General features: G+C 58.3%; 51 protein-coding genes and 1 pseudogene (2 of these 52 cut by a window edge). 27 read left to right on the top strand and 25 right to left on the bottom strand.

Features of this window, described 5'->3' with window-relative positions:
• The 5 genes from hutH to ACUTJJ_RS02435 form a co-directional block, all read left to right on the top strand.
• A protein-coding gene (gene hutH / locus ACUTJJ_RS02455) for a histidine ammonia-lyase (RefSeq protein ID WP_445541177.1) crosses the window boundary here: on the top strand, positions 1-1,277 show its 3' portion. It extends 268 nt beyond the left edge of the window; 1,277 of the gene's 1,545 nt are visible here — the last part of the coding sequence; its start codon lies beyond the left edge, outside the window; it ends in the stop codon at positions 1,275-1,277.
• Position 1,278: 1 nt separating this feature from the next.
• Positions 1,279-2,079, top strand: coding sequence for an N-formylglutamate deformylase (hutG, locus tag ACUTJJ_RS02450; protein WP_445541176.1), 801 nt, complete (start codon positions 1,279-1,281; stop codon positions 2,077-2,079).
• Between the two features lie 11 nt (positions 2,080-2,090).
• Positions 2,091-3,764 (top strand): urocanate hydratase, encoded by a 1,674-nt coding sequence (gene hutU, locus ACUTJJ_RS02445; protein WP_209090820.1) that lies wholly within the window; start codon positions 2,091-2,093, stop codon positions 3,762-3,764.
• A 185-nt stretch (positions 3,765-3,949) separates the two neighbouring features.
• Positions 3,950-4,960 (top strand): alpha/beta fold hydrolase, encoded by a 1,011-nt coding sequence (locus ACUTJJ_RS02440; protein WP_445541175.1) that lies wholly within the window; start codon positions 3,950-3,952, stop codon positions 4,958-4,960.
• 38 nt (positions 4,961-4,998) lie between these two features.
• On the top strand, positions 4,999-5,571 hold the full coding sequence (locus tag ACUTJJ_RS02435; RefSeq protein ID WP_445541174.1) for a HutD/Ves family protein: 573 nt from the start codon (positions 4,999-5,001) through the stop codon (positions 5,569-5,571).
• A gap of 28 nt (positions 5,572-5,599) precedes the next feature.
• On the opposite strand, the gene ACUTJJ_RS02430 is transcribed toward ACUTJJ_RS02435, so the two are convergent.
• The 4 genes from ACUTJJ_RS02430 to ACUTJJ_RS02415 all read right to left on the bottom strand — a co-directional run bounded on the left by ACUTJJ_RS02430 (position 5,600) and on the right by ACUTJJ_RS02415 (position 10,362).
• Positions 5,600-7,078: a M81 family metallopeptidase gene (locus ACUTJJ_RS02430; RefSeq protein WP_445541173.1), complete on the bottom strand. Its 1,479-nt coding sequence runs from the start codon at positions 7,076-7,078 to the stop codon at positions 5,600-5,602.
• A 71-nt stretch (positions 7,079-7,149) separates the two neighbouring features.
• A complete protein-coding gene (locus tag ACUTJJ_RS02425) occupies positions 7,150-8,235 on the bottom strand; it encodes a D-TA family PLP-dependent enzyme (RefSeq protein ID WP_445541185.1) in 1,086 nt (361 codons plus the stop codon).
• A 31-nt stretch (positions 8,236-8,266) separates the two neighbouring features.
• A complete protein-coding gene (locus tag ACUTJJ_RS02420; RefSeq protein WP_445541172.1) occupies positions 8,267-8,656 on the bottom strand; it encodes a RidA family protein in 390 nt (129 codons plus the stop codon).
• Positions 8,657-8,976: 320 nt separating this feature from the next.
• The gene (locus ACUTJJ_RS02415) at positions 8,977-10,362 is read right to left on the bottom strand and encodes an FAD/NAD(P)-binding protein (protein ID WP_445541171.1); all 1,386 of its coding nucleotides are present in this window, start codon (positions 10,360-10,362) and stop codon (positions 8,977-8,979) included.
• Positions 10,363-10,790: 428 nt separating this feature from the next.
• On the opposite strand from ACUTJJ_RS02415, the gene repA reads away from it, so the two are divergent.
• The 5 genes from repA to ACUTJJ_RS02390 all read left to right on the top strand — a co-directional run bounded on the left by repA (position 10,791) and on the right by ACUTJJ_RS02390 (position 16,722).
• Positions 10,791-12,005: a plasmid partitioning protein RepA gene (gene repA / locus ACUTJJ_RS02410; RefSeq protein ID WP_077224618.1), complete on the top strand. Its 1,215-nt coding sequence runs from the start codon at positions 10,791-10,793 to the stop codon at positions 12,003-12,005.
• On the top strand, positions 12,002-13,015 hold the full coding sequence (gene repB / locus ACUTJJ_RS02405; RefSeq protein ID WP_445541170.1) for a plasmid partitioning protein RepB: 1,014 nt from the start codon (positions 12,002-12,004) through the stop codon (positions 13,013-13,015). Before repA ends, repB begins: the two co-directional genes overlap by 4 nt.
• 185 nt (positions 13,016-13,200) lie before the next feature.
• A complete protein-coding gene (gene repC / locus ACUTJJ_RS02400) occupies positions 13,201-14,478 on the top strand; it encodes a plasmid replication protein RepC (protein ID WP_445541184.1) in 1,278 nt (425 codons plus the stop codon).
• Positions 14,479-14,905: 427 nt separating this feature from the next.
• Entirely contained in the window at positions 14,906-15,118 is a 213-nt protein-coding gene (locus ACUTJJ_RS02395) for a hypothetical protein (protein ID WP_063947668.1), read from the top strand.
• Between the two features lie 401 nt (positions 15,119-15,519).
• Positions 15,520-16,722 carry a low temperature requirement protein A gene (locus ACUTJJ_RS02390; protein WP_445541169.1) on the top strand — a complete coding sequence of 401 codons (1,203 nt, stop codon included), beginning with the start codon at positions 15,520-15,522 and terminating at the stop codon, positions 16,720-16,722.
• Positions 16,723-16,775: 53 nt separating this feature from the next.
• Here the strand turns inward: ACUTJJ_RS02390 and ACUTJJ_RS02385 are convergent.
• Both ACUTJJ_RS02385 and ACUTJJ_RS02380 read right to left on the bottom strand, forming a co-directional pair.
• Positions 16,776-17,165, bottom strand: a pseudogene (locus ACUTJJ_RS02385) (ABC transporter permease); the annotation flags it as partial.
• A gap of 1 nt (position 17,166) precedes the next feature.
• On the bottom strand, positions 17,167-20,316 hold the full coding sequence (locus ACUTJJ_RS02380) for a response regulator (protein ID WP_445541183.1): 3,150 nt from the start codon (positions 20,314-20,316) through the stop codon (positions 17,167-17,169).
• Positions 20,317-20,472: 156 nt separating this feature from the next.
• Here ACUTJJ_RS02380 and ACUTJJ_RS02375 point away from each other — a divergent pair, with 156 nt between their 5' ends.
• Together ACUTJJ_RS02375 and ACUTJJ_RS02370 are read left to right on the top strand one after the other, a co-directional pair.
• Entirely contained in the window at positions 20,473-21,480 is a 1,008-nt protein-coding gene (locus tag ACUTJJ_RS02375) for a sensor histidine kinase (RefSeq protein WP_445541168.1), read from the top strand.
• A 173-nt stretch (positions 21,481-21,653) separates the two neighbouring features.
• Positions 21,654-22,007, top strand: coding sequence for a cupin domain-containing protein (locus tag ACUTJJ_RS02370; protein WP_445541167.1), 354 nt, complete (start codon positions 21,654-21,656; stop codon positions 22,005-22,007).
• 328 nt (positions 22,008-22,335) lie between these two features.
• Here the strand turns inward: ACUTJJ_RS02370 and ACUTJJ_RS02365 are convergent, their stop codons facing one another.
• Complete coding sequence (locus ACUTJJ_RS02365; protein WP_445541166.1) at positions 22,336-23,589, bottom strand: arsenic transporter; 1,254 nt, start codon at positions 23,587-23,589, stop codon at positions 22,336-22,338.
• A gap of 419 nt (positions 23,590-24,008) precedes the next feature.
• Positions 24,009-24,905, bottom strand: coding sequence for a LysR family transcriptional regulator (locus ACUTJJ_RS02360; RefSeq protein WP_063947634.1), 897 nt, complete (start codon positions 24,903-24,905; stop codon positions 24,009-24,011).
• A 130-nt stretch (positions 24,906-25,035) separates the two neighbouring features.
• Here ACUTJJ_RS02360 and ACUTJJ_RS02355 point away from each other — a divergent pair, with 130 nt between their 5' ends.
• Together ACUTJJ_RS02355 and ACUTJJ_RS02350 are read left to right on the top strand one after the other, a co-directional pair.
• Positions 25,036-25,365 carry a nuclear transport factor 2 family protein gene (locus tag ACUTJJ_RS02355; RefSeq protein WP_445541165.1) on the top strand — a complete coding sequence of 110 codons (330 nt, stop codon included), beginning with the start codon at positions 25,036-25,038 and terminating at the stop codon, positions 25,363-25,365.
• A complete protein-coding gene (locus tag ACUTJJ_RS02350; RefSeq protein ID WP_063947632.1) occupies positions 25,362-26,141 on the top strand; it encodes an SDR family oxidoreductase in 780 nt (259 codons plus the stop codon). The genes ACUTJJ_RS02355 and ACUTJJ_RS02350 overlap by 4 nt, the downstream gene beginning before the upstream one ends.
• Before the next feature lie 20 nt (positions 26,142-26,161).
• On the opposite strand, the gene ACUTJJ_RS02345 is transcribed toward ACUTJJ_RS02350, so the two are convergent.
• Positions 26,162-26,629: a MarR family winged helix-turn-helix transcriptional regulator gene (locus ACUTJJ_RS02345; RefSeq protein ID WP_445541164.1), complete on the bottom strand. Its 468-nt coding sequence runs from the start codon at positions 26,627-26,629 to the stop codon at positions 26,162-26,164.
• A gap of 142 nt (positions 26,630-26,771) precedes the next feature.
• Between ACUTJJ_RS02345 and ACUTJJ_RS02340 the strand changes: the two genes are divergently transcribed.
• Positions 26,772-27,566 (top strand): alpha/beta fold hydrolase, encoded by a 795-nt coding sequence (locus ACUTJJ_RS02340; protein ID WP_445541163.1) that lies wholly within the window; start codon positions 26,772-26,774, stop codon positions 27,564-27,566.
• Positions 27,567-27,701: 135 nt separating this feature from the next.
• Here ACUTJJ_RS02340 and ACUTJJ_RS02335 read toward each other — a convergent pair whose 3' ends face one another.
• From ACUTJJ_RS02335 to ACUTJJ_RS02325, 3 genes are all read right to left on the bottom strand, one after another.
• Positions 27,702-28,457 carry an amino acid ABC transporter ATP-binding protein gene (locus tag ACUTJJ_RS02335; protein ID WP_445541162.1) on the bottom strand — a complete coding sequence of 252 codons (756 nt, stop codon included), beginning with the start codon at positions 28,455-28,457 and terminating at the stop codon, positions 27,702-27,704.
• Positions 28,454-29,134, bottom strand: coding sequence for an amino acid ABC transporter permease (locus tag ACUTJJ_RS02330; RefSeq protein ID WP_209090798.1), 681 nt, complete (start codon positions 29,132-29,134; stop codon positions 28,454-28,456). The genes ACUTJJ_RS02335 and ACUTJJ_RS02330 overlap by 4 nt, the downstream gene beginning before the upstream one ends.
• 87 nt (positions 29,135-29,221) lie before the next feature.
• Complete coding sequence (locus ACUTJJ_RS02325) at positions 29,222-29,995, bottom strand: amino acid ABC transporter substrate-binding protein (protein WP_445541161.1); 774 nt, start codon at positions 29,993-29,995, stop codon at positions 29,222-29,224.
• Positions 29,996-30,213: 218 nt separating this feature from the next.
• Here ACUTJJ_RS02325 and ACUTJJ_RS02320 point away from each other — a divergent pair, with 218 nt between their 5' ends.
• On the top strand, positions 30,214-32,055 hold the full coding sequence (locus ACUTJJ_RS02320; protein WP_445541160.1) for a PAS domain S-box protein: 1,842 nt from the start codon (positions 30,214-30,216) through the stop codon (positions 32,053-32,055).
• A gap of 111 nt (positions 32,056-32,166) precedes the next feature.
• On the opposite strand, the gene ACUTJJ_RS02315 is transcribed toward ACUTJJ_RS02320, so the two are convergent.
• From ACUTJJ_RS02315 to ACUTJJ_RS02295, 5 genes are all read right to left on the bottom strand, one after another.
• Entirely contained in the window at positions 32,167-32,952 is a 786-nt protein-coding gene (locus tag ACUTJJ_RS02315) for an SDR family oxidoreductase (RefSeq protein ID WP_445541159.1), read from the bottom strand.
• Positions 32,953-32,976: 24 nt separating this feature from the next.
• Positions 32,977-33,936, bottom strand: coding sequence for a sugar-binding transcriptional regulator (locus ACUTJJ_RS02310; RefSeq protein ID WP_063947625.1), 960 nt, complete (start codon positions 33,934-33,936; stop codon positions 32,977-32,979).
• Between the two features lie 20 nt (positions 33,937-33,956).
• Complete coding sequence (locus ACUTJJ_RS02305) at positions 33,957-35,426, bottom strand: FGGY family carbohydrate kinase (protein WP_445541158.1); 1,470 nt, start codon at positions 35,424-35,426, stop codon at positions 33,957-33,959.
• Positions 35,427-35,547: 121 nt separating this feature from the next.
• Entirely contained in the window at positions 35,548-36,504 is a 957-nt protein-coding gene (locus ACUTJJ_RS02300) for a transketolase family protein (RefSeq protein ID WP_445541157.1), read from the bottom strand.
• Complete coding sequence (locus ACUTJJ_RS02295; RefSeq protein ID WP_144578994.1) at positions 36,504-37,313, bottom strand: transketolase; 810 nt, start codon at positions 37,311-37,313, stop codon at positions 36,504-36,506. Before ACUTJJ_RS02295 ends, ACUTJJ_RS02300 begins: the two co-directional genes overlap by 1 nt.
• 439 nt (positions 37,314-37,752) lie before the next feature.
• On the opposite strand from ACUTJJ_RS02295, the gene ACUTJJ_RS02290 reads away from it, so the two are divergent.
• From ACUTJJ_RS02290 to ACUTJJ_RS02275, 4 genes are all read left to right on the top strand, one after another.
• Entirely contained in the window at positions 37,753-38,733 is a 981-nt protein-coding gene (locus tag ACUTJJ_RS02290; RefSeq protein ID WP_445541156.1) for an ABC transporter permease, read from the top strand.
• Positions 38,734-38,865: 132 nt separating this feature from the next.
• The gene (locus ACUTJJ_RS02285) at positions 38,866-39,795 is read left to right on the top strand and encodes a sugar ABC transporter substrate-binding protein (protein WP_063947620.1); all 930 of its coding nucleotides are present in this window, start codon (positions 38,866-38,868) and stop codon (positions 39,793-39,795) included.
• Positions 39,796-39,913: 118 nt separating this feature from the next.
• Entirely contained in the window at positions 39,914-41,392 is a 1,479-nt protein-coding gene (locus ACUTJJ_RS02280; protein WP_209090789.1) for a sugar ABC transporter ATP-binding protein, read from the top strand.
• A 14-nt stretch (positions 41,393-41,406) separates the two neighbouring features.
• The gene (locus ACUTJJ_RS02275) at positions 41,407-42,195 is read left to right on the top strand and encodes an SDR family oxidoreductase (RefSeq protein WP_445541155.1); all 789 of its coding nucleotides are present in this window, start codon (positions 41,407-41,409) and stop codon (positions 42,193-42,195) included.
• Between the two features lie 238 nt (positions 42,196-42,433).
• Here the strand turns inward: ACUTJJ_RS02275 and ACUTJJ_RS02270 are convergent, their stop codons facing one another.
• Positions 42,434-42,691 carry a hypothetical protein gene (locus ACUTJJ_RS02270; RefSeq protein ID WP_063947617.1) on the bottom strand — a complete coding sequence of 86 codons (258 nt, stop codon included), beginning with the start codon at positions 42,689-42,691 and terminating at the stop codon, positions 42,434-42,436.
• Between the two features lie 167 nt (positions 42,692-42,858).
• On the opposite strand from ACUTJJ_RS02270, the gene ACUTJJ_RS02265 reads away from it, so the two are divergent.
• Positions 42,859-43,608 (top strand): cytochrome c oxidase assembly protein, encoded by a 750-nt coding sequence (locus ACUTJJ_RS02265; RefSeq protein ID WP_445541154.1) that lies wholly within the window; start codon positions 42,859-42,861, stop codon positions 43,606-43,608.
• The gene (locus ACUTJJ_RS02260; protein WP_445541153.1) at positions 43,605-44,105 is read left to right on the top strand and encodes a CopD family protein; all 501 of its coding nucleotides are present in this window, start codon (positions 43,605-43,607) and stop codon (positions 44,103-44,105) included. Before ACUTJJ_RS02265 ends, ACUTJJ_RS02260 begins: the two co-directional genes overlap by 4 nt.
• On the opposite strand, the gene ACUTJJ_RS02255 is transcribed toward ACUTJJ_RS02260, so the two are convergent.
• Positions 44,083-44,580, bottom strand: a complete 498-nt coding sequence (locus ACUTJJ_RS02255; RefSeq protein ID WP_063947614.1) for a DUF2231 domain-containing protein — start codon at positions 44,578-44,580, stop codon at positions 44,083-44,085. The two genes, ACUTJJ_RS02260 and ACUTJJ_RS02255, sit on opposite strands and share 23 nt — an antisense overlap.
• Here ACUTJJ_RS02255 and coxB point away from each other — a divergent pair.
• From coxB to ACUTJJ_RS02240, 3 genes are all read left to right on the top strand, one after another.
• Positions 44,488-45,303, top strand: a complete 816-nt coding sequence (coxB, locus tag ACUTJJ_RS02250; protein ID WP_445541152.1) for a cytochrome c oxidase subunit II — start codon at positions 44,488-44,490, stop codon at positions 45,301-45,303. The genes ACUTJJ_RS02255 and coxB overlap by 93 nt on opposite strands.
• Positions 45,300-47,798 (top strand): cytochrome c oxidase subunit I, encoded by a 2,499-nt coding sequence (gene ctaD / locus ACUTJJ_RS02245; protein ID WP_445541151.1) that lies wholly within the window; start codon positions 45,300-45,302, stop codon positions 47,796-47,798. Before coxB ends, ctaD begins: the two co-directional genes overlap by 4 nt.
• 109 nt (positions 47,799-47,907) lie before the next feature.
• Positions 47,908-48,123, top strand: coding sequence for a hypothetical protein (locus tag ACUTJJ_RS02240; RefSeq protein ID WP_445541150.1), 216 nt, complete (start codon positions 47,908-47,910; stop codon positions 48,121-48,123).
• Positions 48,124-48,307: 184 nt separating this feature from the next.
• On the opposite strand, the gene ACUTJJ_RS02235 is transcribed toward ACUTJJ_RS02240, so the two are convergent.
• A complete protein-coding gene (locus ACUTJJ_RS02235; protein WP_445541149.1) occupies positions 48,308-49,225 on the bottom strand; it encodes a GNAT family N-acetyltransferase in 918 nt (305 codons plus the stop codon).
• A 442-nt stretch (positions 49,226-49,667) separates the two neighbouring features.
• Here ACUTJJ_RS02235 and ACUTJJ_RS02230 point away from each other — a divergent pair, with 442 nt between their 5' ends.
• A complete protein-coding gene (locus ACUTJJ_RS02230; protein ID WP_063947609.1) occupies positions 49,668-50,330 on the top strand; it encodes a nucleotidyltransferase family protein in 663 nt (220 codons plus the stop codon).
• Positions 50,331-50,590: 260 nt separating this feature from the next.
• Here the strand turns inward: ACUTJJ_RS02230 and ACUTJJ_RS02225 are convergent, their stop codons facing one another.
• The 4 genes from ACUTJJ_RS02225 to ACUTJJ_RS02210 all read right to left on the bottom strand — a co-directional run bounded on the left by ACUTJJ_RS02225 (position 50,591) and on the right by ACUTJJ_RS02210 (position 55,513).
• A complete protein-coding gene (locus ACUTJJ_RS02225; RefSeq protein ID WP_445541148.1) occupies positions 50,591-52,894 on the bottom strand; it encodes a xanthine dehydrogenase family protein molybdopterin-binding subunit in 2,304 nt (767 codons plus the stop codon).
• Positions 52,891-53,880 (bottom strand): FAD binding domain-containing protein, encoded by a 990-nt coding sequence (locus ACUTJJ_RS02220; protein WP_445541147.1) that lies wholly within the window; start codon positions 53,878-53,880, stop codon positions 52,891-52,893. The genes ACUTJJ_RS02225 and ACUTJJ_RS02220 overlap by 4 nt, the downstream gene beginning before the upstream one ends.
• Positions 53,877-54,410, bottom strand: coding sequence for a 2Fe-2S iron-sulfur cluster-binding protein (locus ACUTJJ_RS02215; RefSeq protein ID WP_063947606.1), 534 nt, complete (start codon positions 54,408-54,410; stop codon positions 53,877-53,879). The genes ACUTJJ_RS02220 and ACUTJJ_RS02215 overlap by 4 nt, the downstream gene beginning before the upstream one ends.
• Before the next feature lie 113 nt (positions 54,411-54,523).
• A complete protein-coding gene (locus ACUTJJ_RS02210; RefSeq protein WP_445541146.1) occupies positions 54,524-55,513 on the bottom strand; it encodes an XdhC family protein in 990 nt (329 codons plus the stop codon).
• Positions 55,514-55,723: 210 nt separating this feature from the next.
• Between ACUTJJ_RS02210 and ACUTJJ_RS02205 the strand changes: the two genes are divergently transcribed.
• Positions 55,724-56,320, top strand: a complete 597-nt coding sequence (locus ACUTJJ_RS02205) for a TetR/AcrR family transcriptional regulator (protein ID WP_445541145.1) — start codon at positions 55,724-55,726, stop codon at positions 56,318-56,320.
• 101 nt (positions 56,321-56,421) lie between these two features.
• Here the strand turns inward: ACUTJJ_RS02205 and ACUTJJ_RS02200 are convergent, their stop codons facing one another.
• Positions 56,422-56,466, bottom strand: partial view of an NAD/NADP octopine/nopaline dehydrogenase family protein gene (locus ACUTJJ_RS02200; RefSeq protein ID WP_445541144.1) — the final stretch only. Its footprint extends 1,038 nt past the window's final position; the window shows 45 of its 1,083 coding nt (coding positions 1,039-1,083); its start codon lies beyond the right edge, outside the window — the gene reads right to left on this strand; it ends in the stop codon at positions 56,422-56,424.

Raw genomic sequence — 56,466 nt, 5'->3', positions numbered from 1 at the left:
TTGGCGCGCCGCTGCCTGAAAATGTCGTGCGGCTGATCATGGCGCTAAAGCTCGTTTCGCTCGGCCGCGGCGCGTCCGGCGTGCGGCTGGAACTGGTACGGCTGATCGAAGGCATGCTGGAAAAGGGCGTCATCCCGGTCATTCCCGAGAAGGGATCGGTCGGCGCTTCCGGCGATCTCGCACCGCTCGCCCACATGGCTGCAGTCATGATGGGCGAAGGCGAGGCTTTTTTTGAAGGCTCGCTTCTGCCCGCTGGTGAAGCGCTGGCCAGAGCCGGGTTGACCCCCGTCGTGCTTGCAGCCAAGGAAGGTCTCGCCCTCATCAACGGTACACAGACCTCGACAGCGCTCGCGCTGGCCGGCCTTTTTCGCGCCCATCGCGCCGCGCAAGCCGCGCTGATTACCGGTGCGCTTTCCACCGACGCCGCCATGGGTTCGTCTGCTCCTTTCCATCCGGATATTCACACGCTGCGGGGCCATAAGGGTCAGATCGATGCGGGAGCGGCACTTCGCAACCTGCTGGAGGGTTCGGAAATCCGCGTCAGCCATATCGAGGGCGACGAGCGCGTCCAGGATCCCTATTGCATCCGCTGCCAGCCGCAGGTGGACGGCGCCTGCCTCGATCTTCTACGCCAAGTTGCCCGCACGCTGGAAATCGAAGCGAATGCGGTGACCGACAATCCGCTGGTGCTGTCAGACAATTCCGTTGTGTCGGGCGGTAACTTCCACGCCGAACCGGTGGCGTTTGCCGCCGACCAGACGGCGCTTGCCATTTGCGAGATCGGCGCGATCGCCCAGCGCCGCGTGGCGCTGCTGGTCGATCCAGCGCTTTCTTATGGCCTGCCGGCGTTTCTTTCCAAAAAGCCAGGCCTGAATTCGGGGCTGATGATCGCCGAAGTCACCTCCGCCGCGTTGATGAGCGAGAACAAGCAGATGGCGCATCCCGCCTCGGTCGATTCCACGCCGACCTCGGCCAACCAGGAAGACCATGTGTCGATGGCGTGCCACGGCGCGCGGCGCCTGCTGCAGATGACCGACAATCTCTTCGCCATCCTCGGCATAGAAGCCTTGTCCGCCGTCCAGGGTGTCGAACTGCGCGGACCACTGAAGACCAGCCCGGAGTTGCAGAAGGCGATTGCCGTTCTGCGCGGGGCTATACCTTCCCTGGAAGAGGATCGCTACATGGCACCTGACCTGAAGAAGGCGTCGGAACTGATTGCTTCGGGCGCGCTGGTCTCGGCAATTTCGAACGGCATTCTGCCGCAGCTGGAGGTTTGAGATGCGCGCCTTCGAGGTCAGACAAGGCTCTTCGCCCATTATTCTCGGCCTGCCGCACACCGGCACCGATGTGCCGGCGGAAATTTGGGACCGCCTGAACGACACTGGCAAAATCCTCGCCGATACGGATTGGCATATCAATGAGCTTTATGCCGGGCTTCTCGAAAACGCGACAACCGTGCGGGCAACGTTCCACCGCTACGTGATCGATGCAAACCGCGATCCCTCCGGCACCAGCCTTTATCCCGGCCAGAATACGACCGGCCTTATCCCGGAAACGGACTTCGATGGAAATGCCATCTGGAAAACGGGAGCGGAGCCCACAGAATCCGACATCGCCTACCGCCTTGAAAACTTTCACGCGCCCTATCACGCAGCCCTTGCGGCGGAAATCGAACGGGTGAAATCGATCCATGGTATCGCCATTCTCTACGATTGCCATTCGATCCGGTCGCACATCCCGTTCCTGTTCGAGGGCAAGCTGCCGGACTTCAACATCGGCACGGACATGGGCAAGACCTGCGATCCGTCAATCGAGAAAATCGCCGTCGAAGTAACCGCTTCCGCTGAAGGTTATGACAGCATCCTGAACGGCCGTTTCAAAGGCGGCTGGACGACTCGCCATTACGGCAAGCCGCAAACCGGCGTACACGCCATTCAGATGGAGCTGGCGCAGTCCACCCATCTTCAAAGCGAGACGCCGCCTTTTGCCTACGATGCTGCCAAAGCTGAACAACTTCGCACCCATCTCAAAACCATTCTTACGCGCATGGAAAGATTTGCGCTCGCCACGAAACGATAAGGGGAAAGCACATGAACAACCCACGTCACAATGTTCGCGACGTCCGTGCACCGCAGGGCACTGAACTCAATGCCAAAAGCTGGATGACGGAAGCGCCGCTGCGCATGCTGATGAACAATCTGGATCCTGACGTCGCCGAGCGCCCGCATGAGCTTGTCGTTTATGGCGGCATAGGCCGCGCCGCCCGCACCTGGGACGATTTCGACCGCATCGTCGCGACGCTGAAGGATCTGAACGAGGACGAAACCCTCATCGTGCAATCCGGCAAGCCGGTCGGCGTGTTCCGCACCCATAAGGACGCGCCGCGCGTGCTGATCGCCAATTCCAACCTCGTGCCGCACTGGGCGAACTGGGATCATTTCAACGAGCTGGATAAGAAGGGCCTTGCCATGTACGGCCAGATGACGGCCGGTTCGTGGATCTATATCGGTACGCAGGGCATCGTGCAGGGCACTTATGAAACCTTCGTCGAGGCTGGCCGTCAGCATTACGGCGGCAACCTGAAGGGCAAATGGATCCTGACCGGTGGTCTCGGCGGCATGGGAGGTGCGCAGCCGCTGGCCGCTGTCATGGCTGGAGCTTGCTGCCTTGCGGTCGAATGCGACGAGACCCGCGTCGATTTCCGCTTGCGCACCCGTTACGTCGACGCAAAGGCGCACACGCTCGACGAGGCGCTGGCGCTGATCGACCAATGGACCAAGGCAGGTGAGGCGAAATCCGTTGGCCTCATCGGCAATGCGGCGGAAATCTTTCCAGAGCTTTTCCGTCGCGGCGTCCGCCCCGATATCGTCACCGATCAGACCTCGGCGCATGACCCGGTCCACGGTTATCTTCCAGCCGGATGGACCGTTGCCGAATGGCGTGCAAAGCAGGAAAGCGATCCGAAGGCCGTTGCCGCTGCGGCGCGTGCGTCCATGAAGGTGCATGTGCAGGCCATGGTCGATTTCTGGAATGCTGGCGTTCCGACGCTCGACTATGGCAACAATATCCGCCAAGTCGCCAAGGACGAGGGGCTGGAAAACGCCTTCGCCTTCCCGGGCTTCGTGCCGGCCTATATCCGCCCGCTGTTTTGCCGCGGCATTGGTCCGTTCCGCTGGGCTGCCCTTTCGGGCGATCCGGAAGACATTTACAAGACCGACGCCAAGGTGAAGGAACTACTGCCTGACAACAAGCACCTGCACAACTGGCTGGACATGGCGCGCGAGCGCATCGCGTTCCAGGGCCTGCCGGCGCGCATCTGCTGGGTCGGCCTTGGCGATCGCCATCGCCTCGGGCTTGCCTTCAACGAAATGGTCAGGAACGGGGAACTCAAGGCACCAGTTGTGATCGGCCGTGACCATCTGGACAGCGGCTCCGTCGCCTCGCCCAACCGCGAGACGGAAGCCATGAAGGACGGATCGGACGCCGTGTCCGACTGGCCGCTCCTCAACGCCCTGCTCAACACCGCATCCGGTGCCACCTGGGTATCGCTGCATCATGGCGGCGGCGTCGGCATGGGTTTCTCCCAGCATTCCGGTATGGTCATCTGCGCCGATGGTACGGATGATGCCGCACGCCGGCTGGAGCGTGTTCTCTGGAACGACCCGGCGACCGGCGTCATGCGCCATGCCGACGCGGGCTATGAGATCGCCGTTGAATGCGCCAGGGAACAGGGCCTGCGTTTGCCCGGCATCCTCGGCAACTGATGGTGTCGCCGCGCGGCCCATCGCCGCGCGGCCCTTGCCTTTCAAGGACGGAGATGGACATCATCGTTCAGCCCGTTCCCTCGTCTGAAACTTTCGAATCGATTTCTTCGTTACTTGCTTCTGCTCAGGTGTGATGTCTCGCCTCGGCGATAAACCGATGACTTTGATGGAGCGCGGACGACAGCATGGCACCACGACATATCTCCCTTGCGCTTGGTCTTCTGATCGGTACAGTTTTTCCCCTGTTGTCATCGAGCGTCGCCACCGCCTCCGAAAGCCGCGGGGCCGTTCCGGTGAGAATCGATGTGGGCGGATACAAGCTCAACAGCCTGTTGATCGAGCCTCAAAAACAGGCGGACCTGCCGCCGATCGTCTTTCTTCATGGCGCAAGCGCAAGCCTCTACGATCCGCTGTTTTCCTTTGCCGACAGGCTCAACGGCCGCGCGAAGCTATTATTTATCGACAGACCTGGCCACGGGGCCTCCGATATTGGTGGCAGTGACAATATCCTGCCGGACGGGCAGGCCGATGCGATTGCCGAACTGATGAAAAAGCGCGGAATCCGCAAGGCTATCATCGTCGGACACTCATTCGGTGGCGCGATCACAGCGGCCTTTGCTTTGCGTCATCCGGAGATGGTGACGGGTCTCGTGTTCCTTTCGCCGGCGGTCTATCCCTGGCCGGGCGGTATCGCATGGTATTATACGGCAGCGAGCGCTCCAGTGATGGGACCGCTCTTTTCCACTTTTATCGCGCCTCCGGTAGGCTTCTTCGCGCTCGATCAGGCAACGCGCGGGGTTTTTGCTCCCAATAGTCGTCCCGCGGGCTACATCGAGGCCACGCGCGCATGGGCCGCGTTAAGGCCGAAGGCGTTTCGCCATAACGCGCAGGAGGTCGCAGCGCTGAACGCCTGGGCCCGGAATACTGCGCCAAATTATGCAAAAATAAGAGCGCCGACGGTCATCATCACCGGTGACACTGACAATGTCGTTTCGCCGGAAATCCATTCTCGCCAGCTTGCGCGCACGATAACAGGATCGACACTCGTCGTTGTCAGAAATCTCGGACATAAATCCGATTACGTCGCGCGGGATCTCGTTGTGACGGCAATCGAAAAACTCGCCGGTAAAAAAGCCAACCTTTATGCGGCGCAGAAGATGCTTGAAAGGCGTATTGCCAGCGACGGCGGTATGTAGAAACACGACGTCCAGGAGCATATCGGGAAATGCAGACGATGAGACATCTGAAAAGCAACGCTTACACGTCGATGCCCTGGAAAAATGGCGGCGGTGTCACGACTGAGATCATCGTTCATCCGGCCGGCGCCACCATGACCGACTTCGATTGGCGGATCAGCATGGCCGATGTGGCACAGGACGGGCCGTTTTCGATATTTCCCGAAATTGACCGGACACTTAGCATTCTGGAAGGCAATGGTATGAGCCTCAGCATCGACGGAAAAGACCCCGTGGCGCTGACGGTTGAAAGCGCTCCCCTGCCCTTTGCCGCCGATGTTCCGGTTGACGCCACGTTGAACGACGGTCCGATTGTCGATCTGAATGTCATGTCCCGTCGCGGACACTTTCGGCATCGTGTCGAAAAACATCGCGGGGAACTGCGCCTTCAGCCAGCGTTTTCGACGACCACCTTCATCTTCGCCGTTGATCAGGCCGCTGTTTCATCCGGCAGCGAGACAATCGATCTGGAGCGACGTGATGGTCTCCTGATCGAGCCCGGTGCCGCGATTGCAGTTCGCAGTGCAGACCAGAGCGGCCAGTTCTTTATCGTGACCTTCGATCGGGGTTAAAACACTCCAGACACGGCGATCCGACGCCTCAATCGAGGCCAAGCGGATCGGCGACCCTTGGCCACAGCCCCAGACTGGCCTTGCGGTACGGCGTTTTTGCCGGATCGGTGGGATATGAGGTCGGGGCTGCAATATAAACGATGTCAGATGCTATCGGCGCAAACCCGGCGTGAAAGTGGTTTGTCGACTTGACGAGCAGCAGATCCTTGCTGGCGAAATCGATACCCAGATTGGAGAAGATATCCGGCTCATAAGTTTGCGTCCGGCTTGTGATGAGAATAATGTCGATCTCGGTACCCAGCGGGCGAACAACGGCGGCACGGCCGAGCGTGACGCGGCTGTTGCGGAAGCTTTGCCATCCAGCCTCCGCCGTCCGCATCACCTTGATGCGGAAATCGAGCGGCTCGCCGCCTTGCGGGCTGGATTTGCCGCCAATGCGTAGATCGAGCTCGGCCCCCTCACCCGCCGCATGACAGAAGGACACCGCTATCGGGTCCCAGATCGTCGCGACAGCGAAATTATCGATGCCTCGCTCGACCATGCGCCGTAGAATATGTGTCGCATCACCCGCGACGCCGCCGCCCGGATTATCCCAGATATCAGAGACGACCACCGGTTTCCCCGGATTGTTCGTGCGGATGGAAAGCGCCAGATCGAGGCCCGATTCTGTATCCAGCATCGGCATCGCGGTAAGCTTGCGCATGGCGTAGAGCTCGTGGCCGAGCTTTTCCGCCAGCGCATCGCCCTTCGACATATCGTTATCGGTGACCACGACAATGCGCGTTCCCATATCCGGTACGTCGCCCGCCATGAAACCGTGAATGACGGAAGCGGACAGAATGCCGTCCTTGCCTTCCATGGCCTTTAACCGATCGACATAAGATCGCATCGGCTCGCGGCTGGTGGGGTAAATCGTAATCATCCGGCAGTCGAATGTCGAGATGACGGGCTTGATCTCGCCTCGAAGGGTACGAAGCGCCAGTTCCACCACGTGCTCGCCACGTTCTTCGAAGTCCGTGTGCGGAAACTCCAGGAAAGTCGCCATGATGTCGAGGTTTTTGACCCGCAAGGCGGTAAGATGGCTGTGTGGATCGAATTCTGCGGCAATCAATACGTCCGGCCCGACCATGTCGCGTATCCGTGAGAGGAAATCACCTTCCGGATCGTCATAACCCTGCGCCGCCATCGCCCCATGGAGACCAAGGACAACAGCATCGACAGGCATGGCGGCGGCGAGTTCCCCGAGGATCGTGTCCCGCAGTGTCTCATAGGTCTCACGCTGGATAAGTCCGGCGGGTTCCGCCCAACAGGAGGTCCCCTCGATGACTGTGAAGCCCTCTGCCTTGCCGCGGCGTCGCAGGATGGGCACCGGCGACGAGCACAATGTTGGCGTTTCCGGATGCTCGCCGGGGCCGGCGTAAAATGCCGCACGGAAGGCGTCCATATCCGTTGGCACGGGCGAAAATGTGTTGGTTTCAGTGGCAAGCGATGCCGTGAAAATGCGCATATTTCCGAGTCTCGTTATCAGCGTCTGCATTCGCGCAGCTTCACAAATTGACTTTACTTAGCCGGATAATCTTACCACACGGTGCCGCGCGCCGCGATCTTCTCGACACGCGTTACAATGCCGTTGCGATGGAAGACCATTCTGTCGAAGAGATTGCTCACGACGCATGTGTGGTTCGGCACCACCTTGACGACGTCGCCAATCTCGAGCCGCGAGGAGCAGCCGGACAGATCGACGACCGCATGCTCTTCCGAAAGCGACACGATTTTTGCGCCCTCATAACCTTCTATGAGACCATAATCGCTGAAACCCAACAGGTCTGACGTCAGCGCCTTTGAGCCACTGTCCAGCACCGCCCGATCAGCGGTTGGCTTGGAGACCACGGTTGCGAGAACGTGCATCGCCAGGTCATCGATATTGCAATGGCCCGCGCGCACCATTGAGCGGTCGTTATAGACATAGGTGCCAGCCCGATGCTCGGTGGCCGAGGGAACAAGGTGCGCGGCGTAAAAATCAGGGGAACCGCCACTGGAACGGATCGGGCAGCCAATACCCTTCCCGGCAAGCAGTTCCATTGTCTCGGATAGAAATTTCTCCACCGTCGCCGCCCCCGCAGGCGCGGGATAGGTCAACATACCCTTGAAGACCAGCCCTGGGGCCGCGGCAATTTTATCCGCAAGGGCTAGAGCCGTTTCCGGGCTTTGCACCCCACAGCGCTTGCCACCGGTATCGCATTCGACCAAAACCGCCAGCGGCCTGCTCACATCGAATGTAGCGGCAAGACCGGCAATTGTCGTCTCACTGTCTGCGACGACGCTGAGCCGAGCAACACGCTCGTTCAATGCCTTCAGCCTGGCAAGTTTCGCCGCACCGAGAATATTGTAGGTAATGAGAATATCGTCGAAGCCAGCATCGGCGAAAACTTCCGCTTCGCTGACTTTCTGGCAGTTGATACCGATTGCACCGGCCTCAAGCTGCTGTCTTGCGACAGCCGGTATCTTGTGGGTTTTGATGTGTGGGCGGAAGGCTTTACCATGGTCGTCCAGATAAGACTGCGCTCTCATGATATTGGCGCTGAGACGGTCCTCGTCAATGACGGGCATGGGCGTCGAAATTGCATCAATGGGTGTACCCACGTCAGGCCACGGATAGGTCATCATCTACTCTCAACAACAGGCAAATCGGGCTTCAGGCCAGCGGCTTGTAGGCGATAACGTCCATTTCGACCTTTGCATCGACCATTAGTGGTGATTGCACGGTCGAGCGCGCGGGCGGATGATCAATGAAATATTTCTGGAATACAGCGTTGAAGCTCGAAAAATCACGCGCATCATCCAGCCAGACATTCACCTTGACGACATCAGCCAGCGTGCAGTCGGCCAGCGCCAGGACGTCCTTGATGTTGGCGATCACCTGCTCAGTCTGCGCCACGATACCGCCGACGACGACCTCACCGTCGACGGTTGGCACTTGACCGGAAACATAGACGAAATCTCCCGCCCTCACAGCTTTCGCAAAGGGGCGACGCTGTCCGCCTGCCTGATTGTCAGCAGCTTCGTATCTTACCAATTTTCCCATGGGTCCCCGCAAATTATTTTCATAAAGTCGCTCATTTTCGAGATCATTAGCCCTTTTTGACAGGAATTTCTACACGTCATGTAAATTATTTAGGAATTTGTCTTTCTTGGACATCTGTCATAATGATCTTACGCGGCGTGCCATTACTCGGAACGCTTCGTTTCCCCACCGTATCAGACAGTCAAATAGTCAAAAACGGCAGGTTCCAGCCCCCGTTACACAGAGTGATTCCAGACAAGTTATTGAGCCAAGTGTTCGGAGTTAGCCGCGGCTAACACAGCCCGACGGTGTCGGCGGATAACGGCACGGCCATCATGTCCTCAGCGCTGGATGGCTGGCATTCCGCTGCCGACAACTCGTTTCGTGATAGCATCCGCGATCTTTTGCGCCTGCACGCGAATATCGGGAACCGCAGTGATCTCCCAGAACCTGCCAGCGGTTAGCGCACCCGCCGCAAAGAGCCCAGGCCAACTCTCGCCATTCCCCTGCAAAAGCCGCGACCCTTCATCAACTTCAACACCGAGCCCTAAAGGATCCAGCAAAACAACGCCGTCGTCACGCATGGACTCGAGCAGCCGAGAATGGCCGATCCCTGCCCTTTCCATGCCCGTACAATTAATCACCCAATCAACCTGCAGGGACTGAACGACCTGAGAATGTCGGCGCCGATAATTGAGGGCAATGCCTTCCACTGCCGGTTCAATAGACCGAAGAAATCCAGCGTGGATCTCCACCAGCCCTTCAACCATCAGCTTCTCAAAAGCGGCGTAAACTTCAGGTGCAATCCGGTGCCGATGGATGTTCCACCAAGGCAAGCTATGGCGAAGAAACCGGCTACGTTGCGCCACCGTCAGGATCTGCCAAAGGGCCTGGGTTTTCGGGCGCAAGCCATCCATCACGCTGCGCCACGACACACCATCGCGGACCTGTTTGCGCAGGGACCTTAGCAAATGGCTTATTTCTGTTGAGCCAATGCCGAGATCAGGTTCGACTGGCGGCAATGGCGGGGTAACATGCGCATGCGGAACGAGACCGCGACGAGACAGAACATGGATCGGGCCGCGATGGCCTTTTCCCCGCAGCGTCATGACTTGGTCAATCATCGTCAGGCCCGAACCAAGAATACAGATGCGGTCGCCTGATTTCACTTTGGAAAGCCAACCCGGCTGCCAGCAGTGACCAATAATATGCTGCGATCCATGCCCCGCATTGTCGACCGCTTGCACCGGCAAACTCGCGGCTCCGACCCCAAGACACAAAACGACATTGCGCGCGTGCAATTCGTCGCCCCGCTCGAGAGTGAAAGAAAATCCGCCCGCGCCATCGTCCCGGCAAGCGGAAGCCTTGGCCCGAATAAAATCGACCCTCGCACGCTGCTCCCGGCTCCGAAGCAAGGACGCTAGTCTATCGCGGAGATAAAGACCGTAGTCTCCGCGCGATGCAAATGATAGCGGATTGTCATCGAGTCCGTTCTGCCCTAACCACTCGACAAAATCGTTGGGGCGATCGGGAAAGGCGCTCATTCGACCGGCCGGCACGTTCAGGCGGTGATAGGGAAGCTCCGTTCGATAGGCGGTACCGCGCCCAAAATCGGAGTCATCGCCGACGATCGCAATTGACGCTTCCTGCGGCAGGTTCGTCAAAAGATGGCCAGCGGTGCAAATCGCCGAGAAACCGGATCCAACGAGTGCGACATCATAAGTCATTCAATCCTCCAATCTGCGTGCGCGAGAACGGCAAGGCGACGGTGTCGCCGTCGTTACTCTAGTAAATGAGTAGAGATTAAAGCCACCCAGATGTCTACCCCGCAATTCTGGTTCCACTCGGTGGAAGAGGCGATGAAGTCAGGACTATAAGTTAGCCGCGGCTAACCAGGGGCGCCCAAGGTCCATCGACAAAAAAACTCGAAGCGAACACACTCCATGACCGCATTCGCCGAGAAGTTTGCCGCGGCTAACCGAAAAACCGACGCGGCGTACAAATGTGATTCTTCCACAATGCTTTAGCGCCGCTTTCGTATCTCGTAAAAAAGCCTATTGCGCCCAAAAGAGAATCGGCGCTTATATCTCAGTTGCGGAAAAAACCGCCTTTTTCGAAAAAAACCGCTACTGCAATTTCGAGCGAAAGAAGACCGATGACACAGAGTGCCGATTTAAGACGTGCCGCAGGAGCACCTGACCTGACAAGTCTTATACAACAGCATTCGGCTGCGTTGTCAGCCCAATTGCAGGCTCATAATGCAAATACATTTTCACCGCACACCGAAAAGAGCATGCGTCATTTCTCCCCGGCGGAAACCGCAAGGTTGATCGGAATTGGCGAAGCCTATCTTCGCCAGATCGCCGCCGAGCGGCCGGAACTCGACGCCGCGCAGGCGACCGGTCGTCGTTCCTACTCGGTGGAAGATATGGACGAGATCAGAAAGTTTCTCGATCAAGGTGCCCGTGGCACCCGCCGGTACCTGCCGCACCGCCGCGAAGGCGAAGAATTACAGGTTATCGCCGTCATGAACTTCAAGGGCGGTTCCGGCAAAACCACGACATCAGCGCACCTCGCTCAATATCTGGCGCTGCGCGGCTATCGTGTGCTTGCCATTGACCTTGACCCGCAGGCCAGTCTTTCGGCGCTCTTCGGACATCAGCCGGAAATCGACGTCGGTCCGAATGAGACGCTGTACGGCGCTATCCGCTATGACGACGAACGTCGTCCGATCGCTGAAATCGTGCGCGGTACCTACATTCCCAATCTTCATATCGTTCCGGGCAATCTTGAACTGATGGAGTTTGAACATGATACACCGCGCGCCTTGATGCGCCGCGCGCCAGGCGACACGCTATTCTTCGCACGCATCGGCCAGGCGATTGCCCAGGCTCAGAATTTCTACGATGTCGTTGTCATCGACTGCCCGCCGCAGCTCGGTTATCTGACGCTCTCTGCGCTGACTGCCGCAACATCCGTTCTCGTCACCGTTCACCCGCAGATGCTCGACGTCATGTCCATGAACCAGTTTCTTGCAATGACCGGCGATCTTCTTGCTGAGATCGGCAGGGCAGGTGCCCGTTCCGACTACAATTGGATGCGGTATCTGATCACCCGCTTTGAACCGAGCGACGGGCCGCAGAACCAGATGGTCGCCTTCCTGCGCTCGATTTTTGGTGAAAACGTTCTCATCCACCCGATGCTGAAAAGTACGGCGGTTTCCGATGCGGGTTTGACCAATCAGACACTTTTCGAAGTCGAAAGAACCCAGTTTACCCGGTCTACCTATGACCGAGCGCTGGAAGCCATGAACAATGTGAACGCTGAGATCGAAGGACTGATTAAGAAAGCGTGGGGTAGGGCAGCATGAGCAGAAAACAGATATTCGCCAATCTCGGCACGCCAGCCGCTGACAGCAATGAAACCGCATCCGAGCGCTCGCGTCCGCGCATCAGGCCCATTCTCGGTTCGCCTGAACTGGTCACGGATGTGCTGAATTCCCCTGTCGGCATGATCGGTCAGTCCCTAAACGAGGTTTCCGAGCGCGCGAAACGGGCGGAAGAGATCGAAAAGCAGCTTGCGGAAGGTCTAACGATCGTTTCGCTCAATCCTGCCGATATCGATCCTTCCTTCATCCCGGACCGCATGCCCGCATCGGAAGAAGCCGATGCCGGTCTCATCGAAGCCATTCGTGAACAGGGCCAGCAGGTTCCGATCCTGGTGCGCCCCCATCCTGATTTCCCCGGGCGTTATCAGGTCGCTTTCGGTCATCGTCGCCTGCGCGCGGTTACCAGCCTTGGTATTCCGGTCAAAGCTGTCGTTCGTGATCTGAGTGATGAGCAGCTCGTCGTTGCCCAGGGGCAGGAAAACAATGAGCGCCGCGACCTCACCTACATCGAAAAGGCGCGCTTCGCTCAAAAACTGCAGATGCGGTTTCCCCGTGACACCATCATGGCCGCCATGTCGCTTCACAAAGGTGACCTGTCCAACATGCTGTCGGTTGTCGGCCGCATTCCAGAGGATCTCGTTGACCTCATTGGTCCGGCTCCGACCGTTGGGCGGCGCAACTGGATGGACCTCGCCGACCAGCTGTCGTCGTCGCAGGTCAAGGAGGCGGCACGCGCCTATGTGAAGGATCCATCCATCGCAGCCCTGCCGTCCGAAGAACGGTTCAAATCGCTCCTGGAGTTTTTGAAACCCAAGGCGCAGCCCAAAAAGACCGGCGTGTGGTCGTCCCAGACCGGTGGCAGATTGGCAAAGGTCGTCGAAAGCGATCGCAAGCTGGATATCTCTATAGACAAGAACGAAGCACCGGAATTTGCCGAGTTCGTTCTCGAACACCTTCAGACGCTGTTTGCCGAATATCGGTCCAAGCAGTGAGTTTTTACTCTAACGACTAACAGGAGACGCATCACAAAAGAAAAAAGCCCCCGAACGTTGCCGCGCGGAAGCCTTTCTTTGATTTAAGCACCCGAAGAATCTCATTTCCGCGAATCATAGTCAAGAGTCTTGGCATCGAATTTTTCGGTGAGCGATTTTCTTTTGCCTTGTGAAAGGTGAAAGACATGGACAACACATGTGTAACGACGCCCTTTGGGCGGCGAGCGATGTCGTTTGGCGTTCTCGCAACCCAGTTTGCCGCGCAAAAGAACAGGAAAATCGAAGCGGTCGATAAGTGGAAACTCTATCGATCCGTCTGCGAGGCCAGGCCTTTGCTCGGCGTTACGGACCGCTCGCTCGCCGTTTTGAACGCGCTTTTGAGCTTTTATCCAAAAAACGAGCTTTCCAATGAAGCGAGCTTGGTCGTGTTCCCATCCAACACGCAATTGTCGCTCAGAGCCCATGGAATGGCTGAGCAGACATTGCGCCGCCATCTCTCCGCACTCGTCGAGGCCGGCCTCATCATTCGTAAGGATAGTCCGAACGGAAAACGATATGCGCGCAAGCATCGCGGAGGAGAGATCAGCGAAGCCTATGGTTTTTCACTGGCACCGCTTCTTGCCCGCAAAGCCGAAATCGAAGAGTTGGCCGAACGTATCATCAGCGAACGGCTCGATCTTCAGCGTCTCCGTGAGACCATCAGCCTTTGCCGGCGTGATATTCAGAAGCTCTGCGAGATGATCGCGGCGAGCGGTAAAACCGATATCGTCGAGGGGTTCCAGGCACGCTATACAGCCATTGCTGTCTCGCTCGGTCGTAACTCCAAATCCGCAGAACTTAAAGAAATCGCCAATTTTCTGGCTTCTCTGCGTGCCGAAGTCACCAACTATCTGGAAAATATCGAAAAATCCGAAAAAATGGGCGGCAATGACTGCCAAAATGAGCGGCTCAAAAAGAATTCAGAATCCGAATCCATATCTAAACGGCAAAACTCGGAGAAGCCGGCTGTCGCTGTACCAGCCGGTCAAATTAGAACGCCACAGGCCAGTGTGGCACCCGTTAGCGAAACACCACGCCCCTCATCGGCAAAGCCTGTTTCTCAAAAGCAGTTTTTTGTTCCTGATATTGTTTTGGTTTTGAAGGCCTGCCCTGACATTTGCCACTATGCTCCTGGTGGTGCTGTGACCAACTGGCGCGATTTGGAAGTCGCAACAGCCGTCATCAAGACCATGTTCAACATCAGTCACTCGGCTTACCAGGAAGCACTGCTCACATTTGGTCGCCAGGGAACGGCAGCCATTCTCGCTTGCCTTCTGCAAAAGGCCGACCAGATCAGTTCCGTTGGCGGATATCTTCGTAACCTGACCCGTAAGGCGGGGGAAGGGGGCTTTGAGCTACAAACAATGCTCCTCGCACAGTTGCGCTGCCGTAAGGAAAACAGCGAGGCCACCATGCCCAGTTAAGCACCGCGAGGCAAAGCTGCTCGTCTTGCGGAAAAGTCGTAGCAACGCTACATTGGCACCGGCTCAGCACAAAAGATTCGTTCGATGATTTAGCACCGACAAGTGCTGGAAAAAGCAAGCCGATGGTTAATCCGAGGTAGCGAAAGCTAAGTACATTTTAGCTTTCGTTTTAGAATTTCCATTTTTGGTTTCAATCGCTTGAGTCAACGCAAATTTCGGAAGCCTTTCGCCATTTTTCCCGGCGTCCTGGCATATCGTGACGTATATCCCCGACACGTTAGGAGTTGAAACAACCGTTTCGGTTCTCGCGAACAGCTAGAGGCGGGCACCATGTCACATCTTCCACAAGGCAGCGAAAGGGACATCCGGCTGAACCTTCTGCGCCGTGCCGCGTTGTCCAGCTATCACTTACTGGATGGCTATGATCATGATGTTTCCAGATGACATTGAATTGGCTGTTGCCGTCTATATGGCCGACCACGCGCTGCCACAGGACAGGGCGATCGAGATACTTCTGCGAGCCGAATTACAACGCAGTGGCCATCTGCCCGGTGGGGCGGGCCGCCCGCGCGAAATCGTTGATGGGCAACCGAGTGCCGATTACGTTCAGTATAGTTCATACCTTGAGGAAGACAGCTGAAGACCTACGGAACAAAAGCGATCTGAGGCTGTTTACGGCGCAAACAATATTGCCAGGATACGCCCGATGCCCCAAAGAATAGTTCTCGTTACAGCCGCCTTTTCCACAATGATGAGCCTGCCAGCGCTGGCGCAATCCTTTGATGTGAGCGCTCTTGAAGTTCGAAAGCCCGAGCGCCCGCTATCGGCACCACAGATCACATCCCCGAACTACATTACCGACGTCACGGGAAAGAAAGTTAGACTTGTCGGCCCACGATTTTACCCAGATAACGCTCGCGCCCTCGACTTTCCCGGTCGGAAGGCGGACCCTGTTGTAGCCAGCGGTGAAGGCGTATTATCGCAGCGTTAAACCATCGCAAGAACGAAGGCTATTTGTTCAACGTCTGAGGCGGGAACGGAATGAAGGGCAGGGGCGGCGATAATCGCGTGCGCAAAGCGCATCCAGAAAGCTGGGTCAGACAGGAAGGACAGGATGCGGAAAAGGCCAGTTTTCCCGAACTGTTCTTTGATCTCGTTTTCGTGTTTGCGCTGATCCAGCTTTCTCACGCGCTCGCAGAGGATTTCGGACCAACGGCAGCACTTGAAGCTGTCATCCTGATATTGTCCCTATGGTGGCTTTGGATCCATACAACGTGGATCACGAACCTTCTGAACACAGAAAAGGAGCCTGTCAGGCTGCTGCTGTTCTTCCTGATGTTCGGCGGCGTGCTGCTTGCCATTGCGCTGCCAGAGGCCTTTGCCGAACAGGGGCTCATATTCGCGCTCATTTACAGCGTGATGCAGGTCGGGAGAAGCCTTTTTACGCTTTTCGCTTTCAAGGCTGAGGATCGGCAGTCCTTTCTGATATTCGTGCGGGTCACGATCTGGCTCGTCATATCCAGCCTGTTCTGGCTTGCTGGCGGTTTGGTCGATCTTACCGATCGTATCCTCTTGTGGAGCATCGCGCTCGCGATCGAATATGCGGGGCCCGCCTGCCGTTACGTCGTGCCAGGCATGGCGAAGAGTGATGAAGACAGGCTGCACCTTTCAGGCGAACATCTAGCCGAGCGATGCGCACTCTTTGTCATCATATGCCTTGGCGAAACGATCCTCACCACTGGGCGCACAGCGACGGAATACATGAATTCCGGCCTGACGTTCCTGGTTTTTTGCTCGGCCTTCGTCAGCACCGTGGCCATGTGGTGGATATATTTCCATCACGGGCAGGAGGAGGCTTCCAAGAAGGCCGAAAGTGCCGACGAAAAGGCAAAGATCGCCCATAACCTCTTCAATTATGGGCACCTGCCTATCGTTGCCGGCATCATCCTGACGGCAGTGGGAGAGGATTTCAGCCTCTCGCATGCCCATGACGGCGCGACGTTTCGTGAAGCGATTGCCATTCTCGGCGGGCCTATCCTTTTTCTGGCCGGCAACATCGGCGTCAAGACCGCCGCTGCCTATCAAAGGCCGGTTTCGCATTTTGTCGGGGTTGCGGCGCTGTGTCTCTTATTGCCGGTGCCGGGCATCCCTCTCTTTGCGCTTCAGGTCGCAAGCACGGCAATTCTACTGCTTGTGGCGCTTTGGGAATATCTTGCGTTGCAACGGGCAGTCACCAATGCCTGATGGCGGGAGAGGCATGGCCAGCTTGCGCCCCGGTTTGCGCAATCATCGTGTCGAGATGTGGCCCCAAGAAACCGCGGAAGATCGCCGAAGCGTGCCACCAGTCCGAAGACGATTGCGGCGGTTGCAACGAAGAGCACCGTTACGGACGCCATAGTCGGCCTATATCCGTGGCGCGAGGCGTTGCATATCTTGATTGGCAGCATTTCCATCGCAAGGCCGACGGTCATGGAAGCGCCGATATTTTCGTTGAGCGACAGCACGAAGGCAAAGGCGTATCCGGAGATGATGTCGGGCGTGATGAACGGCACGACGTTGGTGCGAAAAACCATCCGGTTATCCGCATCCATCGTGGCGGCTGCCTCCGTCAACGCGCGACCGCTGGAGGAAAAGCCGAGCGAAAGTGTCACGAGCGCCGGCGTGACAAAGATGATCGCATGGCTAACATTACATCGTCGCGTCGCTCTCACCCAGCACCTTACGCAGTCCTTCAATGGTGAAGGGCTTGGATAACTGATGTGCATCTGCAATGCCCGACGCTGTCTTGGCGCTGTCGTCGCCGCTTGCAAACACGATCCGCACGTCTGGCCAGCGGTCCCGCACCTGTTTTGCGAGTTCTATTCCAGACATGCCGGGCAGGCCGACATCTGTCAGCAACGTGTCGATCCTGTTTGTCTCGAGCACGCCAAGGGCATGTTCCGCCGAGTTTGCCTCATGCACCGTGTGGCCCAGTTCCTCTACCATGTCGACCGTCGACATCAGGATGAGCGGCTCATCCTCCACGATAAGAACATGCGACACCGTTGGGCGGCTTTCAAGCTGTTTCCTTTGCTGTTCCTGATCCGCCCCCGGCTCGGATGCAGTCGCCAGCTCCTGCCGCTCCATCCGTTGCAGGGCAATCCTTTGTTGCTGCGCGTTGTTTAAAACGTGGCGGACTTTACGGGCCAGTGCCTCTCGGGTGTAGGGTTTGGACAGCAAATCAACACCAGCGTCGAGGCGACCGCCATGAACGATCGAGTTTTCAGTGTAACCGGAGGTAAACAACACAGCGATCCCGGGAAACTGAGCCTTGGCCTTCCTCGCAAGCTCTGTGCTGCGCATCGGGCCCGGCATGACGACGTCGGTAAACAGCAGGTCGATCTGGACACCACTGCTGACGATGGCGAACGCGGACTGTGCATCGTGCGCCTTGAGGACGCGGTAACCGAGGTCAGTCAGCAGTGCGACCGATGTTTCCCTCACGCCGTCATCGTCCTCGACCACAAGAACAGTTTCCGTGCCCCCCGTCACGGGAATGGCCTTCTGATCGCTTAGGCTGTCTTCGGCCTGCATCGTGCGCGGCATGTAAAGCTTCATGGTGGTCCCATGCCCCACCTCGCTGTAAATTTTGAGGTGGCCTCCGGACTGCTTGAGGAAACCGTAAACCATCGACAGACCGAGGCCGCTTCCCTTGCCATCCGTTTTGGTGCTGAAGAACGGTTCAAGGACATGCTCGATGATATCGGGCGATATTCCTGAGCCCGTGTCGGTCACCGCGACGAGCACATATTGCCCTGGGCGAACATCATCGTGGGAAAGGGCGTAATCGTCGTCGAGGACCGCATTTCCGGTCTCGATGGTCAAGCGCCCGCGACCTTCCATCGCGTCCCTCGAATTGATTGCGAGGTTCAGGATGGCGTTTTCCAACTGACTTGGATCGATCAGCGTATTCCAAAGGCCGCCGGAAACAACGGTTTCGAGTTCGACCTCTTCGCCCAGCGCCCGGCGCAGCATGTCGTCCATATTCTGGATGAGCTTCCGGACATTGACGACTTTCGGCTCGAGCGGCTGACGTCGGCCGAAGGCCAGAAGCTGCGATGCCAGCTTTGCGCCGCGGGCGACACCGGCGAGCGCGTTTTGAAGGCGTTGTTCTGCCCGACTGTTGCCGTCGATGTCCTTGGCGAGAAGCTGCAGGTTGCCGCTCACAACCTGAAGAAGATTGTTGAAGTCGTGAGCCACGCCGCCAGTCAGGTTGCCCAGCGCTTCCATTTTTTGCGCCTGCCTCAAAGCGATCTGTGCGGTTTCGCGCTCGATCGTTTCTTTCTCAAGCTCCAGAAGTGCGGTTCTCAGCTCGAGAGTGCGCTGCTCGACTTTTTCTTCAAGGGTGTGGTTGAGGCTCTGAAGCTGATCCTCAGCCCGCTTCTGGTCCGTGACATCAAAACCATCCACGAAAATCCCGGTCACCGATCCGTTGAGGTCAAAGATTGGCTGGTAGATCAGATGCACGAAGCGCTGGTCGGGTTGCTTTTTGCCATTCCGCTCCAGAAACACCGGTACATGACGGCCTATATATGGCTTGCCCGATTGGAAAACGCCGTCTAGCAATTCGAAGAAACCCTGTCCGGCGATCTCGGGAAGGGCTTCTCTGACGCTGAGGCCGACGAGCTTGCGGTGACCGACAAGTTGCATGTAGGCATCGTTGACCAGCTCGAAAGTGTGTTCAGGCCCGCTGAGGATGCACATGAAACTTGGTGCCTGCTGGAACAGGGCCCGCATCCGGTCCCGCTCGGCGGTCCGAAGTTCCACTTCTGATGAGAGTTGACGGTTGAGATGCTCTAGCGCGAGCGCTGCTTTTTCCCGGATTGCGGCAGCCTCTGCCAGTGCCGCTGCCCGTCGACGCTCTGTTTCGAACGCTTCCGCGCTCGCCAAGCGCGACGTGATCTGGCCGGCAATCAATTTGAGGAAATCGAGGTAATCGTCGCTGACGGCCCGATGGGCATTCAGCCCGCTGATCAAAACGCCCTTGGGTTGGTCGCTTGCTTGCCCGACCAGAGGAATGACCGCAGCCTGAGACGGGGCTTTCGGCCAGGGGCCTGAGGGCACGACGTCAGAAGCGGCCAAACTTACCAGTTCCACATCCTGCTTTTGCCAGGCGCGATCAAGGTTCCAGATACCCGCGCCGCGGATTATAGTTACTGGCAACAAGACGTCGTCTTCGGCTGCACCACACACCCACCGGCGCTCCGCATTGCCTTTGTCGTCAAAAACGTAAAGTGCGCAGAAGGGAAGATCCTGGGGGTTTTCTTTAAGTGCTTCACGTGACGCGTTGAAGACGTCGACCTCGGTGTCTGCCACGGCAAGGCCAGACGCCAGAGTGCGCATGGTTGCCAGTCGGCGCTCGCTGATGACCCGCTCGGTTTCTTCCGTGACCGCGCAGAAAACGCCCTCGACCTTGCCGCTATCTCCGATCAGCGGACTGTACGAGAAGGTGTGATACGTCTCCTCCGGGTACCCGTCGCGTTCGAGCAACAGGAGTAACGCCCGGTCCCATGTTGCCTCTCCGCTTGAGTAAACGGTTTCCAGGCGCCCTTTGATATCACTCCAGATTTCAGACCATAATACCTTCGTCGGCACAGCAAGCGCGTTGGGATGCTTGTTGCCCAGTGTCGGACGATAGGCGTCGTTATAAAAAAATGCGATGTCTGGGCCCCAGCCGAGCCACATTTCGAATTTCGAGGTGAGCAGCAGCCGGATCGCGACCTTCAGCGCTTGCGGCCATTCGTCCGGGCAACCGAGCGAACTATTCGTCCAATCATGGCGCCGCATCATCTGCGCCATTTCCCCTTCACCAACAAATATGTCCCGATATCGGTCCGAAACCAACGCCATTCCACTTCCATCCCAATAAAGCAGATCCTACCTAGATCATTGATAACGCTTCGCTGGCCAGCTAGTTCTAGATCGACGGCAGTTTTTGTATAGGGTGGGAGACATTTGAAATTGAGCAAACGAACGTCGCAACCCGAATGGAGTACAGAGGAACTCAGGCGCGCCATTCGGTCGGCCGGGGTGGCACTCTGGACCTGGATCGTCGATGACGACACGTTTGTAATGGATGCCAAGGCTTACGAACTCTGGGACATTCCCGGCGAGACGAACCTCACCTTCGAGCATCTTTCCGCAAAAGTCCATCCAGCCGACCGGGACCGCGTCAGAGCGGCGTTCGTCGCAACCCGCGCGATTGATGGACCGTTTGAAATCGATTTCCGTATTTTGACGAACGCTTCCGACGTTCGTTGGATTTCTGCCCGAGGTCAGGGCAACGAGGGAGACGCCGCCACCGAAAAAATGACAGGCATCTTCCTCGACGTCACGGGCCGCAAGCAGGCGGAGGAAGGCCATGAGCTCCTTGCAGGCGAGATGAGCCATCGCGTCAAAAATATTCTGGCTCTGGCGTCCGGATTGACAAACATCACCTCGCGGACCACCGAGACGAAAGAGGAAATGGCGAAGCAGTTGACCGAGCGGCTCACGGCCCTTGGCCGTGCACACGAGCTGGTCCGCCCGCTGCCGGATGGTCAAGGGAGGGCGGCGCTGCTCGGAGACCTCTTTGCGGTGCTCCTCGCCCCTTACGACGATGTCGGCGCTTTTGCCGGTCGCATCCGTGTCGCTGTTCCGCGCATGGGTCTGGGAGAGAAGGCCGCAACCAGTCTGGCCCTCGTGATCCACGAACTGGCGACGAATTCGCTGAAATACGGTGCCTTGTCCAATGATGCGGGGCTGCTCGATATCTCCGGCTCCATCATTGGAGACGAGGTTGAAATTGTCTGGAGCGAAAACGGAGGCGAGGCCGCCCCGTCGCCGAGATCGGCAGACGGCTACGGGAGCAAGTTGTTGCACCGGACAATCTCCGGACAACTCGGTGGCTCCATCGACTATAACTGGGTCGAAGGCGGCGTCGTCGTGACACTGAGGATGAAAGAAAGCCATCTTTCCGGCTAAAGAGCGAGCTTACAGATTGCTACAGCGACAAGGCGGGGGCGGCCGGATCGATCCTGATCGGATCCCAGGCTGTGCGTCGCTCAGAACGCCCTCAAAACCGGTCGTCTTCCTTCAGGCTGTTTGAAAACAGGGACCTCCGCCCTATATCCCTCTCTTCAGACAGGAGGTCATCGATGAAGGTACAAAAGTTCAGTGTTTCGGATGCCAAGCTGGCCAAGTCACCCGGGCAGGATGCCGAAATTTACGTCGGAAACCTCGTGGATGAAAATCATGGCGGCCCGGTCACCATAGGCTACGGTCGATACGCGCCCGGCCAGTCTCTGACCGAGACGATGGCAGTGGACGACACGATGATCGTTCTTGAGGGAAGTCTTTCCGTGTCAACGAGCGATGGCACGGTGACCGCGGGACCTGGAGACATCGTGTACATGCCGAAGGGCCAGTCCGTCACGATCGCCACACAGGGCGAGGGCGCTCTCACAGCCTATGTCACCTATCCGCATTGGGCGCAATTCCACAAGGGCTGAACGGGAGCCAGACGCCCTGTCGCCGGGCACGGCCGTTCCACCCGTCTCTGGAGCAGTCGGAAACGAAACTCGAAACGTGTTTCGTCATTCGACAAACGTGCCGCTTATTCAAAAACGACAAACACACTCGAGCGCCCGCACGTTCACAAATGGCGGTGCGCTCGGGCACTCGCGGTGGGGGCAAAAACAGTTGGCCGTCTTGTCTACGCCTTGCGGAGAATAGAGAGATCGTTTTCGGAGTTGCCTGCCGGTGAAAATGCGGCAGCCCCCGGCAGCCCAGGACGATTCGAAGTCACCCATCGCGGGCATGTATACACGGAAACGACGATCACAAGCACAATGCCAGCAGCGAGGCGATCAAGGCCGGTGTCATGACGACGACGCCGATCTTTAAGAAGTCGAGCGCGCTGACGTAAATCCCTTCTCGTCTGAGTGCTGTCAGCCACAAGATCGTTGCAAGCGACCCGGTGACCGATAGGTTTGGGCCGAGATCCACCCCGATCAGAACGGCTGCCGTGACGCGGTCGGACACCTGTGCGGCCTGGACCGCGCTTGCGGCGAAAAGACCAGCAGGCAGGTTGTTGACCAGGTTGGAAAATAGGGCGACGGAGATTCCGCCGATGCCGATAGCCTGGGTTTCTGAGTGCTCGCTGATTGCCTTGAGATGCTCGGCGATGAGGCTGGTCACACCTGTGTGATTGACGGCTTCGACGATGACGAACAGGCCAGCCACGAGCGGCAGAACCGCCCAGCTGACATCCTTGATGATCTCGATCGGGCTCTGTCGCATGATTGCCAGGACCGCGATGCTGGTCAGGGCGCCGGCGAGGAAGGTCGGCAGGCCAAGGTCAATGTGCATTGCCGAGGCGGAGATGAGAACGGCAGCCGTTGCCAGCAGGCCAACGCCGGCGAGTTTGGCCGGTAAGCTCAGCACGGGACGTTCGACCTTATCAGCGACAGTATCGCTGGCCAGCACGCGCCGCTGGCTCCAATACAGGGCGATGAACGTGACGACGATTGCGGCGATCGATGGGCCAAGAAAAGTGCCCAGCCATCTCGAAAGAGGCGGCATCTCGCCTCCGGCGAAGATAACGAGGTTGGCAGGATTGGAGATCGGCAGCACGAAACTCGCGGCATTGGCGATGAAGGCGCAGATGTAGAGATAGGGAAGCGGGTCCTTCACTTTCGCGGCGCGGCAGCCGGCGTAAACGGCGGGGGTCAGGACGACCGCGGTGGCATCATTCGACAGAAGGGCGGTCACAACCACGCCGACGAGATAGATCATGACGAACAGACGTCGTGGCGATCCTTTTGCGTAGGAGACGGCGATAGCCGCGACCCAATCGAACAGGCCTTCGCGACGGGCGAGTTCGGAAAGCAACATCATGCCGATGAGGAACAGATAGACATCAAAACCCTTGGCAATACCGGACCAGACCTCTGCCGGCGTCAGGATGCCGAGCGCAAGGATCAGCACCGCGCCGGCGACCGCCCAAATGGCCTCTGGCCAACGGAAGGGCCGGAGAACGACGCCTGCCGCGGTCGCTATCGCAATCGCAGACGTGTAATATACTGGATTCATGGCTGACCTTGTTGTCGGTTGAAAGGTTAAGCAGGCGTCAGGCTTGGCTCTATTTGGTTCGTGGCCCTTAAGACTGCGCAACCTGTCGAAAAGCAGATAGGTTACTGGAACCCTATAATAGGTCAGCGGTTGACTGACCAGTAGTCTGCCGACGATTGTGTCGGCAGGCGGTCAAAGCGACCAGATGTCCGAGCCGCGACCGGTCGTGCCTTCGGCGCACAAGCGGAAATAGGGCGGCCTACAGTGCTTGATCCCGAACAGCATGACCGCTTCGCGTCGCCCAATCGCCTCCCGTTTCGCGGTGCAAGACCAGAGGATCGCCCTTTCAAAAACCTGAGCGCAGTCAGGATTTTTCTCGCCTGGATCGGGTGGCGGCGTCTTCAGCATCTAGGGCAGAAACAAGATTGCTGATCCAGCCGCTAGCCGTTGGAAAAATTGCGGGCCGCCTTGATGAACGCCGTGAAGGCCGCGGGGGGATTCTTCCTGCCGGGATAATACAAGGCCAGCGGAGCCAAAGGGGGCGTCCAGTCCTCAAGAACGCGCACCAGCCTGCCGGCTGCAATGTCATCACGAACATCCGGCTCCATCACATAGCCGATACCGACACCGTTCTGCGCGGCTATTCTGACCAAGCTCGGTTCATCGAGCGTTATCGAACCCTTCACATCGATCTGGACCTGGTTTCCATCTTTCTCAAACTTCCACCGAAACAGGGCCTGGTTTGGGAGCCGGGCGCGGATGCACCTGAAGCGATAAAGGTCGTTCGGCACCGTCGGTCGGCCATGCGTGCTTAGAAATGCCGGTGAAGCCACCACGGCATTGCTGCGCTTGAGGCCAAGCGGGATGGCGATCATGTCGCTCGGAACCAAATCCGCCGGCCTTAGACCGAGATCGAAGCCGCCCGCTACGATGTCGACCAGCCGGCCTTCTGTTACCAGATCGATATGCACCTGGGGATAACGCTGCAAAAACGAGATGATGAGCGGGGCCATGACCTCCCGTGCTGCCGAGGCGAATGCGTTGATCCGCAACGTGCCCGTCGGGATTTCCTGAAGCGATTGAGCCGCAGTCATCGCATCGTGAATATCGATCATGGCCGGACCAACACGCTCGACAAAAGCTCGCCCTGCATCGGTGAGGGATACGCTTCGCGTCGTACGGTTGAAAAGGCGAATGCCAAGCCGTTGCTCCAGCTTTGCAATGGCATTGCTGAGCGCTGTCGTCGACATTCCGAGCTCCAGCGCTGCGCCCCGAAACGAACCAAGGCGCGCTATGGCAAGCACGGCATCGATGTCCACGAGAACGGACCGGGTCATTATCCCTCTTTTCGCAACGCCTCATCCTAATTAGTCCCGCTTATCGCGTCAATTGTCCTGATCTACCTTTGGGACATGCGACGGTTACGGTCGCTTCACGCCACAGCGGCTGAAACAAGATGAGGATAAAATGACGGTCAAATTACCAAAGGGTATCGAAGCCTATTTCGAAGCGGACCGAACTGGCAGTGCGGAAGCCATCGCAGCCACTTTCACAGAAGACGGTGTGGTGAAGGATAAGGGCAAGACCCACAAGGGAAGGAAGGCAATCCACGACTGGATGGCTGATGAGGCCCAGCAGTATAGCTACACGGTTGAGCCGTTTTTGATCACCACTGAAAACGGCAAAACCCAGGTAACGGCGCACACGGCCGGCGACTTTCCCGGCAGTCCCATCGACCTGCGTTTCATCTTCGTGCTCTCTGGCGACAAGGTTGCTGAACTGGAGATCACCATATGACCAGCTTTCTTACTCTTGAGGGTCGTCGTGCTCTCATCACCGGTGGTACTTCGGGTGCCGGTGCGGCAACGGTCTCGTTGTTCAAGGCGCTCGGCGCCCGGGTGCTCACCACCGCGCGCAAGAAGCCGTTGAACTTCTCCGGCGCGGCGTTCGTTGAAGCAGACCTCACCACCGTGGATGGCGTCCGGACAGTGGTAAACGCTGTCCATGAGGAGCTTGGCGGGCTGGATATCCTTGTAAACGTGCTGGGTGGGTCTTCTGCCCCTTCTGGCGGCTTTGCCACGCTGACCGACGAAGAGTGGGAAAAGGAGTTCAACCTCAATTTCTTTCCGGCTGTTCGGCTTGATCGCGCTCTCCTTCCCGGCATGATCGCGCAGGGAAGCGGGGTCGTCATTCACGTGACGTCGATCCAGCGGATCCTCCCGCTGCACCAGGCGACAACGGGCTACGCCTCGGCGAAGGGTGCTCTCAATACATACAGCAAGAGCCTCTCCAAGGAGGTCTCTCCCAAGGGAGTGCGGGTCGTGCGGGTTTCTCCCGGCTGGATCGCCGATCCGGGCACCAACGGTCTTGCCCTCCGTATAGCCGAGGAGGCCGGCATCAGTTACGACGAAGCGGTGCAGGCTATCATGGAGTCACTGGGCGGCATACCGCTGGGCCGGCCAGCCAAGCCGGAAGAAGTTGCCGACCTGATCGCCTTCCTTGCGTCAGACCGAGCGTCGTCGATTACCGGGACGGAGCACGTCATCGACGGCGGCACCGTTCCGACCGCCTGATGGGTTAGATCCGTTGCAGATCAGGCGGGTGGCGCCCATCCGCCGATCTGTGAATAAATCGCATCCCGCAGATGTCGCACGTCCTTGTTCAGGGCCGCGAGTTCGGGAGGCGTTTGGGTTGACGCTGCAAGCAGAGCGTCGCTGAGGCAACCCGCTTTGTGCTGCATGGCGCGTCCCTGATCCGTCAACGTTACCAAAACTTCACGTTCGTTGCTCAGGTTGCGTTCCCGACGCACATGCCCCGCAACTTCGAGACGCTTTAACAGTGGCGTCAGCGTACTGGATTCAAGAGCAAGCTGGTCCGCGATGGACACGACGCTTTGCTTGTCTTCTGCCCAGAGAACGTTGAGGACGAGATATTGCGGATAGGTAAGCCCAAGTTCATCGAGGAGGGGCTTATAAGCCCGCTGGATGGCGATGCCGGCGGTATAGATCGCGTAGCAAAGTTGGTCTTGCAGCGGCGGAGGATCGTTGCGTGGTTCGGTCATCTTCAACTCCTGAAGACTCTCATATAATCCATGTTACCGCAAAAACCAATATCGCGATAAGAATCCTGTTGACGAATGATCTTTCCGCTGTCAGTAAACAATTATCGCAATAACATTTATCGCAGAATATGAGGAAAGAGCCATGACCAGAAAAACAGTCTCCGCCATCTCGGCAATCGCAGCTGCTTTCACATTAACCGCAACAATGTCTGCGAACGCCGCCGACAACACCGTTTCGAAAGATCAGTCAGTGCGAAACGTCGTGCTTGTCCATGGCGCCTTTGCAGATGGTTCGGGCTGGAAGGGGGTCTATGACAATCTCACGAAACGCGGTTACCGCGTTACGGTTGTGCAAAATCCGCTGACGTCGCTTGCCGATGATGTTGCCGCCACAAAGCGCGCGCTCGAAAGGCAGGATGGTCCGGTCATTCTGGTTGGGCATTCCTGGGGCGGCACCGTGATCACGGAAGCAGGCATCGATGAGAAGGTCAAAGGCCTCGTTTATGTCTCTGCCCTGTCTCCGGATGCCGGCGAGACGACGGCCCAGCAATATGATGGATTTGCCCCTGCATCGGAGTTTGTCATCGAAACCACGAAAGACGGGTTCGGCTATGTCAGTCCTGATAAATTCAAGGCAGGCTTCGCACACGATGTCAGTGACGAAGATGTTGCTTTCATGCGGGATGCGCAGGTCCCGATCAATATGTCCGCATTTGGCACAAAACTGGAAAATGCCGCCTGGCGTACCCGCCCCAGCTGGGCCGTTATTGCCACCGAAGACAAGGCTTTCGACCAGGCGATGTTGATCCATATGGCAGAGCGCATCAAGGCCAAGATCACCAAAGTGTCGGCAAGCCACGCCTTGTTCATGACGCAGCCAGCAGTCATCGCCGATACAATCGATCTCGCCGCCCGCACCGTATCGGCGAAAGAATAATGATAGGAAGACGATGTCTTCCAGTGATCCGACATCGCGCTATCTCAGTAGAGGCGCGACGTCTTCTCAGCGGTTCGGTGCTTGCCCATTAGAGTTGGCATCATCAATTCCAGGGCTGATTGGGTGGCCTAAAGATCAAAGCGCTTGAGCAGCACTGATCGATGAAACGAACTGTCGTGTGCGCTCATTGCGGGGTGAACGGAAGATAGTTTCAGGCTCGCCCGTTTCGACGACCTTGCCGGCCTCAAGGAACACGACCTGGTTCGAAACCTGCGAAGCCAGCCTGAGATCGTGTGTCGCCATCACCATCGTCGTGCCTTCCCTTGCCAGTTGACCGAGGACATCAACGACCTCTGCAGCCAGCTCCGGATCGAGTGCGGATGTCGGCTCGTCGCAGAGCAGTACTTGAGGCGAGGGCGCGAGCGCCCTTGCAATCGCGATACGCTGTTGTTGACCGCCGGAAAGATTGGCCGGCCAGGCATCTGCCTTGTGCGCCATTCCGACCTTTTGCAGCAACTCCATCGCGCGTGCTGCAGCTTTCTCTTTCGTCCATCTCTGGACGACAAGAAGACCTTCCATGACGTTCTCAATCGCCGTTCTGTGGGGAAACAGCTGAAAGTTCTGGAAGACCATACCGGTTTGTCTGCGGATTTTCTGAATGTCCTGCCAACGGGCTTTGCGCCCCGGGTGAAACTCCACGGTGTCGGAGCCAACCCTGACAGAACCGGACGTGGGTTGCTCGAGCAGGTTAATGCAGCGCAGCAGCGTGCTCTTGCCACCCCCTGAGGGACCGACAAGGGCGGTGACGCTTCCTTCGGGGAACGTCAGGGAGACGGCATTGAGAATAATCGCTTCCCCGAAACGTTTTTCGATATTGCGAAGTTCGATCATCGGCTGGACTCCATCTGCCCACCATAGCGTGAGAACCTCACCTCCAGCCGTGATTGCAGCGCCGATAGCACGGAACTCAGCACCAGATACATCAGCGCGGCCTGAATATAGAGAATGAGCGGCTCGTAGGTGGTCGCGACAATGCGTTGCGCTGCCTGAAACAACTCCGGAACCGTGATCGCCGCTGCAAGCGACGTATCCTTCACGAGTGAAATAAAGGTATTCGACAGCGGCGGTACCGATACCCTTGCGGCTTGCGGCAGGATGGTCCGGCGCATCGCCTGTTGCCAGTTCATTCCGGTGGAATAGGCCGCCTCCCATTGGCCCTTGGGAACCGACGTGATCGCCGCGCGGATGATCTCGGACGTATAGGCGCCAACATTGAGGGTGAAGCCGATCAGGGCCGCCGGAAAGGCGTCAAGAAGCACGCCGATGCTCGGGAGTCCGTAAAATATGACGAAAAGTTGCACCAGAAGCGGCGTGCCTCGGATGATCCACACGTAAAACCGCGCGAGCGCCGAAATCGGGGCAGGACCGAATAATCTTGCAACGGCAGTCAACAAACCCAGGGTCAGGCCAAGCGCAAATGAAAGCAGCGTGAGCGGGATGGTGAATCGGATGCCCGCCCACAACAGGGTGGGAAGCGAATCCAACATCAACTGGAGCCAGTGGGGCAATGCACACCTCTAAAACAAAGCCGCCCGACGTAGACGCCGGACGACCGATTGGACTTGGCTTGCGCGGGTTACCGCAGGATGACAGGTTTATTTGGACACGTCCTGTCCAAAATACTTGTCTGAAATCGTCTTGTAGGTGCCGTCTGCCTTTATCTCAGTGAGCGCCTTGTTGATGGAGGCGACGAGATCGTCGTCGCCCTTGCGGACGATAATGCCCGAATAATCGGCATCCGGCTTTTCGGCGACAATCTTCACGGGAGCATCAGGCTGATGCTTCTTGAAGTCCAGGAAAGACAGGCTGTCATTCACGGTTGCGTCTGCACGCCGTGTAAGCACCAGCTGGATCGACTGGTCGAACCCGTCGGTCCCAACAAGCTCAGCGCCGGCCGCCTCGGCAAGCTTGCCGAAGTTGCTCGTCAGCGACTGTGCGGACTTCTTCGCCTTCAGATCTTCGAAGCCCTTGATGTCTGTGTTGCCCTCGCGAACGATCAGAACGGCCTTCGAGGCAATATAGGGCTCGGAGAAAGCGTATTTCTGCTTGCGTGCCTCGGTGATTCCGACCTGGTTAATGACTGCGTCGTAACGCTTTGCATCGAGACCTGCGATCAGTCCGTCCCATTTTCCTTCGATGAATTCGGCTTTCACCCCAAGCTTCTTCGCGACGGCCTCGCCGATTTCGACGTCGAAGCCCACAAGCTTGTTGGAACCATCATGAAAGGTAAAGGGCGCGTAGGTGCCTTCCGTACCGATCTTGATAACACCGGCCGACTTGATTTGATCGAGGTTCTCTCCTGCCATCGACGGCGAAAAAGCAAGCGCCTGAAGTGCTGCCGCCGTTGCGATAATTTTGGTCCAGCCCATGTCCGAGTTCCTTTAGAGGATTGCGATTGTCGATGCATATAGGGAGGGGTTCGTCCTTTCGCACGATAAAGAAAAGCAAAAAATCGATCCTCGTTAGAATACTTTTCTCAAGACTGCCGAACATCAACGCCCCCCTCCTGAGACGCTACGCCGCGCACAGCGGTGTTTCGGCTTGTCCACGGCCCAAACTTCGATAAAAGTTTCATTCTGTCGAATCCATGGTGGAGACTGTTGTCCTGGACAAGGTGAACGATCGCGCAATCGCATCTCCCGTAGCCGACCTCCTGAACATGGTGGACTGGGCGTCGAGTCCGCTTGGGCCAAGATCCGAATGGCCCGCATCTCTACATTCCGCCGTGAACATCATGCTTCCATCCCAGGCGCAGATCGTTTTGTTCTGGGGAAGCGAGTTTGTGGCGCTCTATAACGACGTGTACGCGCCAACGATAGGTTACAAGCATCCTCACGCCCTGGGCAGACCGGCCCGGGAATACTGGAGCGAGCTTTGGGACGATCTCGAGCCGCTTTTGAAGCGCGTTCTTGAGAATGGTGAAACTGTTGCTGCCAAGGACAGGCCCTTTTATATCGAGAGACATGGTTACCCCGAGACCGTCTATTTCGACATCTCCTACTCTCCGGTGGCGGATGAGAGCGGTGTCGTGCGGGGCGTGTTCTGCATCGTCAACGAAACGACCGAGCGCGTGAAGGCAGATGCCGATTTGCGTGAGAGCGAGGAGCGTCTGAGAGCCATATTCGCGCAGTCGGCCGCGGGCATAGCGCTCGGCGACCTCAGCGGAACGTTGATCAGCGTAAACGACCACTTCTGTCGGATCGTGGGGAGAACCCGGGATGAACTGGTCGGCATGCGAATGCAGGACTTAACATTTGCCGATGACCTGCCCGAGAACCAGCGCCTCTTCAGGCATTTGGTCGAGACCGGCGAAAGTTTCGAGATTGAAAAACGCTACGTGCGTGGCGATGGCAGTCTCGTTTGGGTTTCGAACGCGGTTTCGGCGATCCGGGACGACAAGGGAAACATGTCGCAGGCCGTTGCGATATCCATCGATATCGGCGAGCGACGACGTGCTCAGGACATTGAAAGGCATCTCGCGTCGATGATCGCGTCTTCCAACGACGCAATCCTGGGTATTGACCTCGACATGAAGATCACTAGCTGGAACGCAGCCGCGGAGAAGCTCTACGGATACTCCGAGGAAGAGGCGGTCGGCCAGACGATCCTCATGCTGGTACCGGATGAGCGGCGAGACGAAGAGCCGTCGATCCTCACGCAGATAAAGGCGGGACGGATCGTAGAACCTTACGAAACGCAGCGCCAGCGCAAGGACGGTCAACTTGTGGAGGTTCTTCTCAGCGTGTCGCCTATCTGCGATGCGAACGGAAATGTAATTGGGGCCTCTAAGACCGCACAGGATATCACGGCCCGCAAGGATGCTGAGCGGCTGAGATCAATCCTCGTCAACGAACTCCATCATCGCGTCAAAAACATCCTTGCTACGGTGATTGCGATTGCAAGACAGACGATTGGCCGGGACAAGGCAAACCACGAAGATGTGGAAGCATTTACGAACAGGTTGAGCTCGCTCAGCAGAGCGCAGGACCTTCTGGTTCATGCCGATTGGCAGCAAGCAGATTTAAGAGCGATCGTACAGCAGGCCCTGTCCCCATATCCCGCCGACGCCTTCGCGGTTTCCGGCCCAATCGTCTTTCTGCCACCGAAGGCAGTTGTATCACTTTCGCTTGCGCTTCACGAGCTGGCGACGAATGCAGCCAAATATGGTGCGCTGTCCGTCCTGGGAGGTCAGGTATCGATCTCGTGGAAGTTCGAGCGGGTTGGAGACGATCGACTGACGATAATATGGGAAGAGCGCGGAGGACCGGAGGTGATGCCCCCCGCGCGCAAAGGTTTCGGATCAACGCTGGTCGAAAGGTTGCTGGCAGCTGAACTGAAAGGACAAACCAAATTCTCTTATGAAAAAAGCGGTGTGATCTGCGTGATTGAAACCGAGATGTCCAAGCTTGCTGATGATGCGACGGAGTGAAGCTGAGCGATAGGGTCTCGAAAAGGCCCGCTGTACGCAGCGACGTTAAAGCCCGCTCCCGCTCAAAACACTGCTATTTGCGGGATCCGGGCTTTTGGGTGGCACCGGGCCCTAAGACATGATCAAGCCGCCATCAACGTTGATCGTCTGGCCGGTGATATAGGCGGCGTCGTTGGAGGCCAAAAACGCCACAAGGGCGGCCACCTCGGCAGGCGTCCCCGCACGGCGCATAGGGATGTTGCGAACCCATTCAGCCATGAGTTCGCCTGGCTTGTAATCGCCGAGCATTTGACCCCAGACGCGATCGTTATAGTCCCACATCTCGGTGTGAATGATGCCGGGGCAAATAGCGTTGACGGTGATACCTTCCGGCGCCAACTCCTTGGCAAGGCTTTGCGTCAGGCCGACGACGCCAAACTTCGAGGCGGCGTAATGCGGGGTATAGATGAAGCCCTGACGTGCTTGACCGGACGCGGTGTTGACGAGGCGGCCTTTTGTGCCGCTGGCGCGGAAGCGGCGGATCGCCTCCTGGCAGCAGAGGAACGCGCCTTTGGTGTTCACATCAAGATTAAAATCCCACTGTTCCTGCGTCAGGTCTTCGATCTTTGAAATCGTGATGACGCCGGCATTCTGGACCGAGACGGAAAGGGGGCCGATCGCCTCTTCTGCGGCACCATAGGCGTCGCGCACGGCTGCGGCGTCGCGCACGTCGAGGATGACGCCATGGGTCAAGGCGCCGGTTTCGTCCGCGAGTTTTTTCGCGGCATCCTGCGTGTCCCGGTCGACAGCGGCGATGGCGACTTTCGCGCCTTCCTCGGCAAAACGGCGGGCTATGCCGTAACCGATGCCCTTGTTGCCGCCGGTCACGAATACGGATTGACCTTCAAAGCGCCTCATGTCTCCTCCTTTATCGGATTTTGGCTATGTTTCCTGGCCGACCAATCGTTCGGCGGTGAATTTGTCGGTGACGAGGACGTCGATCACACCGGTTCTGAGCGCACCGGCAATCGCCTCGGTCTTTTTTGAACCGCCGGCCAGCGCAATGACGCGGTCGACATTGGAGAGGTTTTCCAGCGGCAGGCCGATGACCCGGTCGTCGAGCGGCGTCTTCACCGGTTTGCCGTCCTTGTCGAAGAAGCGCAGCGAGATGTCGCCCACCGCACCCGCCTGCGCGAGATCGGCGAGTTCCTTGGCGGAAAAGATGTTCCCCGAACGGGCGAGAAGCTCCGACGGCTCGACCGCACCGATGCCGACGACGGCGAGGGTGATCGACCCGAAGAGATCGATGGTTTCGCGCACGAAGGGATCGGCGAGCATCAAAAGCTTCGCCTCGCGGGATGTGGCGACGCCGGGTACTGGCAACAGTTTTGGTTCCGCCTCAGTCAGCCGCGCGAGACGCGTGGTGATCTGGGTCGCGTGCGTCTGCACGGAGGGATCGCCCATGCCGCCTAGTGTCTGGACGATGTAGCGCGCCTTGGCTCCTTTCAGCGGATGGATGTTTTCCACCATCTTGAAGATCGTCTGGCTCCAGCTGGAAACACCGATGATCTCGTTCTGCGACAGCGTCACCTCGAGGAAATGCGCCGCTGCCTCGCCGATGCGGGCCATGATCGCGCCGTCGCGATCCTCGCTGCAATCGACAACGATGGCTTCCGGCAGGTCGAAACGTTCGCGCAGCTGCGCTTCCAGATCGCTATAGGTGCCGGGGGGCGGAATGATGCTCGTGCGGACGATGCCTTCCGCCTCCGCACGCTTCAGCATACGCGACACGGTGGCCTGCGACAGGTTGAGATGCTGCGCGATTTCAGCCTGCCTCTTGTGCTCGCTGAAATACATCTGCGCCACACGGGAAATCATTCGAAGTTCGTTTAGTCTGCCCATGAGCCCTCCAGGGTGAATTTTTATTCACCATTACTCGAGGTTACAGGCAAGGTCGAGCGGGCAATCGCGTCGCGCCAGACGCTGAGCCGCTGGCTGTTTTCGCTGGCGGACGGCGCGATGGTGTTGCCGTTGTTGTTCAACGCCGCAACGGAATCGATATCGCTCCAGACACCCAGGGCGAGGCCGGCGAGATAGGCGGCACCCAGCGCCGAGGCTTCCGGCGCGTCGCGTTGGATGACGGGGTGTTCCAGCATGTCGGCGACGCATTGCATCAGGAAACGGTTCTGGCTCGGCCCGCCATCCACAAACAGCCGCCCGAAGCCGGAAGGCGACTGCGCGCGCATGGCCGCAAAGACATCATGGACCTGAAAGGCAATGGAGTCGGTGACGGCGCGGGCCATCTGGGCGCGGGTGGTGCTGAAATTGATCTGCGAGAACAGCGCACGGGCGTTTGTATCCCAATAGGGCGCGCCAAGGCCGACGAAGGCGGGCACGAAGCCGGGGCCGTTTGCCTCTGCTGTTGCGGCAAGTTCCACCAGCGCAGCGACATCCGGCAATCCGAGAATCTCCGTCATCCACGGCAGGGAAGCTGCCGAAACGAGAATATTGCCTTCGAAAGCGAAGGTCGGTTTGCCGCCCAGCCGCCATGCAACGGTGGTCGTGATGCCACGTTCAGGTGCAATGAAATGCGGCAGGGTGGTCATCACAGATGAGCCGGTGCCGAAGGTCACTTTGCCGTCGCCGGGATTGAACGCCCCGTGGCCGAAGAGGGCGGCATGGCTGTCGCCGATGGCTGCAAGGATGGGGGTGCCATCCTTGATGCCGGGAACGCCTAAACTCACGCCAAAATCGCCGCTGCTGTCGCGCAGGTCCGGCAGGGTGTTGATATCGATGCCGAACAGGTTGCAAAGCTCTTCGCTCCAGACTTGCCGGTTGAGATCGAGTACCTGGCTTCGGGCGGCATTGGAGGCGTCACAGGCATGGACCTTGCCGCCCGTCAGGCAATGGATGAGCCAACTATCGATGGTGCCGAGGCGAAGCTTGCGTCCCTTTGGCGCACGCTCAAGAAGCCAGCGCATTTTCGCGCCGGGAAACATCGGATCGATCGGTAGGCCAGTCAGCGCCATGACGCGCTCTGAATGGCCCTTTTCGATGAGTTCGGCGCAGTCCTGCGCCGTTCGGCGGCATTGCCAGCTCAAGACTGGACCAAGCGGTTGGCCGGTCTCGCCATCCCATATGGTCACGGATTCGCGCTGGTTGGAAATTGAGATAGCCGCCACGTCGGTGGTAGAGGGTGCAGCACCAAGGCAGGCAGAGATCGCTTCGCGGACAGATGCCCAGATGCGGTTCGGATCCTGCTCTACCCAGCCGGGCTGCGGATAGGTGATGCCGACCGGCGACGATCCACGCGCAAGAAGCTCGCCGGTTTCCGAAACAAGAATGGCCTTGGAATTGGTCGTGCCCTGATCGATGGACAGAATAGCGCGCATCACTGTGTTCTCTCGTCTGCGGCGGTCATTTTCACACGGTGTTCTTTGTTTAAGAAGCTGCGTATGTACTAAAAGAAGTCGCCGCCTATCCGAAGACACGCGACGACCCTGGGAGGAGACCTTATTTTCTCTTGATCAGCGCTACGGCAGCATCCGCAATGGCCGCAGGCGCCATCCCAAACTCATCGAGCAGCCATTCGGCCGAACCCGTGTGGGCGAAGACGCCGGGAACGCCCAGACGCTTCATCGGCACCGGCGCCTGATCGACCACGACTTCGGCAACCGCTGAGCCGAGACCACCGAAGATCGAATGTTCCTCGGCCGTCAAAATCGCACCGGTTTCCTTCGCGGCGGAGACGATCGCTGCCTCATCGATAGGACGCACGGTTGCCATGTTCAGCACGCGTGCCTTAATGCCCCGGCCAGCGAGAATATCAGCGGCCTTGACGATGCGGTGCGTCAGCGTGCCGTTGGCAATCAGCGTCAGGTCGGAACCTTCGCGCAGCAGGTTGGCGCGGCCGAGTTCGAAGACGTGGCCTTCCGGCAGCAGATCAGGCACGCCGACGCGCGACAGGCGCAGGAAGCAGGGGCCGGCATAGTCTGCCGCCCATTTGACGGCGGCGGCCGTTTCGATGCGGTCGCAGGGGGCGATGACCGGAAGGTTGGGCAGAACGCGGGTCCAGGCGAAATCCTCGATGGAGTGATGCGTCGGGCCGAGTTCGCCATAGGCCATGCCCGAGGAAATGCCGATCAGCTTTACATTGGCGTTGGAATAGGCAAGGTCTGCCTTGATCTGTTCCAGCGCGCGGCCGGTCAAGAAACAGGATGCTCCACAGACGAAAGGCAGCTGACCGCCATTGGCAAGACCCGCGCCGACGCCAACCATGTTTTGCTCGGCGATGCCAACATTGACGAGGCGCTCGGGGAATTTCGACTTGAAGCCGCCGAGCTTCGAGGAGCCGACGGAATCGTTGCAGACGGCGACGACCCTGTCATTGCCGGCGGCCAGCGCTTCCAGTGTCTCGGCGAAAGCGTCGCGGCAGTCATAAAGCTTGGCGGCGGTTACGGGCGCGTTCATTACAATGTCTCCGAAAGTTCTTTGACGGCGATTTCATATTGTTCCCTGCTCGGAACCTTATGGTGCCAGTCGACGCGGTCCTGCATGAAGGAAATGCCGTGACCCTTGTTGGTGTGGGCGACGATGCAATGCGGGCGGTCGCCGCGATGTTCCAGCGCCGGCACGACTTCCGCCATGGCGTTGCCGTTGATTTCGCTGACTTCCCAGCCGAAAGCCTCGAGCTTCGGGCGAAGCGGCGCGATATCGTTGGTTTCCGAAAGCGCCGCACCCTGCTGGAAGCGGTTGTGATCGACGATCAGCGTCAGATTGTTGAGGCCGAATTGCGCAGCCGACATGATGGCTTCCCAGTTGGAGCCTTCCTGCATCTCGCCGTCGCCGGTCATGACATATGTATGGTAATCCGCGCCGGAAAGCTTGGCCGCCTTGGCCATGCCGACGGCAACAGGCAGTCCGTGACCGAGCGGGCCGGTATTTGTTTCCACACCCGGCACCTTGTTACAGTTCGGATGGCCGTTAAGGCGCGAATTCGGCTGCAGGAAAGTCGAGATTTCCTCTTCCGGGATGAAGCCGCGCTTGGCGAGCGTCACATAAAGCGCGCAGGCCGTATGGCCCTTGGAAAGCACGAAACGGTCGCGGGCAGGGTTCTTCGGATCATCCGGCCAGATGCGCAGGACGCGGAAATAAAGGGCCGTCATGATGTCGATGGCGGACATTTCGCCGCCGACATGGCCCGCACCCGCTTCGAAAACAGCCTGTACGTCGCGAAGGCGAATCTGGCGCGCAATGCGCTCTAGCTCCTGGGACTGCATGGAATCCTCTTCAAAACATGCGTGTGAATATTTATACAGCTATTTATATAATTGCAGAGATAGTGTTTCTGTCAAGCCGGAATTGTGGGTTCTCTTGTTACAAAACGTGCTGGTTATTTCTGCCGCTACATTCGCATTCACGGTGAAGAGCATCTCCGTAGCCCTCATTCCTTTGCTTGTCGCAGAAATCCAGTCAGCCAAGTCCTTGGGTTGAAAGGGCTCTTCCCGCCGCGCAGACGCGCGTCGACCCGATTCCTGTGACGAGCACAGGAAAGAGGAGAGAGGCGGCTGGTTGAAGTCTCCTGTCCCTGTTCACGGTAGGCCTCATCATTGACGCCCTATTGACAAGCTTCTCGAAACTGGCTTATGCATGTTTCACCGACGATGAATAATTATTCTAATCGGTTTAAAAAATGCAAGACAGTCACCGGGAGGAGCCATGTCCGCGATTGAACGCAATGAGGGGGTCACGCACGCCAGAAGCCCGCTTGCCTGGCTGAGCGGCGCGACCGGACCTCTTTTGGGCCTGCTGCTGCTTTGCGTGTTTCTGACCTTTGCCAGCGAAAACTTTCTTTCGCTTCGAAACGGTCTCAACATTCTCGACCAGATCACCGTTCTCGGCATCATGGCCGTCGGCATGACCTTCGTGATCCTGCTTGGCGGCATCGATCTGTCTGTCGGCTCGGTTTTGGCGCTGTCGATGATGATTATGGGCTGGACCGCCAATGTCGCGGGCCTGCCGATGGGCATGGCCATCGTCCTGGCGTTGATTGCCTCTGCCGCCTGCGGCCTCGTTGTGGGAATTCTCGTCACCGCCTTCCGTGTCCCCGCTTTCATCGCCACGCTGGCAATGATGTCGGTGGCGCGCGGTCTCTCCAACATGATCACCGATGGTCAACAGATCGTCGGTTTCCCTGACTGGTTCATGATGTTGGCAATCGACCGCCATTTCGGCGTGCTGACAGCGACCGTGCTGTTGATGCTGGTGGTCGTTCTCGTCTCCTGGCTGTTCCTGCGTTTCCGCTCCGAAGGCCGGACCGTCTATGCGGTTGGCGGTAATCCGGAAGTGGCCCGTCTTGCCGGTATCAACGTGCCGCTGGTGACGATCTGCGTTTATGTCGCCTGCGCGGTTCTTGCCGGTCTCGCCGGCATCGTTCTTGCGGCGCGCCTCGACTCGGTTCAGCCCTCGAGCGGCTTCGGTTACGAGCTGGACACGATTGCGGCCGTCGTCATCGGTGGAACCTCACTCTCGGGCGGTGCGGGCGGTATTGGCGGCACACTGATCGGCGTGCTGATCATCGGCGTGCTGCGCAACGGCCTCAATCTGCTCAACGTGTCTCCTTTTCTCCAGCAGGTCATCATCGGCGTGGTCATCGTGCTGGCCGTGGGCGCTGAAACATTGCGCCGCCGCAGAAGCTGAATTTGCCTGCGGATGGCGCTGGGCCGTCCGCGCAATAAACGACCCTCCCGGCAAGGGAGGCGTGAAAAACGGCCCGAGGGGAGGAGGTTTGATCTGCCCGAAGGTCAACAATCAACAAATGGAGGAATAATCATGAAATTTTCACGCATTCTGCTCACATCCGCCGCCCTTCTCGCCATGTCGCTCGGCCAGGCCAACGCCGCTGAAGTCAAGAAGATCGGTCTTGCCGTCGCCAATCTGCAGGCGAACTTCTTCAACCAGATCAAGCAGGCCGTCGAAGCCGAAGCCAAGACGCGCGGCATTGCAGTCGTGACCGTCGACGCCAAGGGTGACGGCCCGACGCAGGTCAACCAGATCCAGGATCTGTTGACACAGAACATCGATGCACTGATCTACATCCCGGCCGGTGCCGCCGCCGCGACTGTTCCGGTGAAGCTTGCCAAGGCCGCCGGCGTGCCGGTCATCAACATCGACCGCAATGCCGATGGCGCGCCGGGCGATACGTTCCTTGCCACCGATTCCGTCGCTTCCGCCAAGGCGGTTTGCGATTACATCATCAAGCAGGCAGGCGGCTCGGGCAAGATGGTCATCATCCACGGCCAGAAGGGCACGACGCCGGAAGTCGATCGTACCAAGGGCTGCATGGAATCGGTGAAGGCCAATTCCGGCGTGAAGATCGTTGCCGAACAGTGGTCCAACATGTGGAGCCAGGATGAAGGCTTCCAGATCATGCAGAACATGCTGCAGGCCAATCCCGATGTCTCCATCGTCTTCGCCCAGGCCGACGGTCTGGCGCTTGGCGCGGCGCAGGCGATCAAGGTTGCCAATCCCTCTCAGAAGATCGTCGTTGGCGGCTTCGATGGTGATACGGCGGCGCTTGAGGCGCTGAAGAACGGCGTCTTCGACGTGACTGCGACGCAGCAGACCCAGAAGATGGGCCGCACCGCTGTCGAGATGGCTGTCAAGATCGTCGGCGGCGAAAAGGTTCCGGCTGTGCAGCTTTCCGATGCGACGCTGACCACCAAGGAAAATGTCGAAGGCTTCATCGCCAACCATCCCTGATGCATCCGCCCCGCGCGTCCGATGGGATGCGCGGGGATCTCATTGGTTTGTCTTTATGCAATTTGGACACAAGGTTGCGGTGTATCTTCGCCGCGATCATGTACTGGGAGGTCCCGTCATGCGCGAGCCGGTTCTTTCGCTCCGTGGCATCAGCAAACGTTACGGTCCGCTTGAAGTCCTGAAAAACGTTGATCTCGACGTTTATTCCGGCGAAGTTGTGGCCCTGCTGGGTGAAAACGGTGCGGGTAAGTCGACGCTTTCAGGCATCATCGCCGGTTCGCGCGAACCGTCCGAGGGCACGATGACATGGCTCGGTGAACCCTATGCGCCGTCGTCGCCGCGTGCGGCGATCGACAAGGGCGTCGTTCTGATCCACCAAGAGCTGAAGCTTCTTCCCGAGCTTTCCATAGCCGAGAATGTGTTCATCGGCCGCTGGCCGATGAAGAACGGCATCGTTGACCGGGCTGAAATGGTGCGCAGAGCCCAACAGCAACTGGCGCGCCTCAACCTCCACATTCCCGCAACCCGCAAGGTGGCGGGTCTTTCGACCGCCAATCAGCAGCTGATCGAGATCGCCAAGGCGCTGGCGCTGGACGCCAAACTTCTGATCCTCGACGAGCCGACGGCGGCACTTGGCGGCGCCGAAACGCAGGCGCTGTTCGAGCAGGTGCGCAAGCTGCGCGCCGAGGGTGTGGGCATCATCTATATTTCCCATCGAATGGAAGAGATCAAACAGATCACCGACCGCATCGTCGTTTTACGCGATGGCGAGCGGGTGCATGAGTTTGCCGATAGCGCGACGCCGGTGCGCACCATCGTCGAAAGCATGGTCGGCCGCTCGCTGGAGCGCCTGTTCCCGGCGTTGCCGGAACCGCAGGACAAGGTGGTGCTGGAGGTCAAGGGGCTGACCGGCGCGACCAACGCCTTCCGCGACATCAGTTTCGGCGTTCGCGCCGGCGAAATCCTTGGTATCGCCGGTCTGATCGGTGCCGGTCGCACCGAGCTGGTGCGCGCCATTTCCGGCGCCGATCCGACCAGTGCGGGCGAGATTCTCTTGGACGGCAGGGTGCTGGCGCTGAAAAGCCCGGCAGACGCCATTGCCAAGGGTATCGTCATGGTGCCGGAAGACCGCAAATTGCAGGGTCTGGTGGTGGAGCACGAGATCGGTGAAAACCTCATCTATGCCAATCTCGACCGTGTCGGCACCGGCTGGATCACGCCGCGCGTCAAGCGGGCCTTCACAAAGGAGGCCATCGCCAAGTTCGGCGTGAAGGGGCGCAGCGAACAGCCGGCCTCGGATCTTTCGGGCGGCAATCAGCAGAAAGTGGTTATTGCCAAATGGCTTGCCCGCAATCCCCGCGTTGTTGTGCTGGACGAACCGACGCGCGGAATTGATGTCGGCGCACGCGCGGGCATTTACGATATCATCGTCGGTCTGGCGAAAAGCGGCGTCGCCGTCATCGTCGTCAGTTCCGATCTCGAGGAGGTGCTGGGCGTATCGAACCGCATCCTCGTGCTCGCGCAGGGAAACCAGGCTGGTATCCTCGACCGCGACGAGGCAAACGACGTCTCGGTCATGGAACTGGCGACCATCTGAAGAAGGAAATAAAGATGTCCACCATCACCCTTAATGCACCGAAGCTGTTCGATCTTTCCGGCCAGGTGGCCCTCGTCACCGGCGCCGGCTCCGGCATCGGCCAGCGGATCGCCATGGGTCTTGCGCAGTCGGGCGCCAATGTCGCGCTGCTCGACCGTCGCACCGATGACGGTCTGGCGCAGACGGCCGATTTCATCGCCAAAGCCGGCCGCAAGTCGATTCAGATCGCTGCCGACGTTACCAGCAAGCAGGCGCTGACGGATGCGGTTGCCCGCACGGAGGCTGAGCTCGGGGCGCTGTCGCTTGCCGTCAACGCGGCTGGCATCGCCAATGCCAACCCGGCCGAGGAGATGGAAGAAAGTCAGTTCCAGACGATGATGGACATCAACCTAAAAGGAGTCTTCCTCTCCTGCCAGGCCGAAGCCAACGCCATGCTGAAGAACGGCCGTGGTGCGATCGTCAACATCGCGTCTATGTCCGGCGTCATCGTCAATAGGGGCCTGATGCAGTGCCACTACAACGCCTCCAAGGCTGGCGTCATCCACATGTCGAAGTCCATGGCGATGGAATGGGTAGGGCGGGGCATCCGCGTCAACACCATCTCGCCGGGTTACACCGCGACGCCGATGAACACGCGGCCCGAAATGGTACACCAGACCAAGCTTTTCGAAGAGCAGACGCCGATGCAGCGCATGGCAGGGGTAGATGAGATGGTCGGCCCGGCAATCTTTCTCCTGTCAGATGCGTCGAGCTTCGTGACCGGCGTGGATTTGCTGGTGGATGGCGGATTCTGCTGCTGGTAAGGATTTCGCTATCGCGTGACGGTTAATAAAGCGATGGATATGCGGACCAATATCCATCGTTAAAGCCAAGATCAACGCGATCTTTGCGTCCAAATGGCGGTCGGAGGAAGCGCCCACAGTACCGTTGCGGGGCGTGCTACGCAACGCTTGCGATGTTCGATCTGACGTTCCCTCCATCTCTTACAACGGTCTTGGGATTCATTTCTGCGATCGAATCCTCAAACCCGCGCAGCGAGCGTCATCTTCTTCGAGCCAGATTGATAAAAGCTTCTGATGCTTTTGCCAGATGCTTTTCGGAAACGTCGGCGCGAACGATCTTGCCGTGGTCGATGCCGCCTTTCTCGCCCTTTTCGGGCGTGTGGCCAGCATTTTTTGCGGCCCTGTGATCGTATGTTTCGACCTTGATGATGCGGCGATCTACGCCGATTGCCTCCAGATATTGAATTGCGCGTCTTGCGCCTTCTTCGTGTTCAAAAAGTCCAGTAACGACGGGCATGACTTATCCTCCTTCGGGTCCCGGCTGGAGGTGAACCGCGGGCGTGCCCTATCGTTCCTTCACATTGGCGATCACGCATTGTTGTCCCGAGGGGGATTATCCGCCGGAACGCATGGTCGCAAACAGAGTTAGCTGCCTGAAGGTATTGCAACAGGGGGCCCAGCGCATTGACCGAGACGTCGGATCCGTATTGCGGACCAGCACCTGATTTTTCCAGTCTGATCTATGCGTGGAATCTTGATCCGGTTCTGATCGCAACGATAACCCTGGGTGCCTTTTGGCTGTTTGCGCCACGGGCTCGACAAACACCGTTCTTTTCTCGCGCGGCTGTCATCTTTCTGGTTGTAATCGCATTTGTGTCCCCGCTCTGCGCCCTCACGACCGCTCTCTTCTCAGCGCGGGTCTTCCACCATTTTCTGTTGATCGCGGTCGTTGCACCGCTGCTGGCTATGAGTCTCGAAGGGCGTCTAACCCTTGTTCCGAGCTGGTTTTCGCGTTTTCCTGAGCTGGCGTTTCTTGCCCACACGATCGCGTACTGGGCGTGGCACCTCCCGCCGGGATATACCTTCGCGCTTTCGGGCACGCTTGCCTATTGGAGCATGCAGCTTACCCTGCTGTTAGCCGCCATATGGCTGTGGTGGACGATGCTATTTGGTGCCGGTCCCGTGATGCGCATTTCGCTTGCACTTCCGACAATGGCGCAGATGGGTTTCCTCGCCGCGATCCTTACCTTTGCGCCTTATCCACTATTTTCAGAGCATTTCCTGACCACACAATCCTACGGAATGACACCGCTCGAGGATCAGCAATTATCTGGCCTCATCATGTGGACATTGGGACTGCTTCCATATCTCATCCTCGCTCTCTCCTCCATTCACCACATGCTGCGGGTGAAAGCGTGGTCGGAGGCGGAATGATTGCGCTCGTAAAATTTCTCCACTTTTTAGCGATTTCGATCTGGGTTGCGGGGCTCGTCAGCCTCCCCAGCCTTTATGTGCAGCGGGCCCATGTCCAAACAGCTGAAGATCGTTTTCGCTTGCAAAAGATCGTGCGGTTTTCCTACGTCAAGGTTCTGTCACCAGCAGCTTTTATCGCCGTTGCGTCCGGAACGACGCTGATCTTTCTCCAATCGACATATCTTTCCTGGTTCAGCGCAAAGCTGGTGCTTGTTGCGCTCCTCGTCCTTCTCCACGTTCTCACGGGTCTCGTGATCATCCGCCTCTTCAATGAGGGCGAGGTTTATCCGGCGTGGCGGTTCGTTGTCGTTACGGCAGTCAGCAGCATCCTGGCCATCGGCATCGTTTATCTGGCGCTTGCAAAACCGGAGATACCCGCGCTGTTGCCCGGCTGGCTCCATGAGCCAGGTGCGCTCAAACGCATCCTCGATCCTCTCATTCCTTGGGAGATACCATGAGGCCGATGCCGTGATCGAAAATCAGTTTTCCCCCGTGCCAGCCGGCAAGCGCCGTGAGGCCCGACGCAAGAAGGGACAAGCCAAGCCCGTGCGGCAGAATGTCGATCATACCGAATGTCCTTCCGCCCCAATTGGCTCCTGCAACGGAAATGAGCGCTATTGCGGCGACACCGTGTGCCCAGCTTGCGACCCTCGCGCGAATTCCGGACACCAGAAGCAGTTCGGCCGTGCCGATGACGCCGGCAACCACGCCGCTGAAAAAGGCGCCGCCCGATGCCCAGATACCAGCGCGAACCCAGAATGTATCCGCCGACCACCAGAAGAGGAGATCGCAGGCGAGCGTGGTGATCACGAGGGCTATCGGAAAGTGGACGGTCATCGCATGCAGCGGATGGCCTGCAACGGCGATCGCAGAATCAGTGGTTTTCTCCTCAACCTTGGAGATAACCGGATTGGGCGCTTTGTTTTTTTCCATTCGACGGATCCTCTTTCAGCGCTAACCGCTTCGCGAAGGCCGAAGTTCCCTGCTGTCGTTTCGCTGCCCGCACTTTTGCTCGCCTCGGGTTGCGCGGGCGATCTCTCGGTTCTGGATCCGGCTGGGCCGGCCAGTCAAAAGATCTCGGTGCTGTGGTGGGTCATGTTCGGCGGCGCATGCGCTATTTCGCTGCTGGTTGCCGCCCTTCTCGCACTGGTCTTTTTGAGCCCCCGGACCATGGCGCGGATCAAACCGCGACACTGGCTCATCGGCGGCGGTATAGCGTTTCCAATCCCGGTGCTGGCGGCGCTGGTGTTTTTCTCGTTCCTGCAAGGTGAAACACTGCTTCCACAGTCTGCCCGCGATCCGGTCCGGATCAGCGCAGTTGCGAGCATGTGGAAATGGGAGTTCGCTTACGAGACGCCAACTGGGACGTCAGAAAGCGCCGACATCATGCATATGCCGGCGGGGCGGGATGTCGTAATCGAGGTGACCAGCCGCGATGTCATTCACAGCTTCTGGGTTCCCAGACTGGGAGGAAAGATCGACGCCGTTCCCGGATTGACCAATAAAATCGCCCTTCGGGCCGAACAAACCGGCGCGTTCGGCGGGATCTGTGCGGAATATTGCGGCGTCGGCCATGCGGGCATGGGTTTTCGCGTCATTGCTTATGACGAGAGCGAGTTTTTACGCGTAATCGGGAATTTGGGGCAAACACAATGAAGGATGTGCGCACGCCAGAGAGACATTCAGCCTTGGCGCTTCACCGTGAACTCAGCGAGGTCTGGGGCTCGGGATCCGGGTTTCAGCGCCTCGCGGCGGTTAATCACACCGTCATTGGAAAGCGGTTCATGACCACCGCACTCGTGTTCTTTGCGATCGGCGGGTTTCTGGGGATGCTCATTCGCACGCAGCTCGCCACCGCATCGAACGCCTTCATGGATGCCGGGCAATATGCACAGGTTTTCACGATGCATGGCACCATCATGATGTTTCTGTTTGCTATTCCCTTTTTCGAGGGGCTGTCCATCTACATCCTGCCGAAACTGATCGGCGCCAGGGATCTCGCCTTCCCCCGGCTCTCTGCCTACGGCTACTGGTGTTATCTTTTCGGTGGCGGAATGCTCATTTTCGCCCTTCTCGGGGGAATTGCGCCCGCGGGCGGCTGGTTCATGTACACGCCGCTGTCGTCATCGCAATATAGCCCCGGCATCAATGCGGACATCTGGCTACTCGGCATTACCTTCGTGGAAATCTCCGCCATCAGCGCCGCGATCGAAATCATCGTCACGATCCTGCGGCTGCGTGCACCCGGCATGTCTCTCGACAGGATGCCGATCTTTGCCTGGTATATGCTCGTTGTCGCCGCGATGATGCTGATCGGTTTTCCGCCGCTGATCCTGGGTTCGATATTGCTCGAGGCCGAGAGGGCTTTCGACATTCCTTTTTTTGATCCGCAACGCGGCGGCAGCCCGCTTTTATGGCAGCACCTATTCTGGCTGTTCGGTCATCCCGAGGTCTATATCATCTTTCTGCCGGCAGCGGGCGCACTGTCGACGATCATCCCTGTTTTAGCGGGAACGCGGCTGATCGGTTACAACATCATCGTTGCCGCATTGATCGCCATGGCTTTCCTGTCGTTCGGTCTGTGGGTGCACCATATGTATACGGTGGGTATTCCCCACGTGGCGCTGTCTTTTTTCTCGGCGGCAAGCGCGCTTGTCACGATCCCGACTGCGATCCAGATATTTGCCTGGCTTGGGACCATGGCAGGTGGCAAGCCGACAATGAGTGTGCCGATGCTGCATATTATCGGGTTTTTCTGCGTGTTCGTGGTCGGGGGACTGACCGGTGTGATGCTGGCCATGGTTCCCTTCGACCAGCAGGCCCACGATACGCACTTTGTCGTCGCGCATCTCCATTATGTGCTGGTGGGCGGTTTTCTCTTTCCGATGCTTGCCGGGCTTTATTATTGGGTGCCGCACATCAGCGGCCGACAGCCAGTTCAGCACCTTTCCAAGGCCGCGTTCTGGATGATTTTCATCGGTTTTAATCTGACGTTTTTCATGATGCACCTGACCGGCCTGCTGGGCATGCCTAGGCGCGTTTTTTCCTACCCGGCGGCTTCCCCCTGGGAGTGGCTGAACCTGCTCTCGTCCATCGGCAGCTTCATCATGGCCGCCGGATTCATGCTGGTGGTGCTCGATTTTATGCTGCTTTTTCTTTACGGCCGCGCCTTCCGGCGCAATCCCTGGGACGCCGGCACGCTGGAATGGGCCATGCCAACCCCACCTCCGGCTTATGCTTTCGCCTCGCAACCCGAAGTGACGGCAAGGGCAGACGACCTGCCGATCAACACCATCGCTGCGGAGCTTGCCGCCGGCAAAGGTTATCTCGGTTTTGTACGATCGGGGAAAATGGAAACGATGGGGACGGATGCCGTGACCGGCGCGCCGCTGCAGGTCGTCGTCCTGCCGGGCCGTACATTTCTTCCCTTACTGAGTGCGATGGTGACTGCCGGCTTCTTCATCGCCCTTCTTTTGAAAGCCTATCTCATCGCAATCTCAATCTTTTTGGTCGCGACGCTGCTCTTTGCGGTGTGGACTCCGAACGCCGACGCCAGACAGGAGCGGGGACCTGTTACGGCGCGTGGTACGGAGCGCTTCCCGCTTCACTACGAAAGTGCCGATGCGCCCTCGGTGATGGCAATGAAACTTGCCTTGATCGCGGACACGACCCTTTTTGCGTCACTGCTGTTTGGCGGCCTTTTTCTCTGGATTTCCGCAGCCGGTGAAAGGATCGTCTGGACGCAATTGACCTGGTTACAGATCACTTTTCTATCAAGTGCCTTTCTCGCGGCGCTGTGCGGCGCAGCGGCCGGCAACCTCAGAGTAAGCGCAGTGATGTCAAGCGCAAGCGCGTTCGCCTACGCAACGGCAATCGCTGTAGGTCTCTTCTTGCTTGCGCATGATTATGCAGCGGTAAGCCATGCGATCCATGGCGTGTCGGTCGCCGTCAACGTTTATCTAATTCTGCACACTTTGGTCGGCTTCATCCTTGCGGCATTCGGCATGTGGCGGTTGGCAAATGGCTACGTCTCGAGCCGCCGAAGAAACGATCTGCGTATAGGCACTCTCTGGCACTGTCACTTCCTCGCCGCGACGGCCTTATCGTTTCTCTTCCTGCATACCCTGCGCTTAATGACGGAGGCTGGGTGATATGAGGTACCGCACGGCTCTTGGCCTTGCCGGGCCATTCGTCACCTGGGCCCTTTGCTTTCTGGGTCTCTATGCGCTGCAATTTGCCGGGTGCACCTGGGGATGGGAGATGCGCTCCTATGCCGGCGTTTCCCTGCTTCGCTTTCTCCTGATTGGCCTGGTTGCCCTCTCTCTGTTGCTTCTTTTTGCGTGGTGGCGAAAACTGGTCCAACAACAAACAGCAAAAAGCAGTGTCATCGCGGCCATATCTCAAGCCGCCGGGCTCGCCGCCCTGGCGGCGTCCGTTTTTGTGTTTCCAGGGGTTTTCTGGCTCAGTCTGTGTTGAACGGCGACGATACAGGCTGGCTCTTAGGTGGCAGAAGCTTGATCGGGCGTTTCTCGTCCGATCAATTTTCTTGGCTGAACCTCGGTCTCTGGATTATTCATGGGAGTTTAATCGCTACCCTCCCACACCGTGCCAAGTCGATATTCCGACCGGTCAGGAGGGTCCACAGGTTGCCTGTGCACAATCAGCCGAGCGTTTGGCTGGCCAGTGAGTAGGTTAGCGGACTGCGTGTCCCGCCCGTCGCAAAATCCACAAGTCGCTTGCCGCGCGACATGGTCAGCACGGTATCGAAGACGGTGAGGCCGTTGCGCAGCACGAAGAGGGCGAAGTCGCCGGTGTCGAAGTGCGTATCGAGACGCAGGAACCGGCCCTGATGATCGCGTATATGCGGGGCGAGGACAGCGATGGCCTCCTCGTCGTCCGATGCAACAATCGGACCCACAACATGGCCGCGGCCGAACCGGCGACAGAGCGCAAAGGCCTTCAGCACGCCATCACGGAAAAGGCCGTAGCCTCGCGAATTCGACATGAGCTTTTCAATGACACCTGAGCGCACAACGCCGAAGGCCGCAGTGTCGAGCGTCGTCACCGCGGTAACATCATCAGGGCCGAGGACCCGCACGTCGCCTAACAATTCCTGCTCGCGTAGCGCATCGGTGACGATGCCCTGACACTGATAGACCTTCTTTTCCGGCCGGAAGTCGAGGGAGAGGTAAAGCCTCTTCGCAGCCCGCGTCGCATTGAGGCGAAGGTCGACGCCCTCCAGATCCTGAAGGGCGTATTCCATCAGCCAGAGGCCGGCGCCTTGCGTCTGAAGGCGCGGCGAGGTGATGACCATGCCGATCGTTGCAAGCTCCGGTGACTGGCGGAACCACATGGCGGAGCTCATGATGCGGCCGATGTCATCGGTTGCAACGACGCCTTTGCCGACATCCCGCAAGAATTGCCAGTCCTGCGGGCGGTGCGGCCAGCCGACCGAAATCGACAGCGCGTGGAGCTGCTCAAGTTCCGCGCTCGCCACATCCCCGATTTGCATCTCAAAGGCATCAATCTGATTTCTTTCTCCGGGCTTCAGGATCTCACCCACACGATTGTCCTTCATCAATTGTCAGCAAGCTGCGCCGCCAGTGAAAATAGCCTCTCGATGATAATCCCTCCATGCCGTAGAACTTGCTCAAAATCTGGGACTCGACGCAATTTTTCGCTGAAACTGCCTCGGGTTCGGCATCCCATCCTTCACGACCAGCCATGGTTTCAGCCAGGACCTGTTCTTTTCCGGCTCCCGTAGTCCAAGATTTAGGCACCCGTGACGCCGATACGTGTTCCGACGATAAAGAGGAAATTCTATCCTCAGCTCCCTACGAACGATGGTAGGTACCGTCACCGGATGTAGTCCTCGCGTGTGCGTCATGGCAATCGCTGAAACGTTACGACTGGCGCAACGATGTTCGGCAGAAACCAAAAGGCACTGAGCAGATGCCGGATCCCGTCTTGACTGAGATGCCGCAGGCGAGATTTGATAGGTGGCCATAAGAGGAGTGCCAATGGAAGTTGCGACCACGACGCCTCTGCAAGACGACTCAAAGCACGAACGCCCGCCCGCAACCGTCGCGGCGGTGATCCTGGCTGCCGGGAAAGCCAGCCGCATGGGCGATGGCGGGGGCCATAAGCTTCTGGCGGAATTCGATGGAGAGCCGCTGGTGCGCCGTGCGGCCAAAACAGCGCTTTCCTCGGATGTGAAATTCGTCATCGTCGTGACCGGTCACCGTCGGAATGAGATAGAGGCAGCACTTCTGGGGCTAGAGGTGACCGCCATCTACAATCCGGAATATGCATCCGGCATGGCAAGCTCTCTGATCGCGGGATATTCGGCGGCAGCAGCGCGTGGTGTCGATGGCGTTCTCGTCATGCTTGCGGATATGCCCGGTGTGACGGTCGGCGACCTGAACGCCCTGATCTCGTCTTTCCGCCAATCTTTCGGACAAGTGATCATACGCGCGGTTTCGCGCGGCAAACGTGGCAATCCAGTCATCCTCCCGAAATCACTCAAGGATTCCATCATGCAGCTCGAAGGTGATGTCGGGGCGAGACACCTCCTTGAGACGTCGGGGACCCCGGTCATCGATTTGGATATCGGCGAGGCGGCCCGTCTGGATGTCGATACGCCAGAGGAGGTTCTCGCGGCCGGGGGTGTGTTGAAGGGATAAGGTCCGTGCCCGGGACGGAGCAAGAAGCCAGATGACGTCGATGCGTCGGGTGGGAGCTTTGCTGGGAAGACCATATCGCTTCATTGCGCCCTGAACGCGTTGCAAACCGTCATCTTCCGTCGCATTTTGCTAACACCGAGCCACCGGCATCATTTTGAGGTCGAGACCCTATACCGGGCCTCGACATTTCGGCACTCGTGCGCAGGGCAACTGGTTTTTCCTCGGGTGAAATACCAAGGACGATTACCCCGCCAATCGCGTCAGTCGAGATCAACCATCAGCTTGTCTAAGGTGATGGGCAGGTCGCGAACCCGAACTCCGGTCGCATTGTAAACCGCATTGGCAACCGCCGCACCAACCCCGGTTATGCCGATTTCGCCAATACCGCGTGCGCCCATCGGCGCCTGCGGGTCTGGCTTGTTGGTATAGAGGATTTCAATTGACGGTACATCCATCTGCACCGGCACGTGGTAATCGGCCAGCGAGGCGTTGACGACGCGGCCTGTCCGCTCATCGAAATTGGTTTCTTCGGTGAGAGCAAGACCGATGCCCATGATGATACCGCCCTTGAACTGGCTGGTCGCCATTTTGTGGTTCAGTATCTGGCCAGCGTCGAACGAGCCCAAAAAGCGCGAAACACGCGTCTCACCCGTGAGGGCACTAACCCGTACCTCGCAGAACTGGGCGCCCGTGGAATGCATGGAGAAGGCTTCCATTTCAGCGGGTGCAGGTGCTTCCGCCTCACAGATAAGGTCGTCTCGGCCAGCCCTTCGGAGTATCGATTGATAGCTCTCGAACCTGCTGGTGTCGCTGATGTGAGACAGACCACCATCTCTCGTCTCGACGTCAAGAAGCGACAGTCCGGCAAGCGGCGAGTCGTTGCCAGCAAGCTTGATCAATTCTTGCACGAAGACCTCGGTTGCGGCGATGATCGCGCCGCCTATGGAGGCGGTCTGGGTCGAGCCTCCGGCGATCACGCCCCTTGGCAGTCTGCTGTCGCCATATTCGAAAGTCACGTGATCAAGCGGCAAGCCCAACCGCGCTGCGAGATGCTGCACCTGAGCCGTGGCGGTCCCCATTCCCATATCGTGCACGGCGGTCGAAACGGTCACATGGCCGTCTGCCGTCAGCCTGATCCGGGCCGCGCCTCCGGGAAACCGGTGGTAAGGATAGGTCGCGGTCGCGCACCCCATCCCGATCAGCCACTCGCCTTCGCGTCTTTGGCGCGGTTTTTGGCTTCTCCTGTCCCAGCCGAATTGTTTTGCGCCTTCGTCGTAGGCTTCAAGAAGATAACGCGACGAAAACGGCTTGCCGGTCGTTGGATCCTTCTCCGGCTCGATCCGCCGCCGCAGCTCGATCGGGTCCAGTCTCAATTTTTCGGCGAGTTCATCGAGTGCGCATTCGAGGGCAAAAGTGCCAACGGATTCACCCGGCGCGCGCATGAAGGTGTTTGCCAGCATGTCCATGTCGGCAACATTCTGGCCGATACGGAAGGTTCTTGCGGCATAGAGGTGGCGGGCGGGAAAGGTGAATTGTTCCGGGCAGGAATTATGTGACGTCATCGCCGACGTTCCGGTGTGGATCAGCGCATCGAGCGTCCCATCGGCTCTTGCCCCCAGGGCAACGCGCTGTTCGGTGACCGTGCGACCGCCGACGATCCGGAAGACGCCTTCGCGCGACAGCATGATACGCACGGGTCGCTTTGCAAGTCTGGCCGCCGCGCAGGCAAGGATCTGATGATCCCACAAACATTTGCCGCCAAAACCGCCACCGACATAGGGCGAGGTGACATGCACCTTGCTGACATCAATGTCGAAAATATCCGCAAGCTGGCCCGTCGTCAGATCGAGCAGCTGACTGGCATCGTGGACGCGTAGTTCGTCGTCATTCCAGACAACGGTCGCCGCATGCAGCTCGATGGCATTATGGTTGTGACGCGGTGTTCTGTAGATGAGATCGACCTTGACCTCAGCTTTTGCGAGCGCCGCTTCTGCATCGCCGATTTCCACGTATGGCGGCTGGCCGAGCAGGTTCTCGAGTTGGCGGGGCGTTTTTTTCGCTTCGTCGAAAGATGTCACCGCCGGCAGCAATTCATACTTCGCCTCGACCAGTGATGCCGCGTAATCCGCCTGTTCCTGTGTTTCGGCAAGAACCAGCGCGATCGGCTGGCCGTTCCAGTGGATTTCGTCATTTTGCATGACGGGAAGATTGCTTGCTCCGGCCGCTGTCGGAGACGACATCATCAGCGATGGCGCTTTCATCCGCGGCGCGTTTTTATAGGTCATGACCAGAATGACGCCGGGTGCGGCCTCCGCGGCGCCGACATCAAGTTCGGTGACGCGCGCACGGGCAACGGTGCTGAAAGCGAGTGCCGCGTAGCTGATGTTATCGTAGGGAAACTCTGCCGCAAAGCGCGTCTTGCCCTGAACTTTCATGGGCCCTTCGATGCGCGGTACGGATTGCCCGAGGGAACCATGTTTGCGCAGCAGCGGATCGGTTGTCACGGCTGGCTGCCAGCGGCCTTGTCTGCCTGTCTCCGGCAGCGTTTGGGTATCGGCGCTCATGCGTTTTCTCCCTTCAATTCTTCAAGGACCGCGACAATGGTGCGCTTCGCCAGTTCAATCTTGAAAGCATTGTCGCGCAGGCCGACGGCGTCGGCGAGTTCGGCTTCGGCGGCAGCCCGGAAGTGCTCGGTATCTGCCTTTTGGCCCTTTAGATACGCTTCTGCCTTCAGGGCACGCCACGGCTTGTGTGCCACGCCGCCCAGCGCCAGCCTCACGTCTTTCACATTCCCACTGCCATCGAGATCCAGTGCCGCGGCAACGGAGACGAGCGCGAAAGCGTAGCTCGCCCTATCCCTTACCTTCCTGTAGGTGGATTTTTTTGCAAAAGGCAGCGCGGGAATTTCCACCGCAGTGATGAGTTCGTCCGGGTGAAGTGCGGTTTCGATTTCGGGCGTGTCGCCTGGAAGACGGTGGAGATCACGCAGCGGCAGGCTGCGCTTGCCTGCCGGCCCCTGAAGGTGAACCACGGCATCCAGTGCAACAAGCGCGACGCACATATCGGATGGATGGGTCGCAACGCAGCTTTCAGATGCACCGAGGATGGCATGATAGCGGTTGAAACCCTCCAGCGCGTCACATCCTGAGTGGGGCTCGCGCTTGTTGCAGTGAGCGGCATTGTCATAGAAATACCGGCACCGGGTGCGCTGAAGAATGTTGCCTCCCACGGTCGCGACATTTCGAATTTGCGCGCTTGCACCTGCGAGAATAGTGCGGGAGAGAACCGGAAACTGCGCCCGTACCGCACCATGGGCCGCAAGCGCGGTGTTCTTCACGCCCGCCCCGATCAGCAGGCTGCCATCGGCGCGCTGTTCGATGCTGCTCGCCAAGTGCGTGACATCGATCAGCGTCTCCGGTTTTTCGACCGTTTCGCGCATGAGGTCGACGAGATTGGTGCCGCCACCCAGATATTTCGTTGTCGGCGCGGCCTGTTTGAGCGTTATTGCCGACGCCGCATCAGAGGCCTGATGGTAGGAAAAGATATTCATGCCCGTGCCCTCTCGTCGGTCTGCACCGCGGTCGGCTGGACCAGCGTTTCAGAAATGGCTTCAACAATGCCATTATAGGCGCCGCAGCGACAGAGATTGCCACTCATGCGTTCGCGAATTTCGGTGTCATCGATGATGACGCTGTCGCTCGAAAGATCAGCGGTGACGACGCTCGGGATGTTTCGCTCGATCTCGCCCGCCATGCCCACGGCGGAACAGAGTTGCCCCGGTGTGCAATAGCCGCATTGAAAGCCATCATGTTCAATGAAAGCTTTTTGCAACGGATGAAGGTTGCCGTTGGCCGCGAGGCCTTCCACAGTCGTGATGTTACGGCCCTGATACTGAACCGCAAGCGCGAGACAGGAATTGATCCGCTCGCCATCCACCAGCACCGTGCATGCGCCGCATGCGCCCTGATCGCAGCCCTTCTTCGTGCCCGTAAACCCCAGATAGTTGCGCATGAGATCAAGCAGCGACGTGCGGATGTCTGCGTCCACCTCCACTGCTGTTCCGTTGACGTTAAATTGCATTGGACATCTCCCTCATCTGAAGGTCCGCACTGAAATTTTCAGGCGGCACCTATGAAGCTCATGGTGTTTGTCTGCGTGTGGCTGCTGTCGGATTTGTCGATCCGGCGGCAGTTCTAGCTTTGCGTCACGTATGACTGTCTCGCCGCGGCGATGTCGGCGATGACCGACAGTGCCAGCGACTGCGCGTCTCTTGCCCTACCGAATACGCCGATCGGCGCTTTGATCCGCGCGATTGCCTCATCCGCATGACCACGGTCGCGCAATCGCTCGACCCGTTTCTCATGCGTTCGGGAGCTGCCGAGAGCGCCGATGTAGAAGGGTGATGCGCGCAACGCTGCCTCCAGCACAGGCATTTCCCGATCGAGGTCGTGCTGGAGGAGTGCGACAGCCGTGTCGGCATCGATAAAGTTCGGAGCATCGTCGGTTTCAGTGCCCTCTTCAACAAGGAGGACCTCGTATCCTGCGGCTTTTGCGATACTGGCGGCTGTCTCGACCTCAAGAGAGCGTCCCGAAAGGACCATACGAACCTTTGGACGGTAGCAGGTGACGAAGGTCTCGCCGTTCCACCCGATCTGCGTTCCCTCCAATCCGAGCGAAAGTTGTTCGAGCCCCGGCCGATAGCACAAGGACGCGCATCGGCGCTTATCGACGAGCATGTTGATGAAACAGAGCGGCTCGACGTCTTTGACAAGATGAATAGCGACGGTGATACCGCCGCCGCAGGGAAGGACGATATCGAAGAATGGCGAGCCCTCGCCCAGCATGACGAAACGATCATGGCCACTTCGCATGGCCTGCAAGGCTTCAGCGGCGATGGCCGCCTCCGTGCATCCGCCCGAAACATATCCACAATAGCTGCCGTCCTGCGCAACCGCCATCTGCGCGCCAAGCGGACGCGAGGAGCCCCCGCGTATTTCCACCAGGGTGCATAGTGCCACGCCAAGCCCCGCCTTGAAGTAGTCGATGGCAAAATTCAGGACGTCATAAGCCCTGTCGGTGGAAAAAGCTTTTCGCGGCGTCGCCAAGATCGGGGCTTCGACGCTGCGATGCAACCAATCCGCGGCATTGACGTTATGTCGGATGCTATCGGCCGATCCTGTCATAAGTGCCTCCCGCATTGTGACATCAGAATGAGTGACGGGCTGTTAAGTTCCTCGGGAACGCTCGAGTTGTGAGATGTTCACCACTGCCACCGTTTGATTTCGGCATGACATCCGCCTCCAATCTGATTTAAAGAAGCGAACGGCGCACCCATAAGCGGAGGCGCCTCCGTTTAACTTAGTGGCTTGCGATCGTTCGTCAAGCGATTTTTCATGGAGTGGCCTTCCGTGCCCAAGGAGCAGATGCCTCCATCTCAACCGCCCCCCTTGCGCGCAGACGCACGGCGAAACCGGGAAAAGCTGATAGAAGTTGCTGCGCTGGCGTTTTCAGAGCAGGGCGCGGCCGCTTCGCTGGAAGATATTGCCAGGCGTTCTGGCGTCGGCATCGGCACGCTGTACCGGCATTTTCCGACCCGCGAACATTTGGTCGAAGGCGTCTATCGCCGCGAACTGGAAATTCTGGCGACGGCTGCGCGCGATCTGTTGCGGGAAGAAGAGCCCGCGAAAGCCATTGAAGAATGGATGAACCGGTTCGTTAGCTACATGGCCGCGAAAAGGGGCATGGCGAACAGCCTGAAGCTTCTGTTTACATCCAATTCCGCCCTCTTTGCGGAGGGGTCGAAGCTTTTGCATACGGCGTTCGAAGAGCTACTGAACAATGCCGTCGAGGCTGGTGCGGTCAAGGGAGACATTGAGGGTGCAGATGTCCTCAACGCGCTCTTCGGCATTTATTCCATTCCCGAAGGTCCGGATTGGCGTGACCGCGCGCACAGGATTGTGCGGTTGGTGATGGACGGGCTGCGGCGTTAGCTTTCGCCCAAGCCGGAACGGATGATGATCAAAATGCAGAGGACGTGCCAACGGTCCACGTCCTCGAAGGCATTCGCGAGCCTTGAAGGAAAGCGCGCTAGTTATGCCGGCGAAAATCCGCTTTCGCAAAGGTCCCGCAGCTCCCT

It is taken from the genome of Agrobacterium sp. DKPNP3 (assembly GCF_052686535.1).
Note: the sequence above shows the minus strand (reverse complement) of the source record. Positions and strands in the feature narration are given on the sequence as shown.

Excerpts from the sequence above, each read along its gene's own strand:
- ACUTJJ_RS02390 (WP_445541169.1), top strand. The coding sequence starts at position 15,520 with ATGAAGGGCAGGGGCGGCGATAATCGCGTGCGCAAAGCGCATCCAGAA.
- repC (WP_445541184.1), top strand. The coding sequence starts at position 13,201 with ATGGACAACACATGTGTAACGACGCCCTTTGGGCGGCGAGCGATGTCG.
- ACUTJJ_RS02325 (WP_445541161.1), bottom strand. The coding sequence starts at position 29,995 with ATGGGCTGGACCAAAATTATCGCAACGGCGGCAGCACTTCAGGCGCTT.
- ACUTJJ_RS02240 (WP_445541150.1), top strand. The coding sequence starts at position 47,908 with ATGCGCTCCTATGCCGGCGTTTCCCTGCTTCGCTTTCTCCTGATTGGC.
- hutU (WP_209090820.1), top strand. The coding sequence starts at position 2,091 with ATGAACAACCCACGTCACAATGTTCGCGACGTCCGTGCACCGCAGGGC.
- ACUTJJ_RS02370 (WP_445541167.1), top strand. The coding sequence starts at position 21,654 with ATGAAGGTACAAAAGTTCAGTGTTTCGGATGCCAAGCTGGCCAAGTCA.
- repB (WP_445541170.1), top strand. The coding sequence starts at position 12,002 with ATGAGCAGAAAACAGATATTCGCCAATCTCGGCACGCCAGCCGCTGAC.
- ACUTJJ_RS02320 (WP_445541160.1), top strand. The coding sequence starts at position 30,214 with ATGGTGGAGACTGTTGTCCTGGACAAGGTGAACGATCGCGCAATCGCA.
- ACUTJJ_RS02420 (WP_445541172.1), bottom strand. The coding sequence starts at position 8,656 with ATGGGAAAATTGGTAAGATACGAAGCTGCTGACAATCAGGCAGGCGGA.
- ACUTJJ_RS02270 (WP_063947617.1), bottom strand. The coding sequence starts at position 42,691 with ATGCCCGTCGTTACTGGACTTTTTGAACACGAAGAAGGCGCAAGACGC.
- ACUTJJ_RS02365 (WP_445541166.1), bottom strand. The coding sequence starts at position 23,589 with ATGAATCCAGTATATTACACGTCTGCGATTGCGATAGCGACCGCGGCA.
- ACUTJJ_RS02260 (WP_445541153.1), top strand. The coding sequence starts at position 43,605 with ATGATTGCGCTCGTAAAATTTCTCCACTTTTTAGCGATTTCGATCTGG.
- ACUTJJ_RS02220 (WP_445541147.1), bottom strand. The coding sequence starts at position 53,880 with ATGAATATCTTTTCCTACCATCAGGCCTCTGATGCGGCGTCGGCAATA.
- ACUTJJ_RS02350 (WP_063947632.1), top strand. The coding sequence starts at position 25,362 with ATGACCAGCTTTCTTACTCTTGAGGGTCGTCGTGCTCTCATCACCGGT.
- ACUTJJ_RS02305 (WP_445541158.1), bottom strand. The coding sequence starts at position 35,426 with ATGCGCGCTATTCTGTCCATCGATCAGGGCACGACCAATTCCAAGGCC.
- ACUTJJ_RS02315 (WP_445541159.1), bottom strand. The coding sequence starts at position 32,952 with ATGAGGCGCTTTGAAGGTCAATCCGTATTCGTGACCGGCGGCAACAAG.
- ACUTJJ_RS02215 (WP_063947606.1), bottom strand. The coding sequence starts at position 54,410 with ATGCAATTTAACGTCAACGGAACAGCAGTGGAGGTGGACGCAGACATC.
- ACUTJJ_RS02275 (WP_445541155.1), top strand. The coding sequence starts at position 41,407 with ATGTCCACCATCACCCTTAATGCACCGAAGCTGTTCGATCTTTCCGGC.
- ACUTJJ_RS02380 (WP_445541183.1), bottom strand. The coding sequence starts at position 20,316 with ATGGCGCAGATGATGCGGCGCCATGATTGGACGAATAGTTCGCTCGGT.
- ACUTJJ_RS02210 (WP_445541146.1), bottom strand. The coding sequence starts at position 55,513 with ATGACAGGATCGGCCGATAGCATCCGACATAACGTCAATGCCGCGGAT.
- ACUTJJ_RS02340 (WP_445541163.1), top strand. The coding sequence starts at position 26,772 with ATGACCAGAAAAACAGTCTCCGCCATCTCGGCAATCGCAGCTGCTTTC.
- ACUTJJ_RS02360 (WP_063947634.1), bottom strand. The coding sequence starts at position 24,905 with ATGACCCGGTCCGTTCTCGTGGACATCGATGCCGTGCTTGCCATAGCG.
- ACUTJJ_RS02435 (WP_445541174.1), top strand. The coding sequence starts at position 4,999 with ATGAGACATCTGAAAAGCAACGCTTACACGTCGATGCCCTGGAAAAAT.
- repA (WP_077224618.1), top strand. The coding sequence starts at position 10,791 with ATGACACAGAGTGCCGATTTAAGACGTGCCGCAGGAGCACCTGACCTG.
- ACUTJJ_RS02430 (WP_445541173.1), bottom strand. The coding sequence starts at position 7,078 with ATGCGCATTTTCACGGCATCGCTTGCCACTGAAACCAACACATTTTCG.
- ACUTJJ_RS02355 (WP_445541165.1), top strand. The coding sequence starts at position 25,036 with ATGACGGTCAAATTACCAAAGGGTATCGAAGCCTATTTCGAAGCGGAC.
- ACUTJJ_RS02255 (WP_063947614.1), bottom strand. The coding sequence starts at position 44,580 with ATGGAAAAAAACAAAGCGCCCAATCCGGTTATCTCCAAGGTTGAGGAG.
- ACUTJJ_RS02425 (WP_445541185.1), bottom strand. The coding sequence starts at position 8,235 with ATGACCTATCCGTGGCCTGACGTGGGTACACCCATTGATGCAATTTCG.
- ACUTJJ_RS02205 (WP_445541145.1), top strand. The coding sequence starts at position 55,724 with ATGGAGTGGCCTTCCGTGCCCAAGGAGCAGATGCCTCCATCTCAACCG.
- ACUTJJ_RS02310 (WP_063947625.1), bottom strand. The coding sequence starts at position 33,936 with ATGGGCAGACTAAACGAACTTCGAATGATTTCCCGTGTGGCGCAGATG.
- ACUTJJ_RS02295 (WP_144578994.1), bottom strand. The coding sequence starts at position 37,313 with ATGCAGTCCCAGGAGCTAGAGCGCATTGCGCGCCAGATTCGCCTTCGC.
- ACUTJJ_RS02235 (WP_445541149.1), bottom strand. The coding sequence starts at position 49,225 with ATGAAGGACAATCGTGTGGGTGAGATCCTGAAGCCCGGAGAAAGAAAT.
- coxB (WP_445541152.1), top strand. The coding sequence starts at position 44,488 with ATGCAGCGGATGGCCTGCAACGGCGATCGCAGAATCAGTGGTTTTCTC.
- ACUTJJ_RS02395 (WP_063947668.1), top strand. The coding sequence starts at position 14,906 with ATGATGTTTCCAGATGACATTGAATTGGCTGTTGCCGTCTATATGGCC.
- ctaD (WP_445541151.1), top strand. The coding sequence starts at position 45,300 with ATGAAGGATGTGCGCACGCCAGAGAGACATTCAGCCTTGGCGCTTCAC.
- ACUTJJ_RS02285 (WP_063947620.1), top strand. The coding sequence starts at position 38,866 with ATGAAATTTTCACGCATTCTGCTCACATCCGCCGCCCTTCTCGCCATG.
- hutG (WP_445541176.1), top strand. The coding sequence starts at position 1,279 with ATGCGCGCCTTCGAGGTCAGACAAGGCTCTTCGCCCATTATTCTCGGC.
- ACUTJJ_RS02290 (WP_445541156.1), top strand. The coding sequence starts at position 37,753 with ATGTCCGCGATTGAACGCAATGAGGGGGTCACGCACGCCAGAAGCCCG.
- ACUTJJ_RS02415 (WP_445541171.1), bottom strand. The coding sequence starts at position 10,362 with ATGACTTATGATGTCGCACTCGTTGGATCCGGTTTCTCGGCGATTTGC.
- ACUTJJ_RS02280 (WP_209090789.1), top strand. The coding sequence starts at position 39,914 with ATGCGCGAGCCGGTTCTTTCGCTCCGTGGCATCAGCAAACGTTACGGT.
- ACUTJJ_RS02300 (WP_445541157.1), bottom strand. The coding sequence starts at position 36,504 with ATGAACGCGCCCGTAACCGCCGCCAAGCTTTATGACTGCCGCGACGCT.
- ACUTJJ_RS02345 (WP_445541164.1), bottom strand. The coding sequence starts at position 26,629 with ATGACCGAACCACGCAACGATCCTCCGCCGCTGCAAGACCAACTTTGC.
- ACUTJJ_RS02230 (WP_063947609.1), top strand. The coding sequence starts at position 49,668 with ATGGAAGTTGCGACCACGACGCCTCTGCAAGACGACTCAAAGCACGAA.
- ACUTJJ_RS02335 (WP_445541162.1), bottom strand. The coding sequence starts at position 28,457 with ATGATCGAACTTCGCAATATCGAAAAACGTTTCGGGGAAGCGATTATT.
- ACUTJJ_RS02440 (WP_445541175.1), top strand. The coding sequence starts at position 3,950 with ATGGCACCACGACATATCTCCCTTGCGCTTGGTCTTCTGATCGGTACA.
- ACUTJJ_RS02225 (WP_445541148.1), bottom strand. The coding sequence starts at position 52,894 with ATGAGCGCCGATACCCAAACGCTGCCGGAGACAGGCAGACAAGGCCGC.